The sequence below is a fragment of the Streptomyces sp. NPDC046465 genome (genome assembly GCF_040646035.1).
Lineage (GTDB): Bacteria > Actinomycetota > Actinomycetes > Streptomycetales > Streptomycetaceae > Streptomyces.
Map to the genome: position 1 here is coordinate 1 of NZ_JBEYZK010000006.1, position 54,271 is coordinate 54,271.

General features: G+C 70.6%; 56 protein-coding genes and 1 riboswitch (1 of these 57 cut by a window edge). Of the genes, 36 read left to right on the top strand and 20 right to left on the bottom strand.

Going from position 1 to position 54,271, the window contains the following annotated elements; all coding sequences use genetic code 11:
* On the top strand, nucleotides 1-638 hold a 638-nt coding region (locus ABZ953_RS10920; RefSeq protein WP_361720216.1), incomplete at its 5' end, for a sensor histidine kinase.
* Nucleotides 628-1,260: a response regulator transcription factor gene (locus ABZ953_RS10925; RefSeq protein WP_361720219.1), complete on the top strand. Its 633-nt coding sequence runs from the start codon at nucleotides 628-630 to the stop codon at nucleotides 1,258-1,260. The genes ABZ953_RS10920 and ABZ953_RS10925, both read left to right, overlap by 11 nt.
* Nucleotides 1,261-1,335: 75 nt before the next feature.
* Here the strand turns inward: ABZ953_RS10925 and ABZ953_RS10930 are convergent, their stop codons facing one another.
* The 3 genes from ABZ953_RS10930 to glgX form a co-directional block, all read right to left on the bottom strand.
* Nucleotides 1,336-2,724 (bottom strand): carbohydrate-binding protein, encoded by a 1,389-nt coding sequence (locus ABZ953_RS10930; RefSeq protein ID WP_361720222.1) that lies wholly within the window; start codon nucleotides 2,722-2,724, stop codon nucleotides 1,336-1,338.
* Nucleotides 2,725-2,856: 132 nt separating this feature from the next.
* A complete protein-coding gene (locus ABZ953_RS10935) occupies nucleotides 2,857-3,822 on the bottom strand; it encodes a LysR family transcriptional regulator (protein WP_361720225.1) in 966 nt (321 codons plus the stop codon).
* Between the two features lie 85 nt (nucleotides 3,823-3,907).
* Nucleotides 3,908-6,223: a glycogen debranching protein GlgX gene (gene glgX, locus ABZ953_RS10940; RefSeq protein ID WP_361720228.1), complete on the bottom strand. Its 2,316-nt coding sequence runs from the start codon at nucleotides 6,221-6,223 to the stop codon at nucleotides 3,908-3,910.
* 154 nt (nucleotides 6,224-6,377) lie between these two features.
* Here glgX and ABZ953_RS10945 point away from each other — a divergent pair, with 154 nt between their 5' ends.
* From ABZ953_RS10945 to ABZ953_RS10975, 7 genes are all read left to right on the top strand, one after another.
* A complete protein-coding gene (locus tag ABZ953_RS10945) occupies nucleotides 6,378-7,589 on the top strand; it encodes an Ig-like domain-containing protein (protein WP_361720231.1) in 1,212 nt (403 codons plus the stop codon).
* Between the two features lie 219 nt (nucleotides 7,590-7,808).
* Nucleotides 7,809-9,047 (top strand): Ig-like domain-containing protein, encoded by a 1,239-nt coding sequence (locus ABZ953_RS10950; RefSeq protein ID WP_361720234.1) that lies wholly within the window; start codon nucleotides 7,809-7,811, stop codon nucleotides 9,045-9,047.
* Between the two features lie 88 nt (nucleotides 9,048-9,135).
* The gene (locus ABZ953_RS10955) at nucleotides 9,136-9,903 is read left to right on the top strand and encodes an enoyl-CoA hydratase-related protein (protein ID WP_361720237.1); all 768 of its coding nucleotides are present in this window, start codon (nucleotides 9,136-9,138) and stop codon (nucleotides 9,901-9,903) included.
* A gap of 174 nt (nucleotides 9,904-10,077) precedes the next feature.
* Nucleotides 10,078-10,680 (top strand): ATP-binding protein, encoded by a 603-nt coding sequence (locus ABZ953_RS10960; protein ID WP_361720240.1) that lies wholly within the window; start codon nucleotides 10,078-10,080, stop codon nucleotides 10,678-10,680.
* Nucleotides 10,681-11,097: 417 nt separating this feature from the next.
* Entirely contained in the window at nucleotides 11,098-11,895 is a 798-nt protein-coding gene (locus tag ABZ953_RS10965; RefSeq protein ID WP_361720243.1) for a polysaccharide deacetylase family protein, read from the top strand.
* Nucleotides 11,895-13,097: a YncE family protein gene (locus ABZ953_RS10970; RefSeq protein WP_361720246.1), complete on the top strand. Its 1,203-nt coding sequence runs from the start codon at nucleotides 11,895-11,897 to the stop codon at nucleotides 13,095-13,097. Before ABZ953_RS10965 ends, ABZ953_RS10970 begins: the two co-directional genes overlap by 1 nt.
* 90 nt (nucleotides 13,098-13,187) lie before the next feature.
* Complete coding sequence (locus tag ABZ953_RS10975; protein ID WP_361720249.1) at nucleotides 13,188-13,739, top strand: glycoside hydrolase family 25 protein; 552 nt, start codon at nucleotides 13,188-13,190, stop codon at nucleotides 13,737-13,739.
* Between the two features lie 55 nt (nucleotides 13,740-13,794).
* Here ABZ953_RS10975 and ABZ953_RS10980 read toward each other — a convergent pair whose 3' ends face one another.
* Complete coding sequence (locus ABZ953_RS10980; RefSeq protein WP_361720252.1) at nucleotides 13,795-14,451, bottom strand: NAD(P)-binding domain-containing protein; 657 nt, start codon at nucleotides 14,449-14,451, stop codon at nucleotides 13,795-13,797.
* A 143-nt stretch (nucleotides 14,452-14,594) separates the two neighbouring features.
* Between ABZ953_RS10980 and ABZ953_RS10985 the strand changes: the two genes are divergently transcribed.
* Nucleotides 14,595-15,251 (top strand): SUKH-4 family immunity protein, encoded by a 657-nt coding sequence (locus ABZ953_RS10985; RefSeq protein ID WP_361720255.1) that lies wholly within the window; start codon nucleotides 14,595-14,597, stop codon nucleotides 15,249-15,251.
* 32 nt (nucleotides 15,252-15,283) lie between these two features.
* On the opposite strand, the gene ABZ953_RS10990 is transcribed toward ABZ953_RS10985, so the two are convergent.
* Nucleotides 15,284-16,294, bottom strand: coding sequence for a zinc-dependent alcohol dehydrogenase family protein (locus ABZ953_RS10990; protein WP_361720258.1), 1,011 nt, complete (start codon nucleotides 16,292-16,294; stop codon nucleotides 15,284-15,286).
* A 124-nt stretch (nucleotides 16,295-16,418) separates the two neighbouring features.
* Between ABZ953_RS10990 and ABZ953_RS10995 the strand changes: the two genes are divergently transcribed.
* From ABZ953_RS10995 to gap, 4 genes are all read left to right on the top strand, one after another.
* Nucleotides 16,419-17,396, top strand: coding sequence for an AraC family transcriptional regulator (locus ABZ953_RS10995; RefSeq protein WP_361720261.1), 978 nt, complete (start codon nucleotides 16,419-16,421; stop codon nucleotides 17,394-17,396).
* A 62-nt stretch (nucleotides 17,397-17,458) separates the two neighbouring features.
* Nucleotides 17,459-18,454 (top strand): class A beta-lactamase, encoded by a 996-nt coding sequence (gene bla / locus ABZ953_RS11000; protein WP_361720264.1) that lies wholly within the window; start codon nucleotides 17,459-17,461, stop codon nucleotides 18,452-18,454.
* A gap of 65 nt (nucleotides 18,455-18,519) precedes the next feature.
* Complete coding sequence (locus ABZ953_RS11005; RefSeq protein ID WP_361720267.1) at nucleotides 18,520-19,503, top strand: helix-turn-helix domain-containing protein; 984 nt, start codon at nucleotides 18,520-18,522, stop codon at nucleotides 19,501-19,503.
* A gap of 123 nt (nucleotides 19,504-19,626) precedes the next feature.
* Nucleotides 19,627-20,625 (top strand): type I glyceraldehyde-3-phosphate dehydrogenase, encoded by a 999-nt coding sequence (gene gap / locus ABZ953_RS11010; protein WP_361720270.1) that lies wholly within the window; start codon nucleotides 19,627-19,629, stop codon nucleotides 20,623-20,625.
* 105 nt (nucleotides 20,626-20,730) lie between these two features.
* On the opposite strand, the gene ABZ953_RS11015 is transcribed toward gap, so the two are convergent.
* The gene (locus ABZ953_RS11015; protein ID WP_361720273.1) at nucleotides 20,731-20,943 is read right to left on the bottom strand and encodes an EF-hand domain-containing protein; all 213 of its coding nucleotides are present in this window, start codon (nucleotides 20,941-20,943) and stop codon (nucleotides 20,731-20,733) included.
* A 198-nt stretch (nucleotides 20,944-21,141) separates the two neighbouring features.
* Between ABZ953_RS11015 and ABZ953_RS11020 the strand changes: the two genes are divergently transcribed.
* On the top strand, nucleotides 21,142-22,743 hold the full coding sequence (locus tag ABZ953_RS11020) for an alpha/beta hydrolase (protein ID WP_361720276.1): 1,602 nt from the start codon (nucleotides 21,142-21,144) through the stop codon (nucleotides 22,741-22,743).
* A gap of 189 nt (nucleotides 22,744-22,932) precedes the next feature.
* On the opposite strand, the gene ABZ953_RS11025 is transcribed toward ABZ953_RS11020, so the two are convergent.
* The 4 genes from ABZ953_RS11025 to gcvT form a co-directional block, all read right to left on the bottom strand.
* On the bottom strand, nucleotides 22,933-24,333 hold the full coding sequence (locus ABZ953_RS11025) for an L-serine ammonia-lyase (RefSeq protein ID WP_361720279.1): 1,401 nt from the start codon (nucleotides 24,331-24,333) through the stop codon (nucleotides 22,933-22,935).
* Nucleotides 24,334-24,531: 198 nt separating this feature from the next.
* Nucleotides 24,532-25,794 carry a serine hydroxymethyltransferase gene (gene glyA, locus ABZ953_RS11030; protein WP_361720282.1) on the bottom strand — a complete coding sequence of 421 codons (1,263 nt, stop codon included), beginning with the start codon at nucleotides 25,792-25,794 and terminating at the stop codon, nucleotides 24,532-24,534.
* Between the two features lie 23 nt (nucleotides 25,795-25,817).
* Complete coding sequence (gene gcvH, locus ABZ953_RS11035; RefSeq protein ID WP_098244917.1) at nucleotides 25,818-26,195, bottom strand: glycine cleavage system protein GcvH; 378 nt, start codon at nucleotides 26,193-26,195, stop codon at nucleotides 25,818-25,820.
* Nucleotides 26,196-26,307: 112 nt separating this feature from the next.
* Nucleotides 26,308-27,441 (bottom strand): glycine cleavage system aminomethyltransferase GcvT, encoded by a 1,134-nt coding sequence (gcvT, locus tag ABZ953_RS11040; RefSeq protein WP_361720286.1) that lies wholly within the window; start codon nucleotides 27,439-27,441, stop codon nucleotides 26,308-26,310.
* Between the two features lie 148 nt (nucleotides 27,442-27,589).
* Nucleotides 27,590-27,697: riboswitch (glycine riboswitch) on the bottom strand.
* Between the two features lie 148 nt (nucleotides 27,698-27,845).
* On the opposite strand from gcvT, the gene ABZ953_RS11045 reads away from it, so the two are divergent.
* From ABZ953_RS11045 to ABZ953_RS11085, 9 genes are all read left to right on the top strand, one after another.
* The gene (locus ABZ953_RS11045; protein WP_361720992.1) at nucleotides 27,846-28,550 is read left to right on the top strand and encodes an AAA family ATPase; all 705 of its coding nucleotides are present in this window, start codon (nucleotides 27,846-27,848) and stop codon (nucleotides 28,548-28,550) included.
* A 59-nt stretch (nucleotides 28,551-28,609) separates the two neighbouring features.
* Complete coding sequence (locus tag ABZ953_RS11050) at nucleotides 28,610-29,389, top strand: enhanced serine sensitivity protein SseB (protein WP_361720289.1); 780 nt, start codon at nucleotides 28,610-28,612, stop codon at nucleotides 29,387-29,389.
* Nucleotides 29,390-29,576: 187 nt separating this feature from the next.
* Nucleotides 29,577-30,308, top strand: coding sequence for an enhanced serine sensitivity protein SseB C-terminal domain-containing protein (locus tag ABZ953_RS11055; RefSeq protein WP_361720292.1), 732 nt, complete (start codon nucleotides 29,577-29,579; stop codon nucleotides 30,306-30,308).
* A gap of 338 nt (nucleotides 30,309-30,646) precedes the next feature.
* Nucleotides 30,647-31,651 (top strand): ABC transporter permease, encoded by a 1,005-nt coding sequence (locus ABZ953_RS11060; protein WP_361720294.1) that lies wholly within the window; start codon nucleotides 30,647-30,649, stop codon nucleotides 31,649-31,651.
* 101 nt (nucleotides 31,652-31,752) lie between these two features.
* Nucleotides 31,753-33,507 (top strand): ABC transporter substrate-binding protein, encoded by a 1,755-nt coding sequence (locus tag ABZ953_RS11065; protein WP_361720297.1) that lies wholly within the window; start codon nucleotides 31,753-31,755, stop codon nucleotides 33,505-33,507.
* 149 nt (nucleotides 33,508-33,656) lie between these two features.
* Complete coding sequence (locus ABZ953_RS11070; RefSeq protein ID WP_361720300.1) at nucleotides 33,657-34,658, top strand: ABC transporter permease; 1,002 nt, start codon at nucleotides 33,657-33,659, stop codon at nucleotides 34,656-34,658.
* Complete coding sequence (locus ABZ953_RS11075; RefSeq protein ID WP_361720303.1) at nucleotides 34,655-35,752, top strand: ABC transporter ATP-binding protein; 1,098 nt, start codon at nucleotides 34,655-34,657, stop codon at nucleotides 35,750-35,752. Before ABZ953_RS11070 ends, ABZ953_RS11075 begins: the two co-directional genes overlap by 4 nt.
* Nucleotides 35,753-35,796: 44 nt before the next feature.
* Nucleotides 35,797-37,017 carry a dipeptide ABC transporter ATP-binding protein gene (locus ABZ953_RS11080; RefSeq protein ID WP_361720995.1) on the top strand — a complete coding sequence of 407 codons (1,221 nt, stop codon included), beginning with the start codon at nucleotides 35,797-35,799 and terminating at the stop codon, nucleotides 37,015-37,017.
* Nucleotides 37,018-37,138: 121 nt separating this feature from the next.
* Complete coding sequence (locus tag ABZ953_RS11085; protein WP_361720306.1) at nucleotides 37,139-38,530, top strand: M1 family metallopeptidase; 1,392 nt, start codon at nucleotides 37,139-37,141, stop codon at nucleotides 38,528-38,530.
* Here the strand turns inward: ABZ953_RS11085 and ABZ953_RS11090 are convergent.
* Nucleotides 38,502-38,741, bottom strand: coding sequence for a hypothetical protein (locus ABZ953_RS11090; RefSeq protein ID WP_361720309.1), 240 nt, complete (start codon nucleotides 38,739-38,741; stop codon nucleotides 38,502-38,504). The genes ABZ953_RS11085 and ABZ953_RS11090 overlap by 29 nt on opposite strands.
* A 220-nt stretch (nucleotides 38,742-38,961) precedes the next feature.
* Between ABZ953_RS11090 and ABZ953_RS11095 the strand changes: the two genes are divergently transcribed.
* Complete coding sequence (locus ABZ953_RS11095) at nucleotides 38,962-39,636, top strand: trimeric intracellular cation channel family protein (RefSeq protein WP_361720312.1); 675 nt, start codon at nucleotides 38,962-38,964, stop codon at nucleotides 39,634-39,636.
* Between the two features lie 121 nt (nucleotides 39,637-39,757).
* Nucleotides 39,758-40,636 (top strand): thioesterase family protein, encoded by an 879-nt coding sequence (locus tag ABZ953_RS11100; RefSeq protein WP_361720998.1) that lies wholly within the window; start codon nucleotides 39,758-39,760, stop codon nucleotides 40,634-40,636.
* Here ABZ953_RS11100 and ABZ953_RS11105 read toward each other — a convergent pair.
* Complete coding sequence (locus ABZ953_RS11105; RefSeq protein WP_361720315.1) at nucleotides 40,633-41,481, bottom strand: alpha/beta fold hydrolase; 849 nt, start codon at nucleotides 41,479-41,481, stop codon at nucleotides 40,633-40,635. The genes ABZ953_RS11100 and ABZ953_RS11105 overlap by 4 nt on opposite strands.
* A 74-nt stretch (nucleotides 41,482-41,555) precedes the next feature.
* A complete protein-coding gene (locus ABZ953_RS11110) occupies nucleotides 41,556-42,188 on the bottom strand; it encodes a TetR family transcriptional regulator (protein ID WP_361720318.1) in 633 nt (210 codons plus the stop codon).
* A gap of 131 nt (nucleotides 42,189-42,319) precedes the next feature.
* On the opposite strand from ABZ953_RS11110, the gene ABZ953_RS11115 reads away from it, so the two are divergent.
* The 3 genes from ABZ953_RS11115 (at nucleotide 42,320) to ABZ953_RS11125 (ending at nucleotide 44,087) form a co-directional block, all read left to right on the top strand.
* Nucleotides 42,320-42,472, top strand: a complete 153-nt coding sequence (locus tag ABZ953_RS11115; RefSeq protein ID WP_361720321.1) for a hypothetical protein — start codon at nucleotides 42,320-42,322, stop codon at nucleotides 42,470-42,472.
* A 71-nt stretch (nucleotides 42,473-42,543) separates the two neighbouring features.
* Nucleotides 42,544-42,858 (top strand): hypothetical protein, encoded by a 315-nt coding sequence (locus ABZ953_RS11120; RefSeq protein ID WP_361720324.1) that lies wholly within the window; start codon nucleotides 42,544-42,546, stop codon nucleotides 42,856-42,858.
* Nucleotides 42,859-42,917: 59 nt separating this feature from the next.
* Nucleotides 42,918-44,087 (top strand): cysteine desulfurase family protein, encoded by a 1,170-nt coding sequence (locus ABZ953_RS11125; protein WP_361720327.1) that lies wholly within the window; start codon nucleotides 42,918-42,920, stop codon nucleotides 44,085-44,087.
* 8 nt (nucleotides 44,088-44,095) lie between these two features.
* Here ABZ953_RS11125 and ABZ953_RS11130 read toward each other — a convergent pair whose 3' ends face one another.
* Nucleotides 44,096-45,583 (bottom strand): MFS transporter, encoded by a 1,488-nt coding sequence (locus tag ABZ953_RS11130; RefSeq protein WP_361720330.1) that lies wholly within the window; start codon nucleotides 45,581-45,583, stop codon nucleotides 44,096-44,098.
* Nucleotides 45,584-45,716: 133 nt separating this feature from the next.
* Here ABZ953_RS11130 and ABZ953_RS11135 point away from each other — a divergent pair, with 133 nt between their 5' ends.
* A complete protein-coding gene (locus ABZ953_RS11135) occupies nucleotides 45,717-46,043 on the top strand; it encodes a helix-turn-helix domain-containing protein (protein WP_361720333.1) in 327 nt (108 codons plus the stop codon).
* A gap of 24 nt (nucleotides 46,044-46,067) precedes the next feature.
* On the opposite strand, the gene ABZ953_RS11140 is transcribed toward ABZ953_RS11135, so the two are convergent.
* Nucleotides 46,068-46,805: an N-acetylmuramoyl-L-alanine amidase gene (locus ABZ953_RS11140; RefSeq protein ID WP_361720336.1), complete on the bottom strand. Its 738-nt coding sequence runs from the start codon at nucleotides 46,803-46,805 to the stop codon at nucleotides 46,068-46,070.
* A 61-nt stretch (nucleotides 46,806-46,866) separates the two neighbouring features.
* On the opposite strand from ABZ953_RS11140, the gene mnmA reads away from it, so the two are divergent.
* Nucleotides 46,867-48,009, top strand: a complete 1,143-nt coding sequence (gene mnmA / locus ABZ953_RS11145; RefSeq protein ID WP_361720339.1) for a tRNA 2-thiouridine(34) synthase MnmA — start codon at nucleotides 46,867-46,869, stop codon at nucleotides 48,007-48,009.
* Here mnmA and ABZ953_RS11150 read toward each other — a convergent pair.
* From ABZ953_RS11150 to ABZ953_RS11160, 3 genes are all read right to left on the bottom strand, one after another.
* Complete coding sequence (locus tag ABZ953_RS11150) at nucleotides 48,006-48,191, bottom strand: DUF397 domain-containing protein (RefSeq protein ID WP_361720342.1); 186 nt, start codon at nucleotides 48,189-48,191, stop codon at nucleotides 48,006-48,008. The two genes, mnmA and ABZ953_RS11150, sit on opposite strands and share 4 nt — an antisense overlap.
* Before the next feature lie 62 nt (nucleotides 48,192-48,253).
* A complete protein-coding gene (locus ABZ953_RS11155; protein ID WP_361720345.1) occupies nucleotides 48,254-48,439 on the bottom strand; it encodes a DUF397 domain-containing protein in 186 nt (61 codons plus the stop codon).
* 13 nt (nucleotides 48,440-48,452) lie between these two features.
* Entirely contained in the window at nucleotides 48,453-49,307 is an 855-nt protein-coding gene (locus ABZ953_RS11160; RefSeq protein ID WP_361720348.1) for a helix-turn-helix transcriptional regulator, read from the bottom strand.
* Nucleotides 49,308-49,581: 274 nt separating this feature from the next.
* Here ABZ953_RS11160 and ABZ953_RS11165 point away from each other — a divergent pair, with 274 nt between their 5' ends.
* Nucleotides 49,582-50,088: an ATP-binding protein gene (locus tag ABZ953_RS11165; protein WP_361720351.1), complete on the top strand. Its 507-nt coding sequence runs from the start codon at nucleotides 49,582-49,584 to the stop codon at nucleotides 50,086-50,088.
* A 5-nt stretch (nucleotides 50,089-50,093) separates the two neighbouring features.
* Here the strand turns inward: ABZ953_RS11165 and ABZ953_RS11170 are convergent, their stop codons facing one another.
* Entirely contained in the window at nucleotides 50,094-51,029 is a 936-nt protein-coding gene (locus ABZ953_RS11170; RefSeq protein WP_361721001.1) for an NADP-dependent oxidoreductase, read from the bottom strand.
* 112 nt (nucleotides 51,030-51,141) lie between these two features.
* On the opposite strand from ABZ953_RS11170, the gene ABZ953_RS11175 reads away from it, so the two are divergent.
* Nucleotides 51,142-52,137: a helix-turn-helix domain-containing protein gene (locus tag ABZ953_RS11175; protein WP_361720354.1), complete on the top strand. Its 996-nt coding sequence runs from the start codon at nucleotides 51,142-51,144 to the stop codon at nucleotides 52,135-52,137.
* On the opposite strand, the gene ABZ953_RS11180 is transcribed toward ABZ953_RS11175, so the two are convergent.
* The gene (locus ABZ953_RS11180) at nucleotides 52,121-52,453 is read right to left on the bottom strand and encodes a DUF427 domain-containing protein (protein WP_361720357.1); all 333 of its coding nucleotides are present in this window, start codon (nucleotides 52,451-52,453) and stop codon (nucleotides 52,121-52,123) included. The genes ABZ953_RS11175 and ABZ953_RS11180 overlap by 17 nt on opposite strands.
* A gap of 62 nt (nucleotides 52,454-52,515) precedes the next feature.
* Between ABZ953_RS11180 and ABZ953_RS11185 the strand changes: the two genes are divergently transcribed.
* The 3 genes in view from ABZ953_RS11185 to ABZ953_RS11195 are tightly spaced (at most 7 nt apart) and all read left to right on the top strand, a layout consistent with a single transcriptional unit that may run on beyond the window.
* Complete coding sequence (locus tag ABZ953_RS11185) at nucleotides 52,516-53,052, top strand: TIGR00730 family Rossman fold protein (RefSeq protein ID WP_361720360.1); 537 nt, start codon at nucleotides 52,516-52,518, stop codon at nucleotides 53,050-53,052.
* Nucleotides 53,053-53,059: 7 nt separating this feature from the next.
* On the top strand, nucleotides 53,060-53,758 hold the full coding sequence (locus ABZ953_RS11190; RefSeq protein ID WP_361720363.1) for an SDR family oxidoreductase: 699 nt from the start codon (nucleotides 53,060-53,062) through the stop codon (nucleotides 53,756-53,758).
* Nucleotides 53,755-54,271: the 5' portion of a methionine synthase gene (locus ABZ953_RS11195; protein WP_361720366.1), read on the top strand. The gene runs 497 nt beyond the window's last position; the window shows 517 of its 1,014 coding nt (coding positions 1-517); the start codon lies at nucleotides 53,755-53,757; the stop codon falls past the right edge of the window. The genes ABZ953_RS11190 and ABZ953_RS11195 overlap by 4 nt, the downstream gene beginning before the upstream one ends.

The following is a 54,271-nucleotide window of genomic DNA, read 5'->3' on the forward strand; positions in this document are numbered from 1 at the left end:
AGATGACGTACCGCGTACGTGTCGAGCACCGTCAGCGCGAGCGCGAGACCCGCCACCGCCACCGGCCTCGAAACCCTCGCCCGCACCCACCCCCCCCGGGCGCCGCGCCCCCCCCCCCCGAGGAGCTGGCCCGCGAACACCTGGACCGGGCCGCCGACCTCGCCCGGCACAGCCTGGGCGAGGCCCGCCGCTCCGTGCACAACCTGTCGCCCGCGCCCCTGGAGAACGACCGGCTCCCCGAAGCGCTCAAGAAGACCGTCGCCGAGTGGGCTGAACGCACCGGCGTACGCGCCGACTTCACGCTCACCGGCACCGCCGAACACCTCCACGACGAGATCGAGGCGACCCTCCTGCGCATCGTCCAGGAGGCTCTGTCCAACGCCGCGAGGCACGCCGCCGCGACCCGCCTCGGAGTGACCCTGTCCTTCATGGGCGACGAGGTCAGCCTGGACGTCCGCGACGACGGCCGCGGCTTCGACCCGCTCGCCACGGTGGCGCGCACCGGGTCCGGCGGCTTCGGCCTCGACGGCATGCGGGCCCGCGCGGAACGCATCGCGGGAGCGCTCACCGTGGAGTCGGAACCGGGCGGCGGCACCGCGGTGTCGGCTCGCGTACCGTTGGTGCGCCATGAGCACTGAAGTGATCACTCTCCTCGTCGTCGACGACCACCCCGTTGTCCGCGACGGCCTGCGCGGCATGTTCCGGTCCGCCCCCGGCTTCGAGGTCCTCGGCGAGGCGTCGAACGGCGTGGCGGCCGTGGCCCTCGCCACCGAGCTCGACCCGGACGTCATCCTGATGGACCTGCGCATGCCGGGTGGCAACGGCGTCGACGCGATCACCGAGCTCACCCGCCGCGGCGCCCGCTCCCGCGTCCTGGTCCTCACCACGTACGACACGGACTCCGACACGCTCCCCGCGATCGAGGCGGGCGCGACCGGCTATCTGCTCAAGGACGCCCCGCGCGACGAGCTGTTCACCGCCGTGCGCGCGGCGGCCGAAGGGCGCACGGTTCTCTCGCCCGCCGTCGCGTCCCGCCTCGTCTCACGCGTGCGTGCCCCCGGCAACGAACCGCTGAGCACCCGCGAGAGAGAGGTGCTCGCACTCGTCGCCAAGGGCACGTCGAACCGCGCCATCGCAGCGGAACTCTTCATCAGTGAGGCCACGGTCAAGACGCATCTCACCCATATCTACGGCAAATTGGGCGTCAAGGACCGCGCGGCGGCGGTGGCGACGGCGTACAGCCGCGGAATTCTCGGCTGAGGTGGGAGTGCCCCGAAAGGGGCGCGGGGAACTGCGCGACCAGCCACACACGGCCCGCAGCCACCAGGCGACCGATCAGACCGCTTCCCACAACGCGGGCGTGTTAGGCGGCTCCCAGCCCGGCTGAGCCTGGTGCCCCTGCAGGCAGCGATACGTGGCGCCGCCGTACGTCACCGTGTCACCCGCGGCGTAGACCTTGCCCGCCGCCCAGGTGCCGCCAGGATCGGGATCACCGGGGCCGGGGTCACCGCCCCCCGTGGTCTTCAGCGTCAGCTCGTACTGCTGGAGCAGCGGATTGATCGGCTGGTGGAACGTCGTGCCGCCGCTGGAGCAGTTCCCCGAGCCGCCCGAGGTGACGCCCTGCGCCTGGCTCCCGGATATGAAGGAGCCGCCCGAGTCGCCGGGCTCCGCGCAGACGGTCGTCCGCGTCACGCCGCTGATGGTGCCCTCGGGATAGGTGACGCTGGTGTTGTGCTGCGAGATGGTGCCGCAGTGCCACCCCGTAGTGGAGCCGGAACGGCAGATCGACGCACCCACCGGGGACTGTGTGGAGCCCTCGACGCCGACCCGCTGCCCGCCCTGGCCCTTCACGTACGGGGTGGCGGTCCACTGGGAGTTGGTGGCGACCCAGGCCATGTCCCTGCCGGGGAAGATGGATGCCTGGAACGTGCCCTGGGCCACCTGGTTGTAGCCGCTGGTCGCGGTGCCCGCGCGCCCGCAGTGGCCCGCCGTCGCGAACCCCTGCTGGCTGCCCTTGGTGATCGGGAAGCCGATGGAGCAGCGGCCTCCCATGTAGTACGCCTCGCCGCCCACCAGGTCGTACAGCGGCCGTGGCCGCTCCGTGGTCCGAACGACGCGTACGAGGGAGGTGTCCACGCCCGCCGCGGAGACGAGGGACGTCGCCGCCGAGGCGTGCACGGCCCGCACCACGACCGCGTTGGAGCGCACGTCGACGTACCAGACCGGCGCGTCACGCGTCTTGGCCTTGTGGGCCGCCCGGTCCAGCCGGGCCTTGGCCGCGTCGAGTCGGCGGACGGAGTGCCCGACCACCTCGGCCCGTGCGCCCCGCGCCTCGATCGCGGGCACGTCGGCGGCGTCGGTGGTCGCCACGGTGAGCGTCGCGGAGGTGGCGCCGCGCACCCAGGCGCCCGCGAAGTCGCGGCCGAGCGCGTTGCGCAGGGCCCCCGCGACGGCGCCGGCCTCGGCCTCGTTGACCAGACGAGTCCTGGCCTGCGCCGTCGTGAGGCCGAGGTCGCGCCGCATGGCCCGCAGGATTTCCGGAGAGGTCCTGCCGACGGCGGCGCTCTCGGCGGCGGAGTGGGACGGGGCGGCAGAGCGGGACGGGGCGGTGGCGGGGTCGGCCTGTGCGGAGGCGGAGCCGGGCAGACCGGCGAGGACCAGCGCACCGGCCGCGGCCACCGCGGCACACGCCGCGGTGACGCGTCGGTGATGGGTGGGGAGCATACGAGGTCTCCTCGGTGTACCGGGGAAGGCGGGGAGATGGGAGATGAGGGAGGCGGGGGGATGGGGAGATGGGGAGACGAGGGGGAGGGAACGCCCCACACCGTAGAAGCCTCAACTGCCCGCCAGCAGATGTCAGTCGATCCCCGACCCCGGCGTTATGGAAGGCGCCGAGAGCCACGCCGTGTAGCTCTCGCTGCGCGCCGCCGCCTCCGCGTGCGCGGCGCGGGTCTGCGCGAAGACGGCGGCCGCGGTGTCGTGGGCCGGCGCCGCCGGATGCCAGCCGAGCAGATGCCGCCAGTACAGCGGCGCCCCCGCCAGCGGCCTGGTCACCAGGCCCGGCGTCGGCGGGAACGTCGCCCGGCACAGACCCACCGCCCGCCCCACCTGCACCAGATGCACGCACGACGCCACATCCGTCTCGTACACGCGCGAGGGCGTGAACCCCGCACGCGCGCACGCCGCGGAGAAGCAGTCCGCGAAACAGCCGTCGCCCGGCACGTCCGTCCACGCCGCGTCCGCGAGCAGCGCGAGATCGATCTCCTGCCGTCCCGCAAGCGGGTGGCCGGTCGGCAGCATGACGAAGACGGGATCGCGGGCCACCTCGCGCCAGACCAGGAGCTCGTCCTCGGGCGGCGCGCTCGCCCCGCACGTCCCCACCAGCGCGAAGTCCAGGCGGCCCGCCGCCGTACGGGCCGCGATCTCCCGCTCGGACCAGGAGGTGTGGGTCGTCACGGGCACCCCCGGGTACGCCGCGGCGAGCCGGTCCACCAGGGCGCCGAGCAGCGGCCCGTGGATGCCGCCGAGCCGGAACCCCGCGCCGCCCTCCCAGGTCCGCGCGAACCGCTGCGCCTCTTCCCGGAGGCCGGTGACCGCGGGCAGTACGACCCGGGCGCGGGCCAGCACGAACTCGCCGAGCGCGGTGGCCCGCACACCGTGCCGCCCACGCTCGAAGAGCTCGCCGCCCAGGGTGCGCTCGATCCGCTTCAACTGCGCGCTCAGCGCGGGCTGGGCGAGCCCGAGCGCGGTGGCGGCCTTGGTCAGGCTGCCCGCGTCGGCGATCGCCCGGATCGTCTTCAGGTGCCGCAACTCCAGGTCCATGAAGTGAGCTTGGTGCGCCCCCGGGGCCGGGGCAAGACTCAGGTACAGACCAGAACTGATCATTGCGGCCCCGCCGGGGCCACCGTCAGCCGCCGACGACCCGCAGCAGCACCACCGACCTCCCCGCCACCGTCAGCTCGTCCCCCGCCCGGTGCACGGCCCCGGGCGGCACGGCCTGCTCCTCCGCCGAGGTGTCCACCACGACCTCGTACGCATCGGCCCACGGCGGCCCCGGCAGCACGAACGCCGTCGGCTCCGCCGCTGCGTGCAGGACCGCGAGGAAACTGTCGTCGACGATCGGCGCGCCCCGGACGTCACGGCCCGGTATGTCGCGCCCCGACAAATACATGCCGAGCGTCGCCGTCGGCGCGTACCAGTCGGCCTCCGTCATCTCCGTGCCGCCCGCCGTGAACCAGGCCAGGTCCCGCAGCCCGTCCGCGGAGTGCGCCCGGCCGGAGAAGAACGCCCGTCTGCGCAGCACCGGATGGCGGTGCCGCAGCGCGATGAGCCGGGCGGTGAGCGCGTACAGCTCCCGCCATCCCGGCTCGTCCCGAAGCCCCCAGTCGACCCAGCTGATCTCGTTGTCCTGGCAGTACGCGTTGTTGGAGCCGCGCTGCGTACGGCCCATCTCGTCGCCCGCGACCAGCATCGGCACACCGGTGGAGAGCAGCAGCGTCGTCAGCAGATTGCGCAGCTGCCTGCGCCGCAGCGCCGTGACGTCCGCGTCGTCGCTCTCGCCCTCGGCGCCGCAGTTCCAGGCCCGGTTGTCGTCGGAGCCGTCCCGGTTGCCCTCGCCGTTGGCCTCGTTGTGCTTGCGCTCGTAACTGACCAGGTCCCGCAGGGTGAAGCCGTCGTGCGCCGTCACGAAGTTCACCGACGCGTACGGCCTGCGCCCGCCCCACGCGTACAGGTCGCTCGACCCCGAGAGCCGGTACCCCAGATCGCGTACGTCCGGCAGCGCACCCCGCCAGAAGTCCCGCACCGCCCCCCGGTACCGGTCGTTCCACTCCGTCCACAGCGGCGGGAAGGCCCCCACCTGATAGCCGCCCGACCCCACGTCCCACGGCTCGGCGATCAGCTTCACGCGCCGCAGGACGGGGTCCTGCGCGATCACCGCGAGGAACGGCGAGAGCATGTCGACGTCGTGGAAGGAGCGCGCGAGCGCCGCCGCCAGGTCGAAGCGGAAACCGTCCACACCCATCTCCGACACCCAGTACCGCAGGGAGTCCGTGATGAGGCGGAGCACGTGCGGCTGGACGACCTGCAACGTGTTCCCGCAGCCCGTGTAGTCCGCGTACCGCCGCGCCTCGCCCTGCCGCAGCCGGTAGTAGCCGCGGTTGTCGATGCCCTTCAGGGACAGCATCGGGCCGAGCTCCCCGGCCTCCGCCGTGTGGTTGTAGACCACGTCCAGGATGACCTCGATGCCCGCCTCGTGCAGCGCCCGTACCATCCGCTTGAACTCGCCGACCTGCTGGCCCGTGGTGCCGGACGCCGCGTACGCCGCGTGCGGGGCGAAGTAGCCGATCGAGTTGTAGCCCCAGTAGTTGCGCAGGCCCCGGCGCAGCAGATGGTCCTCGTGCGCGAACTGGTGCACCGGAAGCAGCTCCACCGCCGTCACCCCGAGGCGTACGAGATGGTCGAGCGCGGCCGGGTGCGCCAACCCCGCGTACGTACCGCGCAGTTCCTCGGGAACCCCCGGATGCAGCTTGGTGAAGCCGCGCACGTGCAGTTCGTAGATGACCGAGTCCGCCCACGGCGTCTTGGGCCGCCGGTCGTCCGTCCACTCGTCGTCCGGCGCGTCGTCGTGCACGACGACGCCCTTGGGCACGTACGGCGCCGAGTCCCGCTCGTCGCGGACCGTGTCCGCCACATGCTGCTGGGGCCAGTCGCGCACGTGCCCGTACACCTCGGGGGGCAGCCGCCCGTAGTCGTTGCCCGGCCTGCCGTCGACCGCGCGCGCGTAGGGATCGAGGAGCAGCTTCGCCGGGTTCCAGCGGGCGCCCGTCCAGGGGTCCCAGCGGCCGTGCACGCGGTAGCCGTACCGCTGTCCGGGGCGGACGCCCGGCACGAAGCCGTGCCAGATTTCGTGCGTCAGCTCGGTCAGCGGGCAGCGCGTCTCGACGGCCCTGACCCCGTCGGTGTCGAACAGGCACAGCTCCACCGCCTCCGCACCGCCCGCCCACAGCGCGAAGTTGGTGCCCGCGACCCCGTCGGGCCCCACCCGGAACCGGGCGCCGAGCGGCGTCGGGGCCCCCGGCCAGACCGGTCGCGTCGGAGCGGCGCGCGGCGGGGCGCCCCGCCTGCTCCTGCTCCCGTTCACTGTGGGGGCGGGCCGCTCGGTCGTGCCCGGCCCCGTCGCCCGCGCTTCCTGCACTGCCCCTGGTTCGGGTGCGCTCGACACCTGCTCGCCTCCCGCGGCTCCGGCGGCCGACGCGCGAAGAAGGGCGTGCGGCGTCCCGGCCGCGGCTCCCCATGCGTCGTCCTCCCCACTGTTCTGCCCACCGTGCGCGTCGCACTCACGTTTCCCCGGCAGGGGGACGGTCGTTGGGACCCACGTGAGACAGGTTGCGAGGCGCGCACGGCGCGCAGGGGCCGCGCTGGCCGCGGCGGTGACATGGGCGGGCCTGCTGGCCGGGGCGTCCGGCTGCTCCGCCGACAGGCTCGACGGAATCATGGGGAAGCCGCGCTCGCCCGCGGACGCGATCCGGGTGACGCCCGGTGACGACAGCAAGGGGATCAAGGCGGACGAACGCATCGAGGTCAAGGTTCCCGGCGGTCGCCTGGAGTCGGTGAAGGTCGTCCGGACGCAGGACGCGCAGAAGTTCGACGTGCCGGGGCGGATCGACGAGGACGGCACCACCTGGCGGCCCCTCGACGACGGGCCGCTGGCCCTCGCCGCCGCCTACAAGGTCGACGCCGTCGCCCTGGACGGCCACGGCCACCGCACGGCCCGGCACACCACCTTCCGTACGTACGTCCCCGACGAGCGCTTCACCGGGTACGTCACGCCGGAGAACCGCTCCACGGTCGGCACCGGGATGATCGTCTCCCTGGAGTTCAACCGGGAGGTCGAGAACCGCGAGGCCGTGCAGCGCGCCATCCACGTCAGCGCGCACCCCGCGGTCGACATCCGCCCGCACTGGTTCGGCGATACTCGCGTCGACTTCCGCCCCGAGAAGTACTGGAAGCCCGGCACCGAGGTCACCGTCGGCCTGCGGCTGCGCGACGTCCAGGCCGCACCCGGGGTGTACGGCCTGCAGGACAAGAGCTTCACGTTCACGGTCGGCCGCAGCCAGACCTCGCTGGTCGACGCCGCGGACCACACCATGGAGGTACGCCGCGACGGCGAGGTCCTCTCCACCGTCCCGATCACCGCGGGAGCCCCCAAGACCACCACGTACAACGGGAAGATGGTGGTGACGGAGATGCTGGAGGTGACCCGCATGAACAGCCGCACCGTCGGCTTCGGCGGCGAGTACGACATCCCCGACGTGCCGCACGCGATGCGCCTGACGAACTCCGGCACCTTCCTGCACGGCAATTACTGGTCCCCGGACTCCCCTGGCAACACGAATGTCAGCCACGGCTGTGTGGGCCTGCGCGACGTGAAGGGCGGCAGCTCGAAGACGCCCGCGGGCTGGTTCTTCGACCGGAGCCTCATCGGGGACGTCGTCGAAGTGGTCAACAGCAATGACAAGAAAGTCGCCCCCGACAACGGCCTCGGCGGCTGGAACATGGAGTGGAAGGACTGGGTGAAGAACGGCTGAACCGCCGGGTGATCGCGAGGTGATCCCCGGGTGACCGGCCGGGGACCACCCAGTGATCATGGTCCGCCCGTACCCCCTCGGCAGTTGGAACGGAACGGTGACATTGGCGGGGAGTCATCGCCAGGAGCCGTGTGGTTATCTAACGATTGCGCGTGTCCGAAACGCGCAGGTGCACTGGGGTGCGGGCCTGGATCAGGCCTGGCGAGGGGAGACATCATCTTGAACGGGCGACCGATATCGGGGACGTCGGTTGGTGCGCGGATTCGCGTACGGCGGCGGGGCGCCAGAGGACTGACGGCGGTGGCGTCGGGGGCGGCGCTCCTGTTCGTCGCGGCATGCGGCGGGGGCGACTCGGACTCCGGCGGTGACGGCAAGGGCGAGGCGGGCAAGAACGCCCCCTCCGCGGCCGTCGTGACGATAGCCCCCAAGGACGGCGCGGACTCGGTGGCCACCAACGGCGCGCTGAAGATAGGCGCCGCGAAGGGCAAGCTTTCCGAGGTCAGGGTCGAGGACAGCAAGGGCAATCCGGTCCCGGGGAAGATCACCCCGGACGGAGCGGGCTGGAAGCCCGCACACCACCTCGCGGCCGCCACGAAGTACAAGGTCCACGCGGTGGCGAAGGACTCCGACGGCCGGGCGTCCGCCAAGGACACCGCCTTCACGACGCTGACTCCGAAGAACACCTTCATGGGCCAGTTCAACCCGGAGGACGGCTCGAAGGTCGGCGTCGGGATGCCGTTCTCGGTGAACTTCACGCGGGGCATCACCGACCCGAAGGCCGTCGAGAAGGCCATCGAGATCAAGACCGAGCCGTCCGTGCCCGTCGAGGGCCACTGGTTCGGCAACGACCGCCTGGACTTCCGCCCGGAGAAGTACTGGAAGGCCGGCACGAAGGTCACCGTGAAGCTCAACCTCGACGGCGTCGAGGGCCGTCCGGGCGTCTACGGCAAGCAGGTCAAGACCGTGAACTTCACGATCGGCCGCAGCCAGGTCTCCACCGTCGACGTCAAGACGCACCAGATGAAGGTCGTCCGCGACGGCAAGCAGGTCAAGAAGATCCCGATCACCGCGGGCGCCCCCGGCACCACCACGTACAACGGTGAGATGGTCATCAGCGAGAAGCTGCAGGTGACCCGGATGAACGGCGAGACCGTCGGCTTCGGCGGCGAGTACGACATCAAGGACGTACCGCACGCCATGCGCCTGTCGACCTCCGGCACGTTCATCCATGGCAACTACTGGTCGGGCGGCGCCTTCGGCAACACCAACGCCAGCCACGGCTGCATAGGCCTGAGCGACGTGCGCGGCGGCTACAGCAAGAAGACGCCCGCGGGCTGGTTCTTCGAGAACTCGATGATCGGCGACCTCGTCGTCGTGAAGAACTCCGCCGACAAGAAGATCCAGCCGGAGAACGGCTACAACGGCTGGAACATGCCGTGGGATGAGTGGAAGGCCTAGGCCCCACTCCACCCCTGTACCCGGGACCCGGCGCACTGTGACCAAGTGCACCGGGTCCCGGTGCGTTAGCCCCCGTTAACCTGCTGCCATGACTGCAACTCTCGAAGTCGCCGCAGGCGTCGGCACGATCCGACTCGACCGTCCCCCGATGAACGCTCTGGACATCGCCACCCAGGACCGCCTCAAGGAGCTCGCCGAGGAGGCGACGCGGCGCGACGACGTACGCGCCGTGGTGATCTACGGCGGCGAGAAGGTGTTCGCGGCGGGCGCGGACATCAAGGAGATGCAGGCCATGGACCACGCGGCCATGGTCGTGCGCTCCGGCGCCCTCCAGGAGTCCTTCACGGCCGTGGCCCGCATCCCCAAGCCCGTCGTCGCCGCCGTCAACGGCTACGCCCTTGGCGGCGGTTGTGAGCTCGCCCTCTGCGCCGACTTCCGCATCGCCGCCGACAACGCCAAGCTCGGCCAGCCGGAGATCCTGCTCGGCGTCATCCCCGGCGCGGGCGGCACCCAGCGCCTGGCCCGCCTCGTCGGCCCGTCCAAGGCCAAGGACCTCATCTTCACCGGCCGCCACGTGAAGGCCGAGGAGGCGCTCACCATCGGCCTGGTGGACCGCGTCGTGCCCGCCGCCGAGGTGTACGAGCAGGCGCACGCGTGGGCCGCGCGGCTCGCGCAGGGCCCGGCCATCGCGCTGCGCGCCGCCAAGGAGTCGATCGACGCGGGCCTGGAGACCGACCTCGACACGGGCCTCGCCATCGAACGCACGTGGTTCGCGGGTCTGTTCGCGACGGAGGACCGCCAGCGGGGCATGCGGAGCTTCGTCGAGGAGGGTCCGGGCAAGGCCAAGTTCATCTGAACTGGCCATTGAAGGGGCCCAGTTGAACGTGCGTCAGTGAGCACGTCCCTCGAAGGGGCGGATTATGGACGCCTTAACAGAACCTTAAGTCCGGCTGGACCGGGGTGGTGCGTGATCACCCGTAAGCGGGAAGTCACCGCAGGTCGGGGCCGTTTTTAGGGCTCTGGACTGCCAATGGCATATGTCAAGACGGTCCCCCGGAATGGATGGTTCCGGGGGGCTTATTCCGCCGGAACGGCCACGGAGGGCGCCCGGGGCGGCCATGATGGTGGCATGGCGGGGCTGGAGGGTCATGAACGGCCGCGGCGGCAGGGCAGTGCGACCGCGGCACGCTGGTCGCCGGCGGTAGAGGACGAACACGCGCTCAAAGCGCTCGAGTTGTTCGGTAATCCGACGGATGCGGAGGTTCCGCTGCCGTCGCGCCCGGAGTCCGCCGCCATCGCGCGCCGCCTCGCCCAGGTCATCGTCCTGCGCCACTGGGGCCTCTCCCCGAAACTCACCGAGGATGTCGTCCTCCTCGTCTCCGAACTCGTCGGGAACGCCGTCCGGCACACCGGCGCCCGCGTCTTCGGCCTGCGCATGCAGCGGCGGCGGGGCTGGATCCGCGTGGAGGTCCGCGATCCCTCGCGCGGGCTGCCCTGTCTGGTGCCCGTCCGCGAGATGGACCTGAGCGGGCGCGGCCTGTTCCTCGTCGACAAGCTGTCCGACCGGTGGGGCGTGGACCTGCTGCCGCGCGGCAAGACGACGTGGTTCGAGATGCGGGTCGCCGACCGCTGAGAAGGCGTCGGGGTGGCGCCGGTAGGACGCGGTAGGACGCAGATACGCGAAAGCCCCCGGCGGCCGTGGTCGGCGCGATGGGGGCCTTCGTGAAGGGCCGTGGATGTTTGGGGTGTGATCCACGGCCGCTGATGACGACCTGAGCCCGGGTCAATGGGGGTCGTGTCTCCGACTATGACAGACGGCTGTCGGCGAGCCAAAAGCCCAGATGCGTACATAGCGGGCAAAAAGCTACAGTTTAGAGGTGAATCCTTGGTGAGATGGGACACCTGCCTGGTAAACGCTGGTTAAGTGGCGGCTGTGAGGGGTGATACCGAAGGCCCGCCAGTGCAAGGTGAGGGCCCGGAGCTCCGACCCGTAACGGCGCCAAAGCGGGCAATCAGCATTTTTTACCTGTTTTACCCATTAAATGGGCGGGTGATCGAGACCGACCGCCGCAGAGCCCTGCGCGCGGGCGTCGGCCTTCTCGCCGCGGGCGCGCTCACCACCGGGTGCGCCGCGACCGGCCCCGCCCCCGCCCCCGACCGCCCACCCGCGTCCAGGTCCCCCGGCCCCCCGGGCGAGGCCCCCCGCCCCGCCCTGGCCGCCGCCCCCGCCCCACGCAGCTTCCCCGGCCACCCCGCCCAGCTCGACCACGGCCCCCGCACCCGCCCCCGGGTCGCCCTCACCTTCCACGGCCAGGGCGATCCGGCCATCGCGAAGGCGCTGCTCACCGAGGCGGAGAAAGCGGGCGCCAAGGTCACCGTGCTCGCCGTCGGCACGTGGCTCGACGCCCACCCCGACCTGGCGCGCCGCATCCTCGACGGCGGCCACGACCTGGGCAACCACACCCACCACCACCTGGACATCAACGCCATGTCCGAAGCCGAGGCCACCGCCGAGATCACCGGCTGCGCGGACCGCCTGCGCCGCCTCACCGGCTCCATCGGCACCTGGTTCCGCCCCTCGCGCACCCGGACGGCGACACCCCTCGTCGAACGTCTCGCCCGCCGGGCGGGTTACCCGCACGTCCTCTCGTACGACGTCGACTCCCTCGACTTCACCTCGCCGGGCGCCCCGGCCGTCACCCGCAAGATCGCCGCCGAGATCCGCCCCGGGTCCGTGGTGAGCCTCCACTTCGGGTACGCGGACACGGTCGCCGCGCTCCCCGCCGTCCTGACAGAACTGGAACGCCGCGGCCTGCGCGCGGTCACGACCACGGAGCTGCTGACCTGATGTCCCTGAACCCGGAACCCACCCCGCGGCGCAGCCTCACCAGGCGCACCGCCGCCGCCCTCGCCGCCGGTGCCGTGCTCGCCGTCCTCGCCGGCTGCGGGAGTGACCAGCACGCCGACGAAGCGCTCGGCACCGAGGGCGTGCGCAAGCCCGCCAAGCCGAAGACGGCACCCGGCCTGCCCGGCATGCCGCCCGTCCTCGACCCCAAGGACGCCTACGCCGCCGACCGGCCGAACGCCCTCCAGCCCGTGGTGAAGAAGTTCCTCAACCGCATCTACGTGCCCAACACCAACTCCAACACCGTGTCGGTCATCGACCCCGACAAGTACGAGGTCGTCAAGACCATCAAGGTCGGCAACCAGCCCCAGCACGTCGTCCCCTCCTGGGACATGAAGACGCTCTGGGTCAACAACGACCTCGGCGACAGCCTCACCGCCATCGACCCCGTCACCGGCAAGAGCGGCCGCACGGTCGAGGTCTCCGACCCGTACAACCTCTATTTCACGCCGAACGGCAAGCACGCCATCGTGATGGCCTCCATGGACCGCGAGCTCGTCTTCCGCGACCCGAAGACCATGAACCGCGTCAAGACCGTCCCGGTGACCTGCGCGGGCGTCAACCACGCCGATTTCTCCATGGACGGCCGCTACTTCATCGTGTCCTGCGAGTTCTCCGGCGAACTCCTCAAGGTCGACACGGAGCGGATGGAGGTCGTCGGCCAGCAGAAGATCCCCTTCAAGGGCGCCATGCCGCAGGACGTGAAGATGTCCCCGGACGGCAAGACCTTCTACATCGCCGACATGATGGCGCACGGCATGTGGGTCCTCGACGGCAAGAAGTTCACGAAACCGAAGCTGCTGCGCACCGGCAAGGGCTGCCACGGCCTCTACGTGAGCCGCGACTCCAAGGAGATGTACATCTCCAACCGTGGCGAGGGCACCATCTCCGTCTTCGACTTCCCCAAGAACAAGCTCACCAAGAAGTGGAAGCTCCCGCAGGGCGGCAGCCCCGACATGGGCGGCGTCTCGTCGGACGGCAACACCCTCTGGCTCTCCGGACGTTACGACTCCGAGGTGTACGCCATCGACACCCGCACCGGGGTCCAGCTGGCCCGCATCCCGGTCGGCAGCGGCCCGCACGGCCTCGCGGTCTACCCCCAGCCGGGCCGCTACTCGCTGGGGCACACGGGGATCTTCCGTTGAACCATTGACGGTTGACGGTTGGCCGTTGCTGACACCGGGCACCAAAGGGGCAGTTCAGGAACCTGACTCCCGCCATCTCCGGAGGCGCCCATGATCCGTGGCATCGACGTCAGTTCGCACCAGACGACCTTCGACACGGACGGCCTCTCCTTCGTCTTCATAAAGGCGACGGAGGGTCGTTCGTATGTCAACCCGAAACTGTCCGCCCAGACGAAGCGCGCCCGCGACGGCGGCTGCGTGGTCGGCTACTACCACTTCCTGTGGCCGGGGAACATCACGGCCCAGGCGGCGTACTTCGTGAGCAAGGCACCCGAGAAGGCGGGGGACCTGCTGGCGGTGGACTGGGAACGTACGGGGGACGGGACGGCGGCCACCAACGCGGAGAAGGACCGGTTCATTCGTGAGGTGAAGCGGTTGCGGCCCGACCACCGCGTCCTGCTGTACTGCAATCGCGATTTCTGGCTCAACCGCGACACGACCTCGTACGCGGGCGACGGGCTGTGGATCGCCGACTACGTGCGCGCGGGCAAGCCGCGCATCCAGGCGAAGTGGACGATCCATCAGCACTCGTCGTCACCGCTGGACAAGAACGTGGCCGCGTTCGACAGCGAGGACGAGCTGCGGGACTGGGCCACGCCTTAGGTTCCAGGTTCCAGGTTCTGGTCGGGGCGGCGGCCGGGGGCGGGTGTCAGGCGCGTCAGGCGCGCCACTCGGCCGTGCGCTCCGGCGACGCGGCCGCCAGGGCCTCGCGGATCTCCTCGACGCCGCCCCTGTTGCCGTAGACGGGGGTGCCGGGCTGCTGGCGCCAGGACTCGTCCTGGCCGCCGTTGTCCATGGTGTCGAAGCCGAGCTGGTCGATGAGGTCCCGTACGGCCTTCTTGGCCACCTCGTCGTCGCCGGACACCGGCAGGGTCAGGCGGCCGGGGTCGCCCTGGGGGCGCGGCGCGTCCAGGATGTCCTGGGCGTACGTGCCGTTGAAGGCCTTGATGACGGGGTGGCCGATCTGCCGCTCCGTCCAGCGGCTCTCGGTGAGACCTTCCTCGATCTCGGCGATCCTGCCGTCGCGCTGCGGGTAGTAGTTGCCGGTGTCGATGACCGCGACGTCCTCGGCGGCGCCGTCGAGGAAGCCCGCGGGCAGGTCGGGGACGGCCTTGAGCGGGATCGTCACGACGACGACCTGTGCGTTCCGGGCGGCCTCCTCGACGGGGACGGGCGTCGCTCCGGTCTCCTCGGCGAGCGCGGTCAGGGTGTGCGGGCCGCGGGAGTTGGCGACGGCGACGTCGTGACCGAGCGCGGTGAGCCGCCGGGTGAGGTTGCCGCCGATGTTGCCCGCTCCGATGATGCCGATCTTCATGATGACTGTCCTTCCGGAGATCCCCAATGGCGAGTGGTAACGGAGGCAACCTCCGGTTCGCTCGGGGTATTCCCCTCGTCGGCATAATCGCGTCTGTCCCCCCGACGCCTGTGCCACCCACCCCCTCGTTCGGAGTTCCACCAGTGCTTTTCGACGTCACCCGCAGCGGACTCGCCGACCTCTTCGGCGAGGACCGGCTCGCGACCCTGCCCGCCACCGCCTTCCCGCCCTCCGCCGCGGACACCGAGGGAGCCCGACTCCTACAGGCGGTCGGCGCTCCCACCGGGACGCTCTTTCTGCGTGAGGTCGACGGGGGTTCCGATCGGCTGCCCCTCGTCCGGGACGTCGTCCACATCGAGGACTTCGAGGACGCCGCGGCAGGCGCGGAAGGCACGGAAGGCACGGAAGGTGCCGGTGAGTGGCCTGTCATCGGCTGGCTGCTCAACGCGCACCTCGCCCTCGACCCCGCTACCGGCACGGTGCACGCCTTCGACGCCGACGAGGAGACCGTGCGGCAACTCCACGCGGACGTCTCCTCCCTCATCCAGGTCACCCTCCGGTTCCAACGCCTGCTGGAGGAGTTCACCTTCAGTAGCGGGGAAGCGGACGAGGAAGCGGATGAGGAAGCCGACTTCGAGCGCCTGGACCGCGAGGTCGACCGCATCCGCCAGGAGACGAGTGACATCGACCCCTTCCCCTTCCAGGACGACGACACGGTCTGGTCGGTGATCGGCGACGAGATCGCCGCCGGTCAGCGCTTCAGGGGCGACAGCGCGGGAGCCCACTCACCCCACCGGTGAGCACGGTCCGTATGCGCCTCACGCCCGTACCCTCACAGCCGCACCACGATCTTCCCCACGTGCCCGTTGGACTCCATCAGCCGGTGCGCGTCCCGGATGCTGTCCAGTCCCTCGAAGACCTCGCCGACCACCGGGCGGAACGTGCCGTCCCGCAGTCCCGACGCGATGAACGCGTTGATGCGGCGCAGGCCATCCGGCGTCGCGGCCAGGTGGGAGTTGGCGTAACCGCGCACGCTGAGCGGCCAGTTGAGCGGCATGGCCATGGGGCGTTGGTCCAGGAAGCCGTAGACGACCACTGTCCCCGCCGTCGACGCGGCCCGGGAGAGGTCCGCGAGGCCGGGGCCGCCCACCGCGTCGAAGATCAGCTCGGCCCCCTTGTCGCCGGTGAAGCGCCGGACCTCCTTCACCACGTCGTCCGAGTCCGAGGAGAGGACCAGGGCCGCGCCGTTGTCGAGGAGTCGCCGCCGCTTCTCGCCGGTGCGGGTGACCGCGATCGGGACCGCGCCGATCCGCGCCGCGGTCTGTAGCGCGGCGACACCGACCCCGCTGGACGCCGCCGTGACCACCACGTGGTCGCCCGGCCGCAGGCCGCCCGTCTCCAGCATTCCGCCGTACGCGGTCGAGTACGTGAGCCACGTCGCCGCCCCCGTCACCGCGTCGAGCCCGGCGGGGCGCGCCACGACGCAGGCCGCGGGCAGGACGACGTGGTCGGCGTAGACGCCCTGGGTGCTCATCTCGATGCCGGGGCCGGTCAGCACGGCGTCGCCGGGGGAGTGGGCGGTCACGCCGGGGCCGACGGCTTCGACGGTGCCCGCGGCCTCGTAGCCGAGCCGGGAGGCGGGCAGGGCGGGCTGGTAGTAGTACGCGTCGGCGCGGAACAGGGCCTCGGCGCGGTTGATGCCCAACGCCTCGACGCGGACGAGGACTTCGCCCGGCCCGGGGGTGGGCAGCGGAAGCTCTTCGATCCGCAGGACCTCGGGCCCTCCGGCCTCGTCGAAGAGGACGGTGCGTGCGGTGTTCGGTGTCGCCGTGCTCGTCGTCATGTGGAGGACGCTAGAGGGGCGTTCGGGGGCATCCCATGCTCGTTGGTCCCGCGTCGATGTCCGTTCGTCTCGCGGCCCGGGTGCTCCCTGATCAGCGGTTACGACGGCGGGTTACGGTGCCGTCATGGACGTACTCAGCGATGCCGTCGCCGCCATGCGCGTCGGGCGGCCGCACTCCTCCCTGACGCGGAGGCAGGCGCCGTGGGGTGTGCGGTTCACCGGGGCGGGCGGCGCCGGGTTCCACGCCGTGCTGGAAGGGCACGCCTGGCTCGTCATGGCCGAGGGCCACGGCGACGCCGAGCCGGTGCGGCTCGGGCCCGGTGACATCGCCTTCGTGACGCAACGGGGCGCGTACGAGCTGGTGAGCGAGCCGGGTGTCGCGGTGCGGGAGGTCACGCTGCGGCTCGACGGCTCCGGGCTCGCGCCCGTGCCGCCCGTGTCACCCGTGCCGAGGGTGATGGACGCCGGGTCGCCGTCCGCCGTGATGATCTGCGGCGCGTACCTCCTCGACGAGAACCGTCCGCACCCGCTGCTCTCCGATCTGCCCGGCCTGGTCCACCTGGCCGCCGCCGACGAGGAGGGCGCCCCACTGCGTGCGGTGCTCGGCCTGCTCGTCACCGAGCTGACGGACCCGCAGCCCGGCACCGACACCATCGTCACCTCGCTCCTCGACACGCTGCTCCTGCTGATCCTGCGCACCTGGTGGCTGGGGGTGCGCGGCAGCGCAGGGGACCACTCCGGCTGGGCGGCCGCACTGGCCCACCCGGCGGTCGCGGCGGCACTCCGCGCCATCCACAGCGACCCCGCGCACCCCTGGACGGTGGGCGAGCTCGGCGCGCTCGGGAGTCTGTCGCGGGCGCCCTTCGCGCGCCGGTTCACGGAGTCCGTGGGGACGCCGCCGCTCGCGTACCTCACGTGGTGGCGGATGACCACGGCGGCGGGAAGGCTGCGCGAGCCGGACGGCGCCCCGCTGCGCACGGTGGCCGAACGGGCCGGGTACAGCTCGGAGTTCGCCTTTGCCAAGGCGTTCAAGCGGGAGTTCGGAATGGCGCCGGGACAGTACCGGAAGCTGCGCGGGGCGGGCTTAGCCTTGAGTGGCTGAGTGGGTGACGGCGAGGCTGCCGGAGCCTGTGCGAAGACGAGTGAAAGGGCTGGTGCCCGCGCATGTCCTTGGAGCGCATGTCCTTGGAGGAGTCGGAGCTGGCGGAGCGGCACAGACCACGCCGCCGGGCTCTTCTCGTGGCGGCCGCGCTCCTGCCCCTGGCGGGCTGCGGTACGGACGACGACAAACGTCCCGACACGCGTCCCGACAGGCATCCGGACACGCACCCGGGCCGCTCACATCGTCCGGTGCGGTTCGAGGACCTCGAACGAAAGTACGGCGGCCGCCTCGGCATCTACGCCCTGGCGACCGGCACCGGCGCCACGCTGACCCACCGCGCCGACGACCGTTTCGCGTTCTGCTCCACCTTCAAGGCGCTGGCCGTGGCGGCCGTCCTGCACCACAACCCGCTCAGTCACCTGGACAAGCGCGTCACCTACACCGCCGACGACGTCGACTCCATCTCGCCCATCACCAAGGATCACCTCGCCACCGGGATGACCATCAGGCAGCTGTGCGACGCCGCCGTCCGCCACAGCGACGGCACGGCGGGCAACCTGCTCATGCGCGACGTCGGCGGCCCGGCCCGGCTCACCGCCTACCTGCGCGGACTCGGCGACGACGTCAGCCGCATGGACCACTACGAACCCGAGCTGAACGGCGTCCCGCCGAAGGACCGGCACGACACCACCACACCTCGCGCGATCGCCGCCGACTACCGCGCCCTCGTACTCGGTGACGCCCTGCCCGCCGACAAGCGCGCCCTGCTTAAGGGCTGGCTCCTGGACAACGCGACCGAGGTCGGCCGACAGCGTGTCAGGGCGGGGCTTCCCAAGGGATGGACCGCGGCGGACAAGACCGGCACCGGCAACTGGGGCCGGGCCAACGACATCGCCATCGCGTGGCCACCGGACTCCGCACCGTCCGACTCCGCCCCGTCCGACTCCGCGCCGCTCGTCATCGCCGTGATGAGCGACCGGCGGGGCCGTGACGCCGAGCCCAGCAACGAGTTGATCGCGCGGGCCACGGAACGGGTCGTCGCCGAGTTGAGCGCCTGAGAAGCCTGAGAAGCCTGAGAAGCGCACGTGAGCCGGGCCCCACGTAGCCACGTAGCCTCTCTCCCGTGCCAGCCCCCCGCATGCATCGCGTCGCCGTCCTCGTCCTCGCGGGGGCGAAGCCGCTCGATGTCGGCATTCCCGCGCAGGTGTTCACGACCCGCGCGAGCATGCCGTACGAGGTACGGGTATGCGGTGCGGCTCCCGGTCTCGTGACCGGTGGCGACGGTCTTTCGTACTCCGTCGCCCACGGCCTGGACACGCTCGCCTGGGCCGACATCGTCTTCGTCCCCGGCTACCGGCACCCGGACCGCGACGACCCGCCGCAAGCCGTCGTCGAGGCCCTGATCGCCGCGCACGAGCGAGGCGCGCGGCTCGCCGCCATCTCCACGGGCGCCTTCGCGCTCGCCGCCACGGGACTGCTCGACGGCAGGCGCGCCACGACGCACTGGCACTACACGCGGGCGCTCGCGGCCAGGCACCCGCTCGTCCAGGTCGACGAGAACGTGCTGTTCGTCGACGACGACCGCGTGCTCACCTCGGCCGGCGCCGCCTCCGGCATCGACCTGTGCCTGCACATCCTGCGCGGTGACCTCGGGGTTGCCGCGTCGAATCACGCGGCCCGCCGTCTGGTCGCGGCCCCTTACCGCAGCGGCGGCCAGGCCCAGTACGTGCCGCACAGCGTCCCCGAACCGCTCGGCGAGCGCTTCGGCGCCACCCGCGAGTGGGCGCTGCACCGGCTCGGCGAACCCCTCACCCTCGACGTACTGGCGCGGCGGGCCGGGGTCTCGCCGCGTACGTTCTCCCGTCGCTTCGTCGAGGAGACCGGCTACACGCCGATGCAGTGGGTGATGCGCGCCCGCATCGACCTGGCCCGCGAACTCCTCGAGCGTTCGCAGCGCGGCGTCGAACAGATCGCCGCCGACGTCGGCCTCGGCACCGGCGCGAACCTGCGCCTGCACTTCCAACGCATCCTGGACACCACGCCGAGCGAGTACCGACGCACCTTCACGCGGGGCGCTCGGGGTACTCGGGGCGCTCGGGGCGAATAGTCATCAACCTCGTGGCGGGATCCTTTTGAACCATGGCGATCGCGCCACTGTCAGCGGCGGGCGCCGCGGGCGAGCCTGGTGGCGACCGGGCGGGACACCACCCATGTGGAAGGGACACCACTCATGACTCGCATCGCCATCAACGGATTCGGCCGCATCGGCCGCAATGTGCTGCGCGCGCTCCTCGAGCGCGACAGCTCCCTCGAAATCGTCGCCGTCAACGACCTCACCGAGCCCGCCGCGCTGGCCCGGCTGCTCGCCTACGACAGCACCTCCGGCCGTCTCGGGCGTCCGGTCTCCGTCGACGGCGACGTCCTCGTCGTCGACGGCCACCGGATCAAGGTCCTTGCCGAGCGGGAACCGGCGCAGTTGCCGTGGGCCGAACTCGGGGTCGACATCGTCCTTGAGGCCACCGGACGCTTCACCTCGGCCGAGGCCGCCCGCGCGCACCTCGACGCGGGCGCGCGCAAGGTGCTCGTCAGCGCGCCGTCGGACGGCGCCGACGTCACCCTCGCGTACGGGGTCAACACCGACGCCTACGACCCGGACCTGCACACGATCGTCTCCAACGCCTCCTGCACCACCAACGCGCTCGCCCCGCTGGCCAAGGTGCTCGACGAACTCGCCGGTATCGAGCACGCGTTCATGACGACGGTGCACGCGTACACGCAGGAGCAGAACCTGCAGGACGGCCCGCACCGCGACCCCCGGCGCGCCAGGGCGGCGGGCGTCAACATCGTTCCGACCACGACCGGCGCGGCCAAGGCGATCGGCCTGGTGCTGCCGAACCTGGACGGCAAGCTGTCGGGCGACTCGATCCGTGTGCCGGTGCCGGTGGGCTCGATCGTCGAACTCAACACGACCGTCGCCCGCGACGTGACGCGCGAGGACGTGCTCGCGGCCTACCGCACCGCGGCCGAGGGGCCGCTCGCGGGCGTCCTCGAATACTCCGACGACCCGCTCGTGTCGTCCGACATCACCGGCAACCCCGCCTCGTCGATCTTCGACTCGGCCCTCACCCGCGTCGACGGCCGGCACGTGAAGGTCGTCGCCTGGTACGACAACGAGTGGGGCTTCTCGAACCGCGTGATCGACACGCTGGAGCTCCTGACCAGCGCTTGAGCGTCCGCACCCACCACTGGCCCGGCGCGAGAACGCGAGAAAGGGGCCCGGAGCGTCACCCGCTCCGGGCCCCTTCCGCGTCCGGCTCCGCCGCCGGACCGCCGACTACTTGTTCAGGCTCGCCCAGAACTCGTCGAAGGAGAGACGCTTGTCCGCGTCGGTGTCCTTCGAGCCGATCACGGCTTCGGCCACCGCCTCGGTCTGGTAGAAGTCGCCCATCCTGGCCATGGCGCTCTTCCACTCGGCCGCCGTGATGAAGCCGTCGCCGTCCGTGTCGAACTGCTCGAACGTCTTGCGCGCTTCCTCGATGTCCGCCACCGGATCCACCCCTTCTTGGTGCACTACTGACGGTGGTCAGAGTAGCGGCCGCCCCGGCGCGGGATGACAACGAGTACGGCCATGGCCAGAGCCTTCCTTGGCGGCCGAGCGGAGCCGCCGCGGTTTCCCCCCGGCAAACGGAGCGAGCCGGGAGCCGATCGCGTCTCTCATGGCGAAACCGATCCTGGGAGCACCCCGTTGAACCCCGCCCACAGGGCCCGCCGCACCGGTCGCCCGCTCGCCCTCGCCCTGACCGTCCTCACCACGGCCTCGCTCGCCGCCTGCACCGCACTGAGCGGCCCCGCCCCGGACGACGGCAAGGCGGCGGGCGAGCGGACCGAGGCCGCCGCGCGCCCCGAGCTCAAGCGGTTCTACGGGCAGAAGCTGACGTGGAAGAAGTGCGGCGACCTCCGCTGCGCCCGCCTGACCGTCCCCATGGACTACGCCCACCCGGAAAACGGCAGGACCTTCGTGCTGCCCGTGGCCAAGGCGGCGACCGCCGATCCGGACGACCGCGTCGGCTCGCTCGTCTACAACCCCGGCGGCCCGGGGTCCTCCGGCGTGAGCGACCTGAAGTCGGACGGCGGCGAAGTCTTCAGCGCCACGGTGCGCGACCGCTTCGACATCGTGTCGTTCGACCCGCGGGGCGTCGGCGGCAGCGTTCCGGCCGTGAAGTGCGCGGAGACCGAGGACGAGGAGGACGCGGCGGGCGACGACGACGGGCCGGAGCCGATAGCGCCCCGTACCGGCCCCGACCGCGCCCGTGCCCTGGCCGACGCCGACGAGCAGGCCGCCGCCTGCGCGCGGGGCAGCCGCGCCGTCCTGCCCCACGTCGGCACCGAGGACGCGGCCCGCGACCTGGACGTCCTGCGGGCCGCCCTCGCCGACCGGAAGCTCACCTACCTCGGCTGGTCCTACGGCACGAGCCTCGGTACGTCGTACGCCGAGCAGTTCCCGCACCGCGTCCGTGCGCTGGTCCTCGACGGTGCCGTCGACCCGTCCCTGGACTGGCGGCAGCGCGCGCTGAGCCAGGGCACGGGGTTTCGCAGGGCGGTCGAGGAGTACGCGGAGTCCTGCGCCGACATCGCGGGCGACAGCTGCCCCGGCTCGGACCCGGCGGAGATATCGGCGCTGATCGAGGAGCTGTACGAGCGGGCGGCGCGCGAGCCGCTGCCGGTCAGTGACGAGGACGAGGAGGCGTACGACGTCGACGCCAGGACGCTGCTCGACGTCGTCACCGGCGCGATGTACAGCCCGGAGGACGACTGGGAGGACTTGTCGCAGGCGCTCGGCGCGGCGTACGACGGCGACGCGACGGAGCTCTCCCGCATGGCGGAGTCCGATGGAGAGCAGGCCTCCAGGGCCTCCAGGGCCGCCACGGGCACCGGAAACGACGACGACGCGATCATCGCCGTCAACTGCCTCGACGTGCCGCACCCGCGCACCCCCGGCCCCTACTGGAAGGCCTTGGGAGCCGCCGGGAAGGCCGCGGGCGTGTACGGCACGTCAAGCGTCGTCGACGAGCTGACCTGCAAGAACTGGCCCAGCGCCGGTGCGCAACGCCCCCATCGGGTCAACGCGCCCGGCGTGCCGCCGGTCCTGGTGGTCGGCACCACCGGCGACCCCGCCACCCCCTACGAGGAGGCGGAGAGCCTCGCCGGGCAGTTCCCGGGAGGCATGCTCCTGACGTACGAGGGCGTGGGCCACACCGCGTACGGCCGCAGCAACGCCTGCGTCACGCACGCCGTGGACCGCTACCTCATCGACCTGAAGAGGGTCCGCCCGCGCAAGAGCTGCTAGGGCCTGTGTCGCAAGTCGCGTCGTTCGCCCGGAGGGCGGGCCCCGCGGCGTCCGGTGCGTGCGGTCGCAAGGCGGAGGGTCGCCCCGATACTGGTTGTATCGGGGTGAGCCCGACAACGCCGCGAGGGCGCGTGCCGGGCGTCGCGGGGCAGACGGGACTTCCGACACAGGCCCTAGGGGCCCCGGGCGTCAGCACTCGATGATGTTCACCGCGAGCCCGCCCCGCGCGGTCTCCTTGTACTTGACGCTCATGTCGGCGCCCGTGTCCTTCATGGTCTTGATGACCTTGTCGAGGGACACCTTGTGGGAGCCGTCGCCCCGCATCGCCATCTTCGCGGCGGTGACGGCCTTGACCGCCGCCATGCCGTTGCGCTCGATGCAGGGGATCTGGACGAGGCCGCCGACCGGGTCGCAGGTCAGGCCGAGGTTGTGCTCCATGCCGATCTCGGCGGCGTTCTCGACCTTGGAGGGGGAGCCGCCCATGACCTCGGCCAGCGCGCCCGCCGCCATCGAGCAGGCGGAGCCGACCTCGCCCTGGCAGCCGACCTCGGCGCCGGAGATGGAGGCGTTCTCCTTGAAGAGCATGCCGATCGCGCCGGCCGCGAGGAGGAAGCGGACGACGCCGTCGTCCTTTTCCTCCGGGGAGGACGCGCCGGCCACGAAGTTCATGTAGTAGTGCAGGACGGCGGGGATGATGCCCGCGGCGCCGTTGGTCGGGGCGGTCACGACGCGGCCGCCCGCCGCGTTCTCCTCGTTCACGGCCATCGCGTAGAGGGTGATCCACTCCATGGCGCGGGCCTGCGGGTCGCCCTCGGCGCGCAGCTGGCGCGCGGAGTTGGCGGCGCGGCGGCGGACCTTCAGGCCGCCGGGCAGGATGCCCTCGCGGGACATGCCGCGCGAGACGCAGGCCTGCATGACGCGCCAGATGTCGAGGAGCCCCTCGCGGATCTCCTCCTCCGTGCGCCAGGCCTTCTCGTTCTCCAGCATGAGCGCGGAGATGGAGAGGCCGGTCTCCTCCGTGAGGCGGAGCAGCTCGTCGCCGGTGCGGAAGGGGTGCCTGAGGACGGTGTCGTCCGGCACGATCGGGTTCTCGCCCGCCGCCCGCTCCTGCTCGAGCACGGTCTCGTCGACCACGAAACCGCCGCCTACGGAGTAGTACGTCTTCTCCAGGACGAGGGCGCCCTCACGGTCGTACGCGAAGACCGTCATGCCGTTGGCGTGGTACGGCAGGGCCTTGCGGCGGTGCAGGATCAGGTCCTCGTCGAAGTCGAAGTCGATCTCGTGCATGCCGAGGAGGTTGATGCGGCCGCTGCTCTTGATCTCGTCGACGCGGCCGTCGGCGCTCTCCACGTTCACCGTGCGGGGCGACTCGCCCTCCAGGCCGAGCAGGACGGCCTTCGGGGTGCCGTGGCCGTGGCCGGTCGCGCCGAGCGAGCCGTACAGCTCGGCCCGTATCGAGGTGGTGTGGGCCATCAGGCCCTCGTTCTTGAGACGCCCGGCGAACATGCGGGCAGCGCGCATCGGGCCGACCGTGTGGGAGCTGGACGGGCCGATGCCGATCGAGAACAGGTCGAAGACCGAGATGGCCACGGGAAACTCCAATGGTGGTTGGTAGACGCCGTTGTCTGCCGGGTGGTGCAGAAGTACAAGGCGGTGCAGAAGTACAAGGCGGTGCAGGCACTACGGGCGCGGTACGTGGTGCGGGGCACCTCGCTCACTGTCCAGTGTGCAAGGTGCCCCGATGTTTCGTACGTACGAGCAACAGCGTATGCACGAAAGGGTACGAAATTACTTCAGGCCGGGGTACAGGGGGTGCTTGTCGGCCAGAGCGGTCACCCGGGCCTTGAGGGACTCCGCGTCGAAGCCCGGCTTGAGGGCCTCGGCGATGATGTCGGCGACCTCGCGGAAGTCGTCCTGGCCGAAGCCGCGGGTCGCGAGAGCGGGCGTGCCGATCCGCAGGCCCGAGGTGACCATCGGGGGGCGCGGGTCGTTCGGGACCGCGTTGCGGTTGACCGTGATGCCGACCTCGTGGAGGCGGTCCTCGGCCTGCTGGCCGTCGAGCTCGGAGTCGCGCAGGTCCACCAGGACCAGGTGCACGTCCGTGCCACCGGACGCCACGCCGACGCCGACGGCCTTGGCGTCGTCCTGCACCAGGCGCTCGGCCAGGATGCGGGCGCCGTCCAGGGTGCGCTGCTGGCGCTCCTTGAACTCCTCGGTGGCCGCGACCTTGAAGGAGACGGCCTTCGCGGCGATCACGTGCTCGAGCGGGCCGCCCTGGAAGCCGGGGAAGACCGCGGAGTTCAGCTTCTTCGCGAAGTCCTTGTTGCGCGCCAGGATGATGCCGCCGCGCGGGCCGCCGAGCGTCTTGTGCGTGGTGGAGGTGACGACGTCCGCGTACGGCACCGGGTTCGGGTGCAGACCGGCGGCGACGAGCCCGGCGAAGTGCGCCATGTCGACCCAGAGCTTCGCGCCGACCTCGTCGGCGATCCGGCGGAACTCGGCGAAGTCCAGCTGGCGCGGGTAGGCGGACCAGCCCGCGATGATCACCTTGGGGCTGTTCTCCTTGGCCAGGCGCTCGACCTCGGCCATGTCGACCAGGCCCGCCTCGTCCACGTGGTAGGCGACCACGTTGAACTGCTTGCCGGAGAAGTTCAGGCGCATGCCGTGGGTGAGGTGGCCGCCGTGCGCGAGGTCCAGGCCGAGGATCGTGTCGCCGGGCTGGGCGATCGCGAAGAGGGCGGCCTGGTTGGCGGAGGCGCCGGAGTGCGGCTGGACGTTGGCGTACTCGGCGCCGAACAGGTCCTTGACCCGGTCGATCGCGATCTGCTCGGCCACGTCCACGTGCTCGCAGCCGCCGTAGTAGCGGCGGCCGGGGTAGCCCTCGGCGTACTTGTTGGTGAGGACCGTCCCCTGGGCCTCCATGACGGCGACCGGAGCGAAGTTCTCCGAGGCGATCATTTCCAGGGTGGACTGCTGGCGGTGGAGCTCGGCGTCGACGGCGGCGGCGACGTCCGGGTCCAGCTCGTGGAGAGGGGTGTTGAGAAGCGACATCACACGATCCCTATCGGTATGGGTCAGCCGGCGGTGAATGCGGTGTACTCGTCGGCGGACATCAGGTCGTCCGGCTCGCCCGAGATCCGAACCTTGAACAGCCAACCGCCCTCGAACGGGGCGGAGTTGACCAGCGACGGGTCCTCGACGACGTCCTGGTTGGCGGCGACGATCTCGCCGGTCACCGGGGCGTAGAGGTCGCTGACCGACTTGGTCGACTCCAGCTCGCCGCAGGACTCGCCCGCGGTCACCGTGTCACCGACCTCGGGGAGCTGGGCGAAGACGACGTCACCGAGCGCGTTGGCCGCGTGCTCCGTGATGCCGACCGTCGCCACGCCGTCCTCGGTGGCCGAGAGCCACTCGTGCTCCTTGCTGTAACGCAGCTGCTGGGGGTTGCTCATGACCTGAATTCTCCTGTACGCGGGTGGGTGCTGCGGAACGGGACAGATGTGCGTGGGGTCACTTCCGGGTGCGCCGGAAGCCGGGTCCCACGCGGGGACAACGCTACGAGCGTCACTTCTGTCGCTTGTAGAACGGCAGGGCCACGACCGCGTACGGCTCGTGGGTGCCGCGGACGTCCACGCCCACGCCCGGCGTGCCCGGGGCCGCGTGCTCCGCGTCGACGTACGCCATCGCGATCGGCTTGCCCAGCGTCGGGGACGGGGCACCGGAGGTGACCTCGCCGATGACCTTGCCGTCCAGGACCACCGGGAAGCCCGCGCGCGGAACGCGGCGGCCCTCGGCGATCAGGCCGACGAGCTTGCGCGGCGGGGCGGTCTCGGCGCGCTCGGCGGCGGCCGCGAGGGCGCCGCGGCCCACGAAGGCTTCCGACTGCGACGTCTTCTCGAACTTGACCACCCGGCCGAGCCCGGCGTCGAACGGCGTCAGCCCGGCGGTCAGCTCGTGCCCGTACAGCGGCATGCCCGCCTCCAGGCGCAGCGTGTCGCGGCAGGAGAGACCGGCCGGGACCAGGCCGACCGGCGCGCCCGCCTCCATCAGCGCGTTCCAGAGCCGCTCCGCGTCACCGGGGGAGACGAAGAGCTCGAAGCCGTCCTCGCCGGTGTAGCCGGTACGGGCGATCAGGGCGGGCACGCCCGCGACGGTGCCGGGCAGGCCCGCGTAGTACTTGAGGCCGTCCAGGTCGGCGTCCGTGAGTGACTTCAGGATGCCGGGGGACTCGGGTCCCTGGACGGCGAGCAGCGCGTACGCGTCGCGGTCGTCGCGGACCTCGGCGTCGAAGCCGTCGGCGCGGGCGGTGAGCGCGTCGAGCACGACCTGCGCGTTGGAGGCGTTGGCGACGACCATGTACTCGGGGGCCTCGGCCGCACCGAGCCGGTAGACGATCAGGTCGTCCAGGATGCCGCCGTCCTCGGCGACGATCATCGTATAGCGGGCGCGGCCGACGCCGATGGAGCCGATGTTGCCGACCAGCGCGAAGTTCAGGAAGTCGGCGGCCTCGGGTCCGGTGACCGTGATCTCGCCCATGTGCGACAGGTCGAAGAGACCGGCCTTGGTGCGTACGGCGTTGTGCTCGTCGCGCTCGCTGGCGTACCGGAGCGGCATGTCCCAGCCCGCGAAATCGGTCATGGTCGCGCCGAGCGACCGATGCACGGCGTCGAGGGCGGTCAGACGGGGGGCAGTGCTCATGAAGGAACTCCCAGGGCATGACGGGCGAGGTCGATCCTCCCCATCTGTCATCGGAACCTGAGAGGTTCGCCGGACGTGTCTCGTCATTCGAGACGTCCGGCTTGCACCTTGGGTGGGACCGCCGGGGCGGCCCGCTTTTCAGATGTGCCTCGCCCGCGCGGTACGGGGCCTGAGAGATTCAAGGGAGGGGCTTGCTCCTTCGGCGCCCCGGGCACCCAGCTCAAGCTGGTTCCGGGGACTCTCCCGCGCGGATTCGAACGGCCTGTATGGAGTTGGCGCGCACATCATTGCACGCGACTCTGTCGAGGGGGACCCGTGACCGGCCACGGATGCCGCGGCCCCGGACGCGCTTGTGCCGCATTACCTTCTCTTTACACTTGCTGGGGAAGCAGTACGTGACCGCTATGGGGAGGCCGATCACGGTGCGCAGCAGGACCAGTGTCCACGCCACGACCACCGGGGTGGCGGCCGCGGGGGTGGTGCTGCCGAAGCAGGCCGCCGCGCGGGCCGCGGAGAGCTGCGGACCGCTTCCCGTGGCCGTCGTCCGCGACCTCCGCCGACGGGCCGGTCACAGCCCGCACCGCCTCACCTTCGGCGCGGGCGACCTGGTCGTCGTCTCCGGGCTGCCCGGCGGCGGAAAATCGACCCTGATGCGGCAGGCCGTCACCGGCCCGCGCATCGACTCCCAGGACACCCGCGACCGCTGGGCCCGCCGCATGCCGCGCCTGCTGCCGTACGCGCTCTACCGCCCCCTGGTCCGCCTCGCGCACTACCGGGGACTGCGCCGCACCCTGCGCTCCGGGGCGAGCGTCGTCGTGCACGACTGCGGCACCCAGGCCTGGGTGCGCCGCTGGCTCGCCCGCGAGGCCGCCCGGCGCGGAGCGGCCCTGCACCTCCTGCTCCTCGACGTACCGGCGGAGACGGCGCTGCGGGGCCAGCACGAGCGCGGCCGCGGCGTCTCCCGGTACGCCTTCGCGCGCCACCGCAGGACGGTCGGCCACCTGGTCGGCGCCGCCGAGCGCGGCGATCTGCCGCGCGGCTGCGGTTCGGCGGTGCTCCTGGACCGCGCCGCGGCGCAGGTCCTGCGGGGGATCACTTTCGACCGCTGAGCGCCCCGGCGTTAGGGTTCGAGCCGCAGGCAGAGCGGTCGCGAGCAGGGGTTGGACAGATGGACTTTCCGGCGCAGGCACACGCCCATCCCTATGGAGGATGGCCGGGCAACGAACTGGAGGAGGTCCTTGCGGCCTCGCTCGGCGCCCCCGAGTCGGCGGGCGGCCGGATCGTGGAGGTCCTCGGCCGCAGCCACCTGTGGATCCCGCTGCCGAACGGCGGCGGCCCCGACAGCGGCACCCTGGACCTGCCGACCCTGGAGATCGAGGGCCAGGCGTACGTCCCCGTCTTCAGCTCCGAACAGCAGTTCCGCCAGGCCCTGGGCGCGGCGGCGGACCGGATGGGCCACACCGTGGCGCCCGCCGCTGAGTTCGCCCGCGGCCTCCCGCCGCAGCTGGGCATCGCGCTGAACCCCGACGGCACCGTCGGCGTCCCGCTGCCGCCGGCCGCCGTCGCCGAGCTCTGCCGGGTCGGCCGCTCCGAGCTGGACGGCCCCACCACCGGCGGCCGGGTGCGGCTGTACGAGCCGGACTGGCAGCACGACCCGGTGGACTTCCTGGCCGCCGCGGGACGGGAGTTCGAGGCGGCCGGGGTCGTCCTCACGGCCCGCCGCTGCCTGGCGTCCGTCGAGACGGACGAGCCGACGCTCTTCGTCGGCGTCGAGCTGTCCACCTGGGACGGCAACGCCCGCGACCTCCCGATGGAGGCGCTGGGCCGCGCCCTCGGCCAGGTGCCGGCCCCGTGGCCGGTGAACCTGGTACTCCTCGACGTGGCGCAGGACCCGGTGGGCGACTGGCTGCGCGCACGGGTGCGGCCCTTCTACCACCGCGGCGCCTGAGGTGTCGTACGTCAAGTCCGTGTCAGGATCGCCGCTTAAGCTGGTTCCATGACCCGGTACGACGGGTTCTCGGGCAGTCGGGCACGAAGCGAAGGGGCGGTTACGGGTGAGTGCGTCGGGCACGGCCGCGGGCGATGGGGTCTCCCCTGCACGAGCTGGCTCGGGCACCGGGGGGCAGGTCGAGCAGATGCTGCGCCAGGTGACGCCCGGGCGCTACGACGCCTACGAGGCACTGCTGCGCGCGCTCGCCGCCGACCAGGTGTGGATGCTGCTCTGGCACGGCCAGGCCGGGTCGCCCGACGCCCAGTACGGGAACATGGAGGTCGAGGGGATCGGCTATGCCCCCTGTGTGACCTCCGCCCAGGAGCTCTCCGCCAGTGGCTGGAACCGCAGCTATGAAGTGGTGCGCGGCCTCGACATCGCCCGCACCCTCTACCCCGACCACTACGGCCTCTGGCTGAATCCGCACGCGCCGGGCGGCGGCGTCGGCATCCCCTGGCTGGATCTGCGCCGCATGGCCACGGGCCTGGACCTGCTGCCCGCGGGACCCCTCAGGCTCACCGAGCCGAGCATCGAGATCCCCCAGTTCTACGCCCTGCTCACGCAGAACGCGCACCGCACCCCGATGGTCCGCTCGCTGCGCCGCGCCTGGGTGCAGCCCGCGCTCGGTGCGCCTTATCTGGCCATCGGCCTCGACGTGTACGACACGTCACCGGCGTCCGTGGACGCGATCCGGACGATGATGCAGCAGTCCATTCCGGCCGTCCCGGAGGGCCTGCCCGTCTCGACGGTCGCGATGTCCGACGATTACGACCCGGTCGCGATGTGGCTCCGCGCCAATGCCAGGCCGTTCTACGACCGCGAGGCCCAGGCGGCCCCGGCGCCGGCCGGCGGATACGGCTACCCGGCGCAGTACTGAGCAGCACCGCGCAGTACTGAGCGGCGCCTCCCGGTACTGAGCAGCACCGACGGACGCGATGTCCGTTGTGATGTGAGTGGGGCTCTATGGGCCCACGTGAAGCTTTGCACCCCAACTGCCCCGTGTTCGCCTCTCGTTCACCGGCGTCCGGATAACGGAACACCTCGATCAGCATCACGGTTGCGCATCCTTTCCCCGTCAAGACTGGTAACAGATCGCGACGTGGATGAAGACTCCCGCTCCAAGGGGCCTTCGCCCCTGTGTACGACGGACTGATCACGTCGCTACAGCGGCAAGTGCGGGCCGGTCACCACCGGTTGAGAGGGGTCCCTGCCACGATGACGGCACCATTGCATGACACACCTGCGGACGCGGACCCGACCGAGGACGTCGCCCCCGCAGTTGATGCAGGGGTGAAAAAGGTCGAGGGCCGGTCCCTCAAGCAGATCGCCTGGAACCGCCTGAAGCGGGACAAGGTCGCCCTCGCGGGCGGCATCACGGTGCTGGTACTGGTGCTGGTCGCCGTCTTCGCGCCGCTGATCGTGAACCTGCTGGGTCATCCGCCCAACGACTTCAACCAGGACAAGCTCGATGAGCTGACGGGCCTGCCCAAGGGCGATCTCGGCGGCGTCAGCGGCGACTTCCTCTTCGGCGTCGAGCCGAACAAGGGCCGCGACGTCTTCAGCCGGATCGTCTTCGGCGCGCGGATCTCGCTCCTGGTCGCGTTCCTCGCGGCCATCGTGGCCGTGGCGTTCGGCACCCTCTTCGGGATCATCGCCGGCTACTTCGGCGGCTGGATCGACGCGCTGATCAGCCGCGTGATGGACGTGCTGCTCTCCTTCCCGCAGCTGCTCTTCATCATCTCGCTGGTCTCCGTGCTCCCCGACGACCTGCTCGGCCTCCAGGGCACCAGCGTGCGCGTCGCGATCCTCGTCCTGGTCATCGGCTTCTTCGGCTGGCCGTACGTAGGACGAATCGTCAGAGGCCAGACCCTTTCGCTCCGTGAGCGCGAGTACGTGGAAGCGGCCCGCAGCCTCGGCGGCGGCAAGCGCCACATCCTGTTCCGCGAACTGCTGCCCAACCTGGTCGCCCCCATCACCGTCTACGCGACGCTGATGATCCCGACCAACATCCTCACGGAGGCGGCCCTCAGCTTCCTCGGCGCCGGTGTCAAGCCGCCGACGGCCTCGTGGGGCGGCATGCTGCGCGACGCACTCAAGACGTACGAGCACGACCCGATGTTCATGGTCTTCCCGGGCGTCACGATCTTCATCACCGTCCTGGCCTTCAACCTCTTCGGCGACGGGCTGCGCGACGCGCTCGACCCGAAGGGGACGCGCTAGAAGGTCCCAACTGGCTTGCCCCTGCCGCATGTCAGGTGGCTTTAACCATGGTTCTCCGGCAGCACACGGCCAGGGACCGCGATCTCGGAGGTTACGAGAAGATGCCCACAGGTTCCACGAAACGACGGCTCACCAGCGGTGCGGCCCTCGTCGTCGCGGCGCTGGTGACCACCACGGCGTGCGGCGGCGGTGACGGTGACGACAGCGACTCCAAGGGTGCCGGTTACAACGCGGCGCTGAACAAGGTCGCCAACCCTTCCAAGAAGAAGGGAGGCACGCTGAAGATGGTCGGCAAGCAGGACCTCGACTCCGCCGACCCCCAGCGCGCCTACTACGGCATGACCTGGGACTTCATGCGCTTCTACACCCGGCAGCTGGTGACCTACGACACCAAGCCGGGCAAGGCGGGCACGAAGCTGGTCCCCGACCTCGCCACCGACACGGCGAAGATCTCGGACGACGGCAAGACCTACACGTACAAGCTGCGTGCCGGGTCCACCTGGGAGGACGGCTCCAAGCTGACCTCCAAGGACATCAAGTACGGCATCGAGCGCACCTGGGCGACGGACACCATCACCGGTGGTCCGGGCTACATCCGCCAGACGCTCGACCCCAAGGGCAAGTACAAGGGCCCCTACAAGGACAAGGGCGGCCTCGACGCGATCGAGACCCCCGACGACCAGACGATCATCTTCAAGCTGCCGAAGCGCAACGGTGACTTCGAGCAGTTCCTGGCCATGCCCACCGGTTCGCCGGTGAAGGAGGCCAAGGACACCAAGGCCAAGTACACCCAGCGGCCGTTCTCCGCGGGCCCGTACAAGTTCCAGGAGTACAAGGCCGGCAAGAAGATCGTGCTGGTCCGCAACGACAAGTGGAAGAAGTCCTCGGACCCGATCCGCGCGGCGCTGCCCGACAAGATCGACGTGACGATCTCCGCCAACCAGGAGGAGAACGACAAGAAGTTGATGGAGGGCGACTTCGACGTCGACATCAACGGCACGGGCATGACCCAGTCCGGCCGCGTCAGCGCCGTCACGGACCACCGCGGCAACGTCGACAACATGCACACGTCCTTCGTGCGCTACGTCGCGCTGGTGCACAACGCGAAGCCCTTCGACGACGAGCACTGCCGCAAGGCCGTGTTCTACGCGACCGACTTCGCGAGCATCCAGCAGACCCGCGGCGGCAAGGTCGCGGCCGGTGACATCGCCAACAGCACCTTCCCCGTGGCGATCCCGGGCTACAGCAAGTACGACCCGTACGGCGTCCTCGCGCGCAAGGGCAAGCCGGACGCCGCCAAGGCCAAGGACGAGCTGAAGCAGTGCGGCAAGCCAGGCGGCTTCTCCACCAAGCTCACCGCCCGCAGCAACAACCCGGGTGAGGTCGACGCCGCCGAGGCGCTGCAGCAGTCGCTCGGCAAGGTCGGCATCAAGGTCCAGGTCGACTCGCTCGACGGCGCCGACACCTCCAGCATCACCGGCTCGCCCTCCGTCGTGAAGAAGCGCGGCTACGGCATGACGATGAGCGGCTGGGGCCCGGACTTCCCGTCCGGCCAGGGCTACGCGCAGCCGCTGTTCGACAGCCGCTTCCTGAACCCGACCGGTAACTACAACGAGTCGCAGATCAAGGACAAGAAGGTCGACGGCCTCTTCGACAAGGCCATCGCCGAGACCGACCCGGCCAAGGCCGGCGAGGTCTACAAGGAGCTCGACAAGAAGATCCTTGACCAGGCCGACTGGATGCCCTTCCTCTACGAGAAGAACATCACCTGGCGCGGGTCGCGGCTGACCAACGCCTACATGTCCGACGGCTACAACGGCCGTTACGACTACGCCTCGCTCGGCGTCGTCAAGTAACACCCGCCGTCACACGATTCCCGCAAGGGAACCAGTAGTTGTTCGTTCCACCGCCGCCGAATCCCGCCAGTCCGAAGGGCAGGTGATGGCCCCGGGCGGTGGCCGGGACTCCTCACAAGGGGGTCCCGGCCACTGCCGGGCCGCGCACAGTGCTTGCTTATCTCATCCGGCGCCTGATCGCCGTAATCATCATGGTGCTGGTCGTACTGCTCGCGACCTTCACCGTCTTCTTCATGCTGCCCAAGTGGGCGGGACAGGACATCGCCGTCCTCTTCGCCGGCAAGGCCACCGGAGCCGAGCAGATCGAAGGCATCCGGACCAAACTGGGACTCGACGACCCGCTGCTCGTCCAGTTCTGGGAGTTCATCAAGGGCATCCCGATGGGGCGCGACTACGTCAACGGCAGTGACGTCACGCACTGCCCGGCGCCGTGCTTCGGCTACTCCTTCCGTACCGAGGCGCCCGTCTGGGAGACCCTCAAGGACGCCCTGCCGGTCACCGGCGCGCTCGCCGCAGGCGCCTGCGTCCTGTGGCTCGCCGCGGGTGTCGCCACCGGTGTGGTCTCCGCGCTCAAGCGGGGTTCCATCTGGGACCGCTCCGCGATGACCGTCGCCCTCGGCGGCGTCTCGCTCCCCGTCTTCTTCACCGGCATGATCGCGATGGGCATCTTCGTCCACAACCTCGGCTGGGTGAAGATCGCGGACAGCCTCAGTACCGACGACTCGGCCGGTGTCTGGCTCCAGACGCTGATCCTGCCGTGGATCGTCCTCGCCTTCCTCAACGCCGCGATGTACGCCCGCCTCACCCGAGCCACCATGCTCGAAGTGCTCGGCGAGGACTACATCCGCACCGCGCGCGCCAAGGGCCTCGGCGAGGCCACCGTCATCCGCAGACACGCCCTGCGTTCCGCGATGACGCCGATCCTCACCGTCTTCGGACTCGACCTCGGTGTCCTGATGGGCGGCGCCGTGCTCACCGAGTCCACGTTCAACCTGCCGGGGCTCGGCCTCGAAGCGGTCAGGGCCATCAGCAGCAAGGACCTGCCCGTCATTCTCGGCGTGACCCTGTGCGCGGCGCTCGCGATCGCCGTGGCCAACCTCGTCGTCGACCTTCTGTACGCCGTCATCGACCCGCGAGTGAGGCTGGGATGACCGAACTGTCCAAGAGCGGAGCAGCGGTGGGCGAGCCCGTCGCCGACTCGCCCGCTCCCTCCGCCTTCCTCGAGGTGCGCGACCTCAAGGTGCACTTCCCGACCGACGACGGCGTGGTCAAGTCCGTCGACGGGCTCAGCTTCCAGCTGGAGAAGGGCAAGACCCTCGGCATCGTGGGCGAATCCGGCTCCGGCAAGTCGGTCACCTCGCTCGGCATCCTCGGCCTGCACACCGCGGGCCAGTACGGCGCCCGCCGAGCGCAGATCTCCGGCGAGATCTGGCTGGACGGCAAGGAGCTGCTCGCCGCCGATCCCAACGAGGTGCGCAAGCTGCGCGGCCGCGAGATGGCGATGATCTTCCAGGATCCGCTCTCCGCGCTGCACCCGTACTACTCCATCGGCAAGCAGATCACCGAGGCGTACCGGGTCCACAACGACGTCGACAAGAAGACGGCCCGCAAGCGCGCCATCGACATGCTCGACCGCGTCGGCATCCCGCAGCCCGACAAGCGCGTGGACTCCTACCCGCACGAGTTCTCCGGCGGCATGCGCCAGCGCGCGATGATCGCGATGGCCCTGGTCAACAACCCCGAGCTGCTCATCGCGGACGAGCCGACCACCGCCCTCGACGTGACCGTCCAGGCGCAGATCCTCGACCTCATCCGGGACCTGCAGAAGGAGTTCGGCTCCGCCGTCATCATGATCACGCACGACCTGGGCGTGGTCGCCGAGATGGCGGACGAGCTCCTGGTCATGTACGGCGGCCGGTGCGTCGAGCGCGGCACCGCCGAGAAGGTCTTCTACGAACCCCAGCACCCCTACACCTGGGGCCTGCTGGGCTCGATGCCGCGCATCGACCGCGAGGAGACCGAGCGGCTCATCCCGGTCAAGGGCTCCCCGCCCAGCCTGATCAACCTGCCGAGCGGCTGCGCCTTCAACCCGCGCTGCCCCTACGCGGACATCCCCAAGGATCAGATCACCCGCAGCGAGCGCCCCGAGCTGCGCCTGGTGGCCGACGGGCACTACTCCGCCTGCCACATGTCGCAGGACGAGCGCACCCGGATCTGGACCGAAGAGATTGCGCCGAAGCTGTGAATGATGCCGCGAAGGACCCGAAAGAGACCGTGAAGGGCCAGGAGATGACGATCCCGGCGCAGACGAAGAGCTCGCCCGAGCCGCTGCTCAAGGTCGACGGCCTGGTGAAGCACTTCCCCATCAAGAAGGGGCTGCTCCAGCGCCAGGTGGCGGCGGTGCAGGCGGTCGACGGGCTCTCCTTCGACGTACGCCCCGGTGAAACGCTCGGCGTGGTCGGCGAGTCCGGCTGCGGCAAGTCGACGATGGGCCGGCTGATCACGCGGCTGCTCGAACCGACCAGTGGGCGGGTCGAGTTCGAGGGTACGGACATCACGCACCTGAACACCGGCCGGATGCGTCCGCTGCGCCGGGACGTCCAGATGATCTTCCAGGACCCGTACTCGTCGCTGAACCCCCGGCACACCATCGGCACGATCGTCGGCGCGCCCTTCAAGCTCCAGGGCGTCAAGCCCGAGGGCGGCGTGAAGAAGACCGTGCAGGAGATGCTGGAGCGCGTCGGGCTCAACCCCGAGCACTACAACCGCTATCCGCACGAGTTCTCCGGCGGCCAGCGCCAGCGCATCGGCATCGCGCGGGCCCTTGCGCTGCGGCCCAAGCTGGTCGTGGCGGACGAGCCGGTGTCGGCTCTCGACGTGTCCATCCAGGCCCAGGTGGTCAACCTCCTGGACGACCTGCAGGACGAGCTCGGCCTCACGTACGTGATCATCGCGCACGACCTGTCGGTCATCCGGCACGTGTCGGACCGCATCGCGGTGATGTACCTCGGCAAGATCGTGGAGCTGGCGGACCGCAAGGACCTCTACTCCACGCCGATGCACCCGTACACCAAGGCGCTGCTCTCCGCGGTGCCGGTGCCCGACCCCAGGCGGCGCGGCGCCAAGAGCGAGCGGATCCTGCTCCGCGGTGACGTCCCCTCGCCGATCGACCCGCCCAGTGGCTGCCGCTTCCACACGCGGTGCTGGAAGGCGACGGAGATCTGCAAGACCAAGGAGCCGCCGCTGATGGCGCTCGCCACGGGGCACCAGGTGGCGTGCCACCACCCGGAGAACGCCGACGACCAGGCGCCCCAGGACACCAAGCTGCTCGCGGTGGCCAAGGAGGCGATCGAGGTGGTGACGGTGGTGCCGAAGGCGGAGGAGACCGCCTCGAAGACGGCTGCGGAACCGGAGCCTGCCGTTTCCACGGGCTCCCAGGGTTCCAAGGGTTCCAAGGGTTCCAAGGGCGACGTGGCGAAGGACGAGGGTCAGAAGTCGACTGAGTCATAAGGCAAGTTGACCCGGACAAAGTACGCGTCCTGGGTCATGTACATGCCCTAGCGGGAGAGTGCAGAGTCTGCGTGTCCGTCTCCTCGGACACCCCATCGGAACGCGTTCGAAGGGAAGACTCATGGCACTCTCCCGTTCGGCACGTCTGGGGGCGCTCGCGACCGCGGCGCTCTCCTTCTGCCTGATCGCCGCGGCCCCCGCGCCCCACCCCGGCTCCGACGGCGTCGGCGACCCGTACTTCCCCCAGCTCGGCAACGGCGGCTTCGACGTACGCCATTACGGTCTCGACATCGCCTACAACCCCGACACCGACCGCCTCGACGGCCGCACCACGATCACCGCGCGCGCCACCGAGAACCTGTCGTCCTTCGACCTGGACCTGCAAAAGCTTGACGTCACCCGGATCGAGGTGAACGGCAGACGCGCCCAGTTCACGCGCACCGGCGACGAGATACGCATCACGCCGCACTCGGCCCTGGGCAAGAACAAGAACTTCACGGTGACGGTCGCCTACGGCGGCGTGCCCGAAGCGCTCAGCGGCCCCATCGTCTTCGGCTCCGACTACGGCTGGATGAAGACGGGCGACGGCGTCTTCGTGGCCTGCGAGCCCAACGCGGCCTCCACTTGGTTCCCCTCCAGCGACCACCCCTCCGACAAGGCAGCCTTCGACATCCGCATCAAGGCGCCCAAGGGCCTCACGTCGGTCTCGAACGGCCGCCTCGTGGGGACGTACGACAAGGGCGGCCAGAGCGTCGCGCACTGGCGCTCGACCAAGCCCATGGCGACCTACCTCGCGACCGCCACCATCGGGAAGTTCGACGTGCGCACCGGGAAGACCCCGGGCGGCACGCCGATCTACGTCGCCATCGACCCGACGCTCCCCACGGGCAACGTCGACGTCTACGGCATCACGGCCGAGGTCACCGACCACTGGTCCGAGGTGTTCGGCCCGTACCCCTTCGAGGAGACCGGCGCGATCGTCGACGACATGCCGCAGGCCGGCTTCTCCCTGGAGACCCAGACCAAGCCGGTCTACTCGGCGGTCCGCAGCGAGTCGACCATCGCCCACGAGCTCGCCCACCAGTGGTTCGGCGACTCCGTCTCGGTCGGCAAGTGGAATGACATCTGGCTCAACGAGGGCTTCGCGACCTACTCGCAGTGGCTGTGGTCCGAGCACAAGAAGACCCAGTCCGCCCACGACGCCTTCCGCGCCGCCTACGCCTCCCGCCCGGCCGACTCCGCCTTCTGGCAGATCACCGTCGGCGACCCGCAGCGCGACACGATGTTCGCCTCGGCCGTCTACCAGCGCGGCGCGATGACGCTCCAAGTCCTGCGGGAGCGCATCGGCGACGAGGACTTCTTCAAGCTCATAAAGACCTGGGTGCAGCAGCACCGGTACGGCAACGCGAGCACCGCCGAGTTCGTCCGCCTCGCCGAGAAGATCTCCGGCGAACAGCTCGACGGCCTCTTCAACACCTGGCTCTTCACGAAGGGGAAGCCGGCGCTTCCGTAGCGTCTGTGGAGTCGGCGGTGCCCGTGGCGTCGGTGATCTGCCAACGGCCGACCTCGCTGTACCCGGAGTCGTAGACGGTCTCGGTGCTGCCGGGCTCCATCGCGTAGTGCCGCAGGTTGCCGCCCCAGTACCGCAGGATGCGCTCCAGCTCGTCGGCGGCCTTCCCTTCGAAGGCCGCCTCTCCCATGTCGATCTCCAGCACGAACTTCATCTCCCGCACCCTTTCCGGTGTCGTGATCAACTGCCTGTGAGGAACCCTCCCTTCAACTTTCTCATTGAAGTCCTTGTGGAGACTTTTTCTCGGCTTTCTGCGCCGACTGCCTGCTGAGGCCTGCTGTGCGGGGCATTCCGACTGGCATTCCGACCGGCAAAGTCTCAAGTCGAGGTGAGGGCGGCGCCGGACCCGTGCCGTGCGCAGGTAAGAATGGCGCGTGCTCCAGGATCTGTTCACCCCCTCCGTCCAGCACTCGCTCGACATCGTGGGGATCTTCGTCTTCGCGATCTCCGGCGCGCTGCTCGCCGTGCGCAAGAACTTCGACGTGTTCGGCATCGCCGTGCTCGCCGAGGTCACGGCGCTGGGCGGAGGGCTCTTCCGTGACCTGGTCATCGGGGCGGTGCCGCCCGCCGCCTTCACCGACCTCGGCTACTTCATCACCCCGCTGTTCGCGGCCGCGCTGGTCTTCTTCCTCCACCCGGAGGTGGAGCGCACCCAGCTCGCGGTGAACGTCTTCGACGCGATGGGGCTCGGGCTCTTCTGCGTCTCGGGCACGACCAAGGCGTACGACTACGGGCTCGGCCTCACCGCGTCGGCCGCACTCGGCCTGATGACCGCGGTGGGCGGCGGTGTGCTCCGCGACATCGTCGCCAACGAAGTGCCGTCGCTGGTCCGCTGGGACCGCGACCTGTACGCCGTACCCGCCATCGTGGGCGCGACGATGGTCGCCCTGTGCATCCGCTTCGAGGAGTTGACGGCCTTCACGAGCGGCCTCGCCGCGGTGACGACGTTCGTGCTGCGGCTGATGGCCCTGCACTACCACTGGCGGGCGCCACGCGCCTGGAACCGCCGCTCCACGGCGGTGGAGGCCGAGGTGGAGGAGACGCCTTAGGCGGGCCGGGCGGCCCGGGGCCTTCGGCGGGGGGTTGAGGCCCGCAGAAAAGCTACCGCTCAGTAGTTTCCTGTTGTACGTTGCTGCCATGGAAACGGCAGCAACGGCGGCATCGGCACACATGTCGGCGCAGACGTCGGCACAGACGTCAGCGCAGACGTCGGCCGCGCGCATCGGCGACAGCGAGTTCGACCGCGACACCGCGGTCACCCGGCGCGAGCCCGGCGTCTACGACACAGAGCTCTCCGCCGGGTGGACGATCATCAGCGCCGTCAACGGCGGCTACCTCCTCGCCGTCCTCGGCCGCGCCCTCGCGGACGCCCTCCCGCACGCCGACCCCTTCACGGTCTCCGCGCACTACCTCACCGCGTCGGCCCCCGGCCCCGCCGTGATCCGCACGGACGTGGTGCGCGCCGGCCGGACGCTCTCCACCGGACAGGCCTCGCTCTTCCAGTACGACGAGGAGGGCCGCGAGGTCGAGCGGATCCGTGTCCTCGCCTCGTACGGGGACCTCGACGAGCTGCCCGACGACGTCCGCACCACGGCCGTGCCGCCCGCCCTGCCGCCGCTCGACCAGTGCTTCGGCGCGCAGGACGCTCCCGACCACCGTCCCGTGCCCGGCAGTTCGGCCATCGCCGACCGCCTCTTCCTCAAGCTCGACCCCGCCACGCTCGGCTGGGCGCTCGGGCAGCCGTCCGGCAAGGGCGAGATGCGGGCCTGGTTCGGCCTCGCGGACGGCCGCGACGCGGACCCGCTGTCCCTGCTGCTCGCCGTCGACGCGCTGCCGCCGACCGCCTTCGAGATGGGCCTCACCGGCTGGGTCCCGACCGTGGAGCTGACGGTCCACGTCCGCCGCCGCCCGGCGCCGGGCCCGCTGCGCGTCTCGATCACCACCCGGAACCTCGCGGGCGGCTTCCTTGAGGAGGACGCGGAGGTCTGGGACAGCGAGGACCGCCTGGTGGCCCAGTCGCGCCAGCTGGCCCGGGTGCGGCTGAGCTAGCGGACGCGGAGGAAGCGGGCCAGCTCGCCGGTGAGTTCGGCGGGCGCGTCCTCCTGTACGAGGTGGCCCGCGCCCTCGATCAGACGCAACTCGGCGCCGGGGACGAGGCCCGCGAACTCCTTCCCCCTGGCCACGGGGATCCAGGGGTCCTCCGTGCCCCAGCAGATCAGGACGGGCAGCTTCAGCTCGCCGTAGCGGCCCTGGATCTCGTCGGTGTACCGCTGGTCGTTTTGCGCGATCTGCCGGTAGAAGGCGGCCTGGCCCTGCTCCGTGCACCAGGGTTCGACGAGGCGCTCAAGGACGGCCGGATGCAGTCCGCGTGGGCTCGTCGAGGCGATGTACTCGCGGATCATGGCCCGGTGCAGCGCGGGCGGCAGTTGGCTGAAGACGTCGGCGTTGGCGCCGAGCAGCCGGTACGAGGGGGAGCCCCAGGGGGCCAGGGCCACCGGGTCGACGAGGGCGAGGCGTTCGTACGCGGCGCCGTGCAGCAGATGCGCCCGCAGCGCGACGCAGCCGCCGAAGTCGTGGGCCACGACGGCGGGCCTGTCCAGGCCCCAGTGGGCCAGGAGCCCAGCGAGGACCCGGCCCTGCGCGGCGAGCGACACGTCCTGCCCGGCTCGCATCTCCGAGGCGCCGTACCCGGGCAAGTCCCATATATACACGCGGTGTTCGGCGGAGAGCGCGCGGGCGACGGCCCGCCAGACGTACGACGAGAACGGCGTGCCGTGGACGAGGACGACCGGCGGGGCGTCGGCGGGGCCGAGGGTGGCCCAGCGGACGGTGCCGGTGGGTCCCGCGAAGGTCTGGTCGAGGTCCCAGGAGTCGCTTACGCGTGCAGCCGTCATGACCGTTAGGCTAATAGCTCCTTACGGATGCGTCGAGCGTCCCGGGCGGGGTCGAGCGTCCGGATGGGGGCGTGTCAGCGCCCGTCCGTCCAGTGTTCGCGGCCCAGGCCCACCAGGCGCAGCTGCCTGCGGGCCACGTCGGCTACCCGCGCCTCCTCCGTCGTCCCGGGTCCCGCGTCGAGGAACGCGGACGCGGTCATCACCATGTGGTCGACGTACATTCCGGCCAGCATCAGCAGATCGTCCTCGGTCCACCCGTCGGTCGGCGCCTCCGCGGCGAACTGCCGCGCCACCTCCTGTGCGAACAGGGCGAGCTGGGCGCCGATCGCGTCCCGCACCGCCCGGACCCCACCGTGCCGCTCGCGGGCGATGAAGCGGACGTGGGCCGGATGCGCGTGGACGTACGCGGCTATCAACTCGACCGTGCCCGCGATGCGCTGCTCGCTGTCGCCGGTCTCCGACGCCAGCATCGCGGTGAGGGTCGTGTGCAGGCTGCCGAGCGTCTCCTCGACCAGGGTCACGCCCAGGTCGGCGGTGTCGCGGAAGTGCCGGTAGAAGGCGGTGGGGGCGACGCCCGCGGCGCGGGTGACCTCGCGCAGGCCCAGGCTGCTGAGGCTCTGCTCCTCCAGCAGCTGGAGCGCCGCGTCGAGGAGGGCCTGCCGGGTCTTCTGCTTCTGGACCTGCCGGGGGCCGAGGGTGTGACTCATGCCATGCAGTTAACAACTGTTCTCCGAGTTTTGAAAGCCGGAGAAGGAGTACTCTCTAGTCAGTGAACAACTGTAACCACAATCGTTCACCGAACTGAGACTACCCGAGACGACCCGAGAGAGGGATCTCCATGCTCTTCCTTGTCGCCGCCCTTCTGCTGCTGGGTGTCGCCATGGGTTCCGTGGCACACGCCCCGCTTCCGGTCAGCCTGATCGCCGCCGCCGTCATCGGTGTGTGGCTCCTGGTCTTCGCCCTCCGCGAGCGCCACGCGCGGCACCGCTGACCATCGCCGGACGCCGCTGATCCGCTCCGTACGACCTCCGTACGACACCTTCACCTGTCAGGAGTCGCACCATGGCACTCACCGCAGAACGCCCCACCGAAAGCACCGTCGAAAGCGCCACCGAGAGCGCTCCCGAGCGCCCCACCGGCCGCCGGGACACCAACGGGATGGCCGTCGCCTCCTTCGTCCTCGGCCTGCTCGGACTGCTCGTCCTGAACATCTTTCTCGGGCCCGTCGCGATCGTCCTCGCGGGCATCGCCCTGTGGCGCGGCACCGCCCGAAAGGGCCGTGCGCTGCTCGGACTCGGCCTCGGCGTGGCCGACCTCGTCGTGCTCGTCGTGCTCGTCTCGATGGACAACACCGTGTCCTGGGGTCTCGCAGGCTGATACGGCCGGGGTACCGCCGGGGCAGAGGGTGCCGCGCGGCTCGTAGAATCGTGCCCACCATGGCCTACCTCGACCACGCAGCGACCACTCCGATGCTCCCGGAAGCGATCGCGGCGATGACCGCGCAGATCGCCGTCACCGGCAACGCCTCCTCGCTGCACGCGGCCGGGCGGCGGGCGCGACGCACCGTCGAGGAGGCCCGCGAGACGCTCGCCGAGTCACTCGGCGCGCGCCCCAGCGAGACCGTCTTCACGTCCGGCGGCACCGAGGCCGACAACCTCGCCGTCAAGGGCCTGTACTGGGCGCGCCGCGCCGAGCAACCCACCCGCACCCGCGTGCTCGCCAGCCCCGTCGAGCACCACGCCGTCCTCGACGCCGTGCACTGGCTCGGGGAACACGAGGGCGCCACCGTCGAATACCTGCCGGTCGACCGGTACGGCCGCGTCCACCCCGACGTGCTGCGCGAGGCGATCGAGCGCAACCCCGACGACGTCGCCCTGGCCACCGTCATGTGGGCCAACAACGAGATCGGCACGATCCTGCCGATCCGTGAACTGGCCGACGTGGCCCAGGAGTTCGGCGTCCCGCTGCACGCCGACGCCGTCCAGGCCTACGGCCAGCTCGCCGTCGACTTCGGCGCCTCCGGGCTCGCCGCCATGACCGTTTCCGGCCACAAGATCGGTGGTCCGTACGGCATCGGGGCGCTGCTGCTCGGCCGCGAGTACAGCCCCGTGCCCGTGCTGCACGGTGGCGGCCAGGAGCGGCACGTGCGCTCCGGGACGCTCGACGTGCCCGCCGTCGCCGCGTTCGCCGTCGCCGGTGAGCATGCCGCGGCGCACCGCGAGCGGTTCGCCACGGAGGTCGGCGCGCTCCGCGACGATCTGGTGACGGCCGTCCGCGCGGCCGTACCCGAGGCGATCCTCGGCGGCGACCCCGCCCCGGAAGGCCGCCTCCCCGCCAACGCGCACTTCACCTTCCCCGGCTGCGAGGGCGACTCGCTCCTGCTGCTCCTCGACGCGCAGGGCATCGAGTGCTCCACCGGCTCCGCCTGCACGGCGGGCATCGCCCAGCCCAGCCACGTCCTGCTCGCCACCGGCACCGACCCCGACCTGGCCCGCGGCACCCTCCGCTTCTCGCTCGGCCACACGTCGACGAAGGCGGACGTGGACGCGGTGGCGGCGGCGATCGGTCCGGCGGTCGAGCGGGCCCGGTCGGCGGGGCTGAGCTAGGGACCCGATCACCTCGGCGTGAGCGTGGCGTCCTCTGCGGTGCTCCGGGCGGGCGCGGTGTCCGGCGCGGGCGTGCCGGCCCGTCGCGGCAGGCTCAGAGCGATGAGGAGACCTGCGACCATGCCTGCCGCGGTGAGCAGGACGACGAGGAATTCCCCGTCCGCGGTGGCTTCCCTCAGGGCGTCGCCCGCTTTCCCTCCGGTATCGGCGTCGGCGACGGCGGTGAGGACGGCGAGGCCGATGGCGTTGCCGATGTTGAGAGTGGTGGAGGCCATGCCGTTGGCGATGCCCTGCTCCTCGGCGGCGACGTCGGTGGATGCGGTGATCCACATGGCGGTCCAGACGATGCCCTGGCCGACTCCGGAGAGCACCAGGCCGGGCAGCGCCGTGAGGTAGGTGGCACCGGCGTCGAAGCCCAGCGCGAGAACGGCGGTGCCGACGGCGCCGATGATGAACCCCGCGATCAGAGTGGTGCGGGTGCCGTGGCGCGTCGTCAGTCGTTCCCCGAGCTGAGTGCCGACGGCGATCGCGATGGACGGGACGAGGAACGCGAGACCGGTCTCCAGGGCGCTGTAGCCGTGCACGGTCTGCATCAGGACCGTGAGGAAGTACGGCAGCGTGCCGAAGGTGGCCATGTAGAGGAAGGTCACCGAAATGCCGACGCTCAGGTTGCGATTCCGGAAGAGGCGGAAGGGCATGAGCGGGTCGTTGCTGCGCGCCTCGACGACCGCGAAGGCGACGAGGAGAACCCCGGCGGCGGCGAAGGCGGCGAGCACGGTCGCGGAGGTCCAGCCCATCTCCGGGCCCTCGACCAGAGCGAAGACCAGGAGGGTGGAGCCACCGGTGGCGATCAGCGCGCCGGGCAGGTCGAACCTGCGCTTTCCGGTCCGCTCCGGGTCGCGCGGGATGACGGCGAGGGCGGCCAGGGCCACGGCACCGGCCAGCGGCACGTTCACGTAGAAGACGGCGGGCCAGCCGAAGCTTTCCGTGAGGATGCCGCCGAGGAGCGCGCCGGCGGTCAATCCGCTGGCTCCGGCGCCGCCCCAGACAGCGAGCGCCTTGTTGCGCTTGGGCCCCTCCGTGAACAGCGTGTTGATCAGAGAGAGCGTCGAGGGCAGCAGCAGCGCACCTCCGATGCCTTGGACGGCACGCGCGGCGACGATGACGGTCGGGCTCTCTGCCAGGCCGCCGGCCAGGGAGGAAGCGGCGTAGACGGTCAGGGCGAGGATGAAGATCCGGCGACGCCCGAAGAGGTCGGCGGCGCGTCCGCCCAGCAGCAGGAAGCCACCTGCGAAGACGACGTAGGCGCTGACCACCAACTGCTGGGTCTGTCCCGGGAATCCGAGGTCGGAGCCGATGTCGGGCAGTGCGACGAAGACGATGTTCAGGTCGAGGGAGAAGATCAGCTGCGCCAGGGCCAGCAGCGCCAGGATCCAGCCCAGCCGTGGTGGCCCTGAGGCGGATGCGCCTGTCGGCGGCGTGGGTGCAGTGGACATGGGAGGTCAGCCCCTTTTCGGTCATGGGCGGGCAGCCCGGTGAGTACGGCTGTACGTATATTGACGAACAGTCGTAGTGTTCACAAGGGGCCGCTCTGGGCAGATTGAACGACTGTCGCGGTACAGTAGGACAATGATGTCCCGCCATCCCGACCGCGATCAGATCCGGATCGAGGCTGTCCTCTCCGCGCTGGGGCACCCCATGCGGCTGACCGTCGTCCGTGTCCTGAGCGATGGGGGAGAGCACAACTGCGGGAGCATTCTGGACGATGTGTCGAAGTCGACCATGACCCACCACTGGCGCGTCCTGCGGGACAGCGGCGTCATCTGGCAGCGGCCCTCGGGCCGGGAGAACCTGCTGTCGCTGCGGCGCGAGGACCTCGACATCCGCTATCCGGGCCTGCTCGACGCCATCCTCGAAGGGGCCCGGCTCGACGCCGAGTCCGAACGGGCCCGGTGAGCGAGCCCGCGGCAAGAAACCGGGCTAGGACTTCTCGGGCCCCTCAGTTGCCTTCGGTGGCTTCTTCGGCAGGCCTCGCTCCTCCTGTGTCTCCTGCGCATCCCGTGCCTTCCGCACCAGACGCAGATATCGGTCCCAGTCCCAGTGCGGGCCCGGGTCCGTGTGGTCCGTGCCCGGTACCTCCACGTGGCCGACGATGTGCTCGCGGTCCACGGGGAAGTCGTACCGCCTGCATATCCCGGCGGTGAGCCGCGCCGAAGCCGCGTACATCTCATCCGTGAAGGAGGACTTCTTGTCGACGAAGCCCTCGTGCTCGATGCCGATGCTGCGTTCGTTCCAGCTCTTGTTGCCCGCGTGGAAGGCCACGTCCAGCTCGCGGATCATCTGGGCTATGTGCCCGTCCTTGCGCACCACGTAGTGCGCGGCGGCGCCGTGCGCCGGGTCCTTGAAGACCCGCAGCGCCGTGTCGTATCCCCCCTGGACGACGTGGATGACGACGCGGTCGATCGTGTAGTCGTCGGGGCGGTCGGCGCGTCGCCAGTTGTAGTCCGACGCGGCGACCCACTGGGCGCCCCGTGCGTCGACCTCGCCCTCCTTGCGCCGTTTGACCACGCCGGGCAGCCGCCACCACAGCCGCCCCAGCTCGTCCTTGGCCAGCACCACCGTGCCGACGGCCGCCGCGGCGCCGCCGATCAGCAGGGTGCGCCGGTCGACCCCGCGCCGCACCGGCTGCTCGCTCGCGCCCTCGGTTTCTTCCCCCATGTGATCGTCAACGCTTACTCACGGGCATCCGGTTCCCATCGCCCCGTACCCTGTTAGGGCTATGACTTTGACCCCGCAGCGTCCCGAGCGTCCCCAGCGCCCTCTCCGCGTTCTCGCCGCCATGTCCGGCGGCGTGGATTCCGCCGTCGCAGCCGCCCGCGCCGCCGAGGCCGGGCACGACGTGACAGGAGTGCACCTCGCGCTCTCGGCGAACCCGCAATCGTTCCGCACGGGCGCGCGGGGCTGTTGCACCATCGAGGACTCGCGCGACGCCCGCCGCGCCGCGGACGTCATCGGCATCCCCTTCTACGTGTGGGATCTCGCCGAGCGGTTCCGCGAGGACGTGGTCGAGGACTTCATCGCGGAGTACGAGGCGGGGCGCACGCCCAACCCGTGCCTGCGCTGCAACGAGAAGATCAAGTTCGCCGCGCTCCTCGACAAGGCGCTCGCCCTCGGCTTCGACGCGGTCGTCACCGGTCACTACGCCACGGTGGTCGTGAACGACGACGGCACCCGCGAGCTGCACCGCGCCTCGGACATGGCCAAGGACCAGTCGTACGTCCTGGGAGTCCTGGACGACCGCCAGCTCGCCCACGCCATGTTCCCCCTCGGTGACACGCTCACCACCAAGGAGGAGATCCGCGCGGAGGCCGAGCAGCGCGGGCTCGCCGTGGCCAAGAAGCCCGACAGCCACGACATCTGCTTCATCGCCGACGGTGACACCCAGGGCTTCCTCGCCTCCCGCCTCGGCAAGGCGGAGGGCGACATCGTGGACGCGTCCGGGACGGTCCTCGGCACGCACGAAGGCGCGTACGGCTACACCATCGGCCAGCGCAAGGGCCTGCGCATCGGCACCCCGGCCCCCGACGGCAAGCCGCGCTACGTCCTGGACATCTCCCCGGTGAACAACACGGTGACGGTCGGCCCCGTGGCCGACCTCGACGTGACGGGCCTGACCGCGATCAAGCCCCGCTGGTGCGGCGCGGCGCCCTCCGGCCCCGGCACGTACACCGCCCAGCTGCGGGCGCACGGCGGCGAGACGCCGGTGCGCGCGGAGCTGGTCGACGGCTCGGAGCTGCGCGTCTCCTTCGAGGAGCCCGTACGCGGCGTGGCCCCCGGCCAGGCGATCGTGCTCTACGACGGCACGCGGGTGGTCGGCTCGGCGACGATCGCGACGACGGAGCGGGCGACGGCGGGCGTCTAGGTGGTTCGCTGCCGCAGGCTCCGTATCAGAGCCTCCAGCGCGCCCCGGTCCGTCGCCAGCACGGCGGCCGGGTTCTCGCTGTCCCGGAGTGCGATGTCGTCACCGATCGTCGTGGCGACCTCAACGCACGCGTTGCCAGAGGCTTCCGAGAACGAGGACTTCAGCCACTTCAGATCGGGCATAACTGGTACCTCTGCAGGTCTCCGGCGATTCAAGGATTCGTTCACGGCCCGGTAGCGGGCGTCTAGACGGTTCGCCGCCGCAGGCTCCGTATGAGAGCGTCCAGCGCGGCCCGGTCCGTCGCCACCATGTCGGCCGGGTTCTCGCTCTCTCGGAGTGCGATGCCGTCGCTGCGGGTGGCGGCGACTTCGACGCAGTTGTTGCCGCCGCCGCCGCAGAACGAAGAACGCTGCCAATCACTCTTGACCATGTGCCAAGCCCCTTCAGCACTCGCGCGCGATGGAGCGGATCAGCTCCTGCGACTCCTTCGGAGGCAGCGCTGACCGTTCCATCAGATCCAGAAGGGAACGATAGTTCGCCAACGGGATCGGGGCATCAACGAAGTGTGCGCCAAGGGCTGTATCCAGCTGCACGGTGTCCAGTTGCGGCAGTGCCCCTTCCGCGTACAAGACCGACTGCCCGGCCCCGTGAAACGCTCCAGCGCTGAACGGGATGACCAGCAACGTCACGTTGTCGCGGTCGGCAGCGTCGGCGAGGTGGGCCAGTTGCTTGCGGGCTACGTCGGGGCCGCCGAACTGCAGGCGCAGGGCTGCTTCGTGGATGACTCCGACGTACGGAGTCGGGTTCTCGTCGGTAAAGATTGCCTGGCGCCTGAGTCGGTGAGCAACCCGTAGCTCGACATCCAGGCGTGACAGTTTCGGAACCGTCAACTCGAAGATCGCGCGAGCGTGTTCCTCTGTTTGGAACAAGCCAGGTAGATGCACGGTCTGAGCTGTACGAATGCGGGTCGCGTAGTGCTCCACTTCCGAGACCTCCAAATGGCCATCGGGGAGCTTGCCGCGGTACTCGTCCCACCAGTGGCTGGCTCGCCGTGGACCCGTCAGTCCGGCCAGCGCATCGACGAGTGCAGGCTCGGGGCACTTGTAGTGACAGGCCAGTTGTCGCACCCGCTCCTCACTGAGGCCGGTGCGTCCAGCTTCTATGTTGGAAATCATCGTCCGGTCCGCGCCGAGGAGCGAAGCGGCTTCCTGGACGGACAACCCTGCCTGTTCGCGCAGTCGGCGCAGCTCAGTTGCCAGGCGGCGATGACGGCTTGTAGGGGCGTTTCGTGGGGCCATGAGTCCTCATCTCGTGCGCGCGATCAGTCTGGCAGCGCCCCTTAATGCCGTCTAGTGAGTCAGGCAACTATGCACTCGTTAGTGGAAGTTGACTCACATGTGAATCGCAATGCCCTACGGTGTGAGTCAGGTCGCCCTTCGGCCCCACGCTCAGCGGAAGCGCACCGGGACTACACCGGCAGGCACACCGCCCTGACGCGAGGACCGGAAGCCCCTGGCCCACATTCACGTCCACGCGCTCCCCCAGAGCGCCCCGCACCAATGGAGGTGCCGCGTGAGTTCATTCCTCGACGTCCAACCCGACGATCCGTACTCCCCACCTGACCCCACCCCCCTCCCCTTCACCGCCCCCTGGAGCTACGAACTCCACTTTCCCTGCGACCCCCGCAGCCCGGGAGTCGCCCGCCTCACCCTTCGCGCCGTACTCGCCGCCCATCAGCTCGGTGAACTCACGGACCGGGCGGAGCTGTTGACCACAGAGCTCGCCACGAACTCCGTGCGGCACACCAAGGGCCCCGCCTCCGTGCGCCTGCACTGGCTCTGCCCCGTGCTGCGGGTCAGCGTGTGGGACATGAGCCCGGATCTGCCGCCGCTCGCCCCACCCCCACCGGTGAGCGTGCACGCGGACAGTGGCCGGGGGCTGGTCATCCTCGACACCGTGGCCGACCGCTGGGGCGGGTGCGCCATAGGGGAGGGGCTGTACGGGGACGGGCCGGGCGGCAAGACCATGTGGTTCGAGCTGGCCCTCCGCCAGGCGCCGCCGCCCGCCCTCGTGGCCTGAGCCGGTCAGGCGACGCTGAGCACGATCTTGCCCTGGGTGCGGCCCTGCTCTCCGCGCGTGTGGGCCTTCGCCGCCTCCTCCAGAGGGATGACCGTGTCGATCTCGACGCGGAGCTTCCCCTCGTCGACCAGGCGGGCGACTTCGAGGAGGCCCAGGCGGTCCGGCTCGACGACCGTCCAGCCCGTGTGTACGCCGAGTTCCCGCGCCCGAGCCGGGTCCGGGAGGCCGCCGGGGTCGGGCAGGGTCACCAGATGGCCGCCGGGGCGGATGATTTCGAGGGACCGGGCACCGTACGCGCCGCCCACCCCGTCCAGGACCACGTCCACGTCGCGGACGGCCTCAGCGAAGTCCACGCGCGTGTAGTCGACGATTTCGTCCGCGCCGAGACCGCGCAGGAAGTCGTGCTTCTCCTCGCGCGCGGTGCCGATGACGTACGCGCCGTGCGCCTTGGCGATCTGCACGGCGAGGTGGCCCACGCCACCGGCCGCCGCGTGGATCAGCACGCGCTGCCCGGCGCGGAGCCCGGCCGTCTCGATCAGGCCCTGCCAGGCGGTGAGCGCCGCGAGGGGCAGTGCGGCGGCCTGGATGTGGTCGATGCCCCGCGGCTTGGGAGCGAAGCGTCGGGCGGGCGCCGCGACGAACTCGGCGTATCCGCCGGTCTGTTCGGGGAAGCGCGGCATGCCGAAGACCTCGTCGCCCGGCTGGTAGAGGGTCACTCCGGGGCCGACCTCCTCGACGACGCCCGAGACGTCGTAGCCGAGGATCGGCGTGTCCCCCCAGGTGCCGAAGGTGCCCTCCGCGCGGGTCTTCCAGTCGACGGGATTGACGCCCGCCGCGTGGACCCGGACCAGGATCTCGGTCAGGCCGGGCTCGGGGCGGTCCACCTCTACGGGGACCAGGTTCTCGGGGGCGCCCCAGGCGCGGGGGCTGACGGCACGCATCTTCATGGTCCTGAGCTTTCTGTAGCGGCAAAAGGGCTGGCGGGACCAAGAGTGCGGCGGTACGGGCGAGCACGGTGCTGGCAGTTTGGCCATCATGTGACAGGATTCGGCCATGAACCTCAATGGCCTCGGTGACCGCGACGGCGCCCACCGGGTGGCCGTCATCGCTCTGGACGGCGTGTACGCCTTCGAGCTGGGCATCCCGTCCCGGGTGTTCGGCAACGCGCTGAACGACCGCGGAGAGCCGCTCTACGACGTCGTCGTCTGCACCGTGGACGGACGTCCGGTGCGCACGGACTCCGGCTTCACGGTGGTGGCCGAGCACGGGCCCGAGGCCCTGGATACGGCGGACACCGTGGTGATCCCGCCGACCCGCAGCTTCGACAGCGGCATGGAGGGCGGCGAGCTGCCCCAGGGCGTCGTCGCCGCGCTGGGGCGGATCAGGCCCGGCACCCGCATCGTGTCCTTCTGCAACGCCTCGTACGTCCTCGCGGCGGTCGGCCTCCTCGACGGGCGCCCCGCGACGACGCACTGGCACGTGGCCCGCGACTTCCAGCGGGCCTTCCCCCGGATCAAGGTCGACGCGGACGTCCTCTTCGTGGACGACGGCGACGTGCTGACGGCGGCGGGCGTCGCGGCGGGGATCGACCTCTGCCTCCACGTCGTACGACGCGACCACGGCGCCGCCGTCGCCAACCACGTCGCCCGCGTCTGCGTCGTACCGCCCTGGCGCGACGGCGGGCAGGCACAGTACATCGAGCGGCCCGTCCCCGAGCCGACCCTCGCCACGACGGCCGCCACGCGCGCGTGGGCCCTCGAACGGCTCCATGAGCCGCTGCCCCTCGGCGAGCTGGCCGCCCACGCGCGCATGAGCCTGCGCACCTTCACGCGGCGCTTCCAGGAGGAGGTCGGCATGTCGCCGGGGCGCTGGCTGACCGCCCAGCGCATCGAACTCGCCCGGCAGCTCCTGGAGTCGAGCGACCTGCCCGTGGACGTGGTCGCCCACCGCTCCGGCTTCGGCACCGGCAACTCCCTGCGCCAGCACATGCGTGCCGTGCTCGGCGTCTCGCCGGTCGCCTACCGGCGGACCTTCACGGCTGCTTCGTGACCTCTGCCTCGTAGAAGCAGAAGTGGTCCTTGATCCCGGCCACGGCGGGCTTCGGCTCCGGGTAGGCCCACACCGAGTCGGGGGAGTCCGGCAGCGACCAGTAGGAGGCCGTTCCCTTGAACGGGCAGTACGTAGTGGTCTCCGACGGAGTCAGCAGGTCCGTGCGCACGTCCTCCGGAGGGAGGTAGTGGCGCACCGGGTAGCCCGTCTCGCTCAGCAGCAGCGGACGACGGCTCTCGGCGACGACCTGCCCGTCGCGCTCCACGCGCACGTGGTCCGTGCCCTGCTCGACAGTGATCCGGTGTCCCGCGGTCATGAGATGCCCTCCTCGACGAGTGCTCTACGCGTGCCTTACGGGACGGAACGTACCGTGAGCGCATGAACATCTGCGTCTTCCTCTCCGCCGCCGACCTCGACGACCGCTACACCCGCCCGGCCCGCGAATTCGCCGAACTGCTCGGCAAGGGCGGCCACACCCTGGTGTGGGGCGGCTCCGAGAGCGGTCTGATGAAGGTCGTGGCGGACGGCGTGCACGAGGCGGGCGGGCGGCTCGTCGGTGTCTCCGTGGACTTTCTCGCCGCGAAGGCGAGGCAGGTCGCCGAGCCTCACGAGATGGTGATCGCGCGCGACCTCGCCGAGCGCAAGGCGCTGCTCCTGGCGAAGGCCGACGCCGTCGTGATCATGGTGGGCGGCACCGGCACGCTCGACGAGGCCACCGAGATCCTGGAGCTGAAGAAGCACGGCAAGCCGGTCGTCCTGCTGAACTCCGCGGGGTTCTACGACGGCCTCAAGGAGCAGTTCCGCCGCATGGAGGACGAGGGATTCCTGCCTCTGCCGCTGACCGACCTCGTCTTCTTCGCCGAGGAGCCCGTCGGCGCCCTCGCCTACCTGGAAGAATCGTTCGGCACGCAGTGATGCGAGCATGGCCGGTATGGCTACACATGTGATCACCGGGGCGGGCTCCGGCATCGGCGCTGCCGTCGCCCGCCGCCTCCACGCACGCGGCGACGACCTCGTGCTGCACGCGCGGGACGCGGGCCGCGCCAAGGAGCTCGCCGCCGAGTTCCCCGGCGCGAGCACCCTCGTCGGCGACCTCTCCGACCCCGACAAGCTGTCCTGGGCCTTCGGCCACCAGTCGCTGCCCGGGCAGGTGGACTCCCTCCTGCACATCGCGGGCGTCGTCGACCTCGGCCCGGTCGGTGAGCTCACCCCCAAGTCCTGGCGCCACCAGCTCAACGTCAACCTCATCGCCCCCGCCGAACTCACCCGCCACTTCCTGCCCCAACTCCGGCTCGCCGAAGGCCACGTGATCTTCGTGAACTCGGGCGCGGGCCTCAGCGCGGGACCCGAATGGTCCGCGTACGCCGCCTCCAAGCACGGCCTGAAGGCGCTCGCCGACTCGCTGCGCCACGAGGAGCACCCGAACGGCGTCCGCGTCACCTCGGTCTACCCCGGGCGCACGGCAAGCGCCATGCAGGTCAAGGTCCACCAGCAGGAGGGCAAGGAGTACGACGCGTCCCGCTGGATCGACCCCGAGTCGGTCGCCACGACCATCCTCATGGCCCTGGACCTGCCGCGCGACGCGGAGGTCAACGACCTGACGGTGCGGCCGGGACGATGAGCGACGCGTTCATCCCGTCCCCGGCCACCGGGATCGGGTCCATGCCCGGCGGCGACGCCCGCGAGGCCGCCAAGACCGTCACAGGCAGCTTCGAAGGCCCCGACCAGGGCATGCCGTACCTCGCCGAGCTGCCGGCGCGCGGACCCGGCGCCGACATGATCGGCCGTACGGCGGGACTCCTCGTCGACCTCTACGCGCGCGTGGAGCCCAGCGGCTGGCGGATCGGCGACCGTCCGGGCCGCGACACCCGCCGCGCCAGGGCCTGGCTCGGCGAGGACCTCGACGCCCTTGAGGAGTTCACCCAGGGGTACCGGGGCCCGCTCAAGATCCAGGCCGTCGGCCCGTGGACGCTCGCCGCGGCCCTGGAGCTCAGGAACGGCCAGGCCGCGCTCTCCGACCCCGGCGCCTGCCGCGACCTCGCCGGATCCCTCGCCGAAGGGCTGCGCGAGCACCTCGCGGACGTGCGCCGCAGGGTGCCGGGCGCCCAGGTGGTGCTGCAGCTCGACGAGCCCT

What these genes read in the sequence shown, in the direction of transcription:
- ABZ953_RS10925 (WP_361720219.1), top strand. Translation starts at nt 628, where the DNA reads ATGAGCACTGAAGTGATCACTCTCCTCGTCGTCGACGACCACCCCGTT.
- ABZ953_RS10930 (WP_361720222.1), bottom strand. Translation starts at nt 2,724, where the DNA reads ATGCTCCCCACCCATCACCGACGCGTCACCGCGGCGTGTGCCGCGGTG.
- ABZ953_RS10935 (WP_361720225.1), bottom strand. Translation starts at nt 3,822, where the DNA reads ATGGACCTGGAGTTGCGGCACCTGAAGACGATCCGGGCGATCGCCGAC.
- ABZ953_RS10955 (WP_361720237.1), top strand. Translation starts at nt 9,136, where the DNA reads ATGACTGCAACTCTCGAAGTCGCCGCAGGCGTCGGCACGATCCGACTC.
- ABZ953_RS10960 (WP_361720240.1), top strand. Translation starts at nt 10,078, where the DNA reads ATGGCATATGTCAAGACGGTCCCCCGGAATGGATGGTTCCGGGGGGCT.
- ABZ953_RS10970 (WP_361720246.1), top strand. Translation starts at nt 11,895, where the DNA reads ATGTCCCTGAACCCGGAACCCACCCCGCGGCGCAGCCTCACCAGGCGC.
- ABZ953_RS10975 (WP_361720249.1), top strand. Translation starts at nt 13,188, where the DNA reads ATGATCCGTGGCATCGACGTCAGTTCGCACCAGACGACCTTCGACACG.
- ABZ953_RS10980 (WP_361720252.1), bottom strand. Translation starts at nt 14,451, where the DNA reads ATGAAGATCGGCATCATCGGAGCGGGCAACATCGGCGGCAACCTCACC.
- ABZ953_RS10990 (WP_361720258.1), bottom strand. Translation starts at nt 16,294, where the DNA reads ATGACGACGAGCACGGCGACACCGAACACCGCACGCACCGTCCTCTTC.
- ABZ953_RS10995 (WP_361720261.1), top strand. Translation starts at nt 16,419, where the DNA reads ATGGACGTACTCAGCGATGCCGTCGCCGCCATGCGCGTCGGGCGGCCG.
- bla (WP_361720264.1), top strand. Translation starts at nt 17,459, where the DNA reads ATGTCCTTGGAGCGCATGTCCTTGGAGGAGTCGGAGCTGGCGGAGCGG.
- gap (WP_361720270.1), top strand. Translation starts at nt 19,627, where the DNA reads ATGACTCGCATCGCCATCAACGGATTCGGCCGCATCGGCCGCAATGTG.
- glyA (WP_361720282.1), bottom strand. Translation starts at nt 25,794, where the DNA reads ATGTCGCTTCTCAACACCCCTCTCCACGAGCTGGACCCGGACGTCGCC.
- gcvH (WP_098244917.1), bottom strand. Translation starts at nt 26,195, where the DNA reads ATGAGCAACCCCCAGCAGCTGCGTTACAGCAAGGAGCACGAGTGGCTC.
- gcvT (WP_361720286.1), bottom strand. Translation starts at nt 27,441, where the DNA reads ATGAGCACTGCCCCCCGTCTGACCGCCCTCGACGCCGTGCATCGGTCG.
- ABZ953_RS11045 (WP_361720992.1), top strand. Translation starts at nt 27,846, where the DNA reads ATGGGGAGGCCGATCACGGTGCGCAGCAGGACCAGTGTCCACGCCACG.
- ABZ953_RS11050 (WP_361720289.1), top strand. Translation starts at nt 28,610, where the DNA reads ATGGACTTTCCGGCGCAGGCACACGCCCATCCCTATGGAGGATGGCCG.
- ABZ953_RS11055 (WP_361720292.1), top strand. Translation starts at nt 29,577, where the DNA reads ATGCTGCGCCAGGTGACGCCCGGGCGCTACGACGCCTACGAGGCACTG.
- ABZ953_RS11060 (WP_361720294.1), top strand. Translation starts at nt 30,647, where the DNA reads ATGACGGCACCATTGCATGACACACCTGCGGACGCGGACCCGACCGAG.
- ABZ953_RS11065 (WP_361720297.1), top strand. Translation starts at nt 31,753, where the DNA reads ATGCCCACAGGTTCCACGAAACGACGGCTCACCAGCGGTGCGGCCCTC.
- ABZ953_RS11075 (WP_361720303.1), top strand. Translation starts at nt 34,655, where the DNA reads ATGACCGAACTGTCCAAGAGCGGAGCAGCGGTGGGCGAGCCCGTCGCC.
- ABZ953_RS11080 (WP_361720995.1), top strand. Translation starts at nt 35,797, where the DNA reads ATGACGATCCCGGCGCAGACGAAGAGCTCGCCCGAGCCGCTGCTCAAG.
- ABZ953_RS11085 (WP_361720306.1), top strand. Translation starts at nt 37,139, where the DNA reads ATGGCACTCTCCCGTTCGGCACGTCTGGGGGCGCTCGCGACCGCGGCG.
- ABZ953_RS11090 (WP_361720309.1), bottom strand. Translation starts at nt 38,741, where the DNA reads ATGAAGTTCGTGCTGGAGATCGACATGGGAGAGGCGGCCTTCGAAGGG.
- ABZ953_RS11100 (WP_361720998.1), top strand. Translation starts at nt 39,758, where the DNA reads ATGTCGGCGCAGACGTCGGCACAGACGTCAGCGCAGACGTCGGCCGCG.
- ABZ953_RS11105 (WP_361720315.1), bottom strand. Translation starts at nt 41,481, where the DNA reads ATGACGGCTGCACGCGTAAGCGACTCCTGGGACCTCGACCAGACCTTC.
- ABZ953_RS11110 (WP_361720318.1), bottom strand. Translation starts at nt 42,188, where the DNA reads ATGAGTCACACCCTCGGCCCCCGGCAGGTCCAGAAGCAGAAGACCCGG.
- ABZ953_RS11115 (WP_361720321.1), top strand. Translation starts at nt 42,320, where the DNA reads ATGCTCTTCCTTGTCGCCGCCCTTCTGCTGCTGGGTGTCGCCATGGGT.
- ABZ953_RS11120 (WP_361720324.1), top strand. Translation starts at nt 42,544, where the DNA reads ATGGCACTCACCGCAGAACGCCCCACCGAAAGCACCGTCGAAAGCGCC.
- ABZ953_RS11125 (WP_361720327.1), top strand. Translation starts at nt 42,918, where the DNA reads ATGGCCTACCTCGACCACGCAGCGACCACTCCGATGCTCCCGGAAGCG.
- ABZ953_RS11130 (WP_361720330.1), bottom strand. Translation starts at nt 45,583, where the DNA reads ATGTCCACTGCACCCACGCCGCCGACAGGCGCATCCGCCTCAGGGCCA.
- ABZ953_RS11135 (WP_361720333.1), top strand. Translation starts at nt 45,717, where the DNA reads ATGATGTCCCGCCATCCCGACCGCGATCAGATCCGGATCGAGGCTGTC.
- ABZ953_RS11140 (WP_361720336.1), bottom strand. Translation starts at nt 46,805, where the DNA reads ATGGGGGAAGAAACCGAGGGCGCGAGCGAGCAGCCGGTGCGGCGCGGG.
- mnmA (WP_361720339.1), top strand. Translation starts at nt 46,867, where the DNA reads ATGACTTTGACCCCGCAGCGTCCCGAGCGTCCCCAGCGCCCTCTCCGC.
- ABZ953_RS11150 (WP_361720342.1), bottom strand. Translation starts at nt 48,191, where the DNA reads ATGCCCGATCTGAAGTGGCTGAAGTCCTCGTTCTCGGAAGCCTCTGGC.
- ABZ953_RS11155 (WP_361720345.1), bottom strand. Translation starts at nt 48,439, where the DNA reads ATGGTCAAGAGTGATTGGCAGCGTTCTTCGTTCTGCGGCGGCGGCGGC.
- ABZ953_RS11160 (WP_361720348.1), bottom strand. Translation starts at nt 49,307, where the DNA reads ATGGCCCCACGAAACGCCCCTACAAGCCGTCATCGCCGCCTGGCAACT.
- ABZ953_RS11170 (WP_361721001.1), bottom strand. Translation starts at nt 51,029, where the DNA reads ATGCGTGCCGTCAGCCCCCGCGCCTGGGGCGCCCCCGAGAACCTGGTC.
- ABZ953_RS11175 (WP_361720354.1), top strand. Translation starts at nt 51,142, where the DNA reads ATGAACCTCAATGGCCTCGGTGACCGCGACGGCGCCCACCGGGTGGCC.
- ABZ953_RS11180 (WP_361720357.1), bottom strand. Translation starts at nt 52,453, where the DNA reads ATGACCGCGGGACACCGGATCACTGTCGAGCAGGGCACGGACCACGTG.
- ABZ953_RS11185 (WP_361720360.1), top strand. Translation starts at nt 52,516, where the DNA reads ATGAACATCTGCGTCTTCCTCTCCGCCGCCGACCTCGACGACCGCTAC.
- ABZ953_RS11190 (WP_361720363.1), top strand. Translation starts at nt 53,060, where the DNA reads ATGGCCGGTATGGCTACACATGTGATCACCGGGGCGGGCTCCGGCATC.